The following is a 45,845-nucleotide window of genomic DNA, read 5'->3' as shown; positions in this document are numbered from 1 at the left end:
GCGCTTTGCCATCCGCGAAGGCGGCCGCACCGTGGGCGCCGGCGTCGTCGCCAAAATCATCAAGTAATTGATGGATCGGCGGGGGGAACGCCCCCCGCCCATTTCGTTCTTTAGGGATTCCCATGAAAAGCCAGAAAATCCGCATCCGCCTGAAGGCGTTCGACTACAAGCTGATCGACCAGTCCGCCGCCGAGATCGTCGATACGGCCAAGCGCACCGGCGCCGTGGTTCGCGGGCCCGTGCCGCTGCCCACGCGCATCCGCCGCTACGACGTGCTGCGCTCGCCGCACGTCAACAAGACCTCGCGCGACCAGTTCGAGATGCGCACGCACCAGCGCCTGATGGACATCGTCGATCCCACCGACAAGACCGTGGACGCCCTGATGCGCCTGGACCTGCCGGCCGGCGTGGACGTCGAGATCGCCCTGCAGTAATGCCGTCCCGGGCCTCGCATGCGGCCCGATCGGATCAAACCGCCCTGTCATCTAGGCAGGGCGGTTTTTTCATGTTAGAATCAAGGGCTTCGTCATCCATTTTCGTCCAATGGATGGGTGCCTGACGAAAGATTACAGCCCCGGCCAATCGCAGTCGGGATCGAAAACTGTGGGGAAACACCCCCCGGAGAAAACAATGTCGAATTCGACACCTACGCCCGCCGCATGGCGGCTCGGGCTCGTGGGGCGCAAGGTTGGCATGACCCGCATCTTTACCGAGGAAGGCGAGTCCATCCCGGTCACGGTGCTGGATGTGTCCAACAACCGCGTCGCCCAGGTCAAGACGCCTGAAATCGACGGCTATGCGGCGGTCCAGCTTGCCTACGGCGAGCGTCGCGCGTCCCGCGTGACCAAGGCCGAAGCGGGCCACTACGCCAAGGCCGGCATCGAAGCCGGCTCCATCCTGAAGGAATTCCGTCTGGATCCCGCCCGTGCCGCCGAATTCACGGCCGGCGCCGTGGTCACCGTGGAATCCGTGTTCGAAGCCGGCCAGCAGGTCGACGTCACCGGCACCACCATCGGTAAGGGTTTCGCGGGCACGATCAAGCGCCACAACTTCGGTTCCCAGCGCGCTTCGCACGGCAACTCGCGGTCGCACCGCGTGCCGGGCTCCATCGGCCAGGCGCAAGACCCGGGCCGTATCTTCCCCGGCAAGAAAATGTCCGGTCACCTGGGCAGCGTCACGCGCACCGTCCAGAACCTGGATATCGTGCGTGTGGACGCCGAACGCGGCCTGCTGCTGGTGAAGGGTGCCGTCCCCGGCCACAAGAACGCCGACATCGTCGTGCGCCCCGCCGTCAAGGCGACGCCCAAGAAAGGAGCCTAATCATGGAACTCAAGCTCCTGAATGATCAGGGTCAGTCCTCGGCCACCGTTGCCGCTGCCGACGAGATCTTCGGCCGCGACTTCAACGAAGCGCTGGTGCACCAGATCGTCGTGGCCTACCAGGCCAACGCCCGCATGGGCAACCGCGCCCAGAAGGACCGCGGCACCGTCAAGCATTCCACCAAGAAGCCCTGGCGCCAGAAAGGCACCGGCCGCGCCCGTTCCGGGATGACTTCCTCGCCGATCTGGCGTGGGGGTGGCCGTACCTTCCCGAATTCGCCGGACGAGAACTTCAGCCACAAGGTCAACAAGAAGATGTACCGCGCCGGTCTGCGCGCGATCTTCTCGCAGCTGGTCCGCGAAGACCGCCTGGCCGTGGTCGAGAACTTCACGCTGGAAGCCCCCAAGACCAAGCTGGCCGCGGCCAAGCTGAAGGGTCTGGGCATTGCCGAACCCGTCCTGATCATCACCGATGCCCTGGACGAAAACGTCTACCTCGCGACGCGCAACCTGCCCCACGTGGCGGTCATCGAAACGCGCTACGCCGATCCGCTGTCCCTGGTCCACTACAAGAAAGTGCTGATCACCAAGCCGGCGATCGCCCAACTCGAGGAGTTGCTGGGATGAATGCCGAACGTTTGATGCAAGTCATTCTGGCGCCCGTCGTGACCGAAAAGTCCACGATGATCGCCGAAAAGAACAACCAGGTCGCTTTCCGCGTCGTCGCCGACGCCACCAAGCCGGAGATCAAGGCCGCCGTCGAACTGCTGTTCAAGGTCGAGGTCGAATCCGTGCAGGTTGCCAATCGCAAGGGCAAGGAAAAGCGCTTCGGCCGCTTCATCGGCCGTCGCCGCAACGAACGCAAGGCCTATGTCTCGCTCAAGGCCGGGCAGGAAATCGACTTTACGGAGGTGAACTAAATGCCGCTGGTCAAAGTCAAACCCACGTCCGCCGGTCGCCGGGGCATGATCAAGGTCGTGCACCCCGAGCTGCACAAGGGCCCGGGCTACGCCCCCCTGCTCGAACCGAAATCGCGCAATTCCGGCCGTAACAACAACGGCCACATCACCGTGCGCCATCGTGGCGGCGGTCACAAGCAGCACTACCGCGTCGTCGATTTCCGTCGCAACAAGGACGGCATCGTCGCCAAGGTCGAGCGCCTGGAATACGACCCGAACCGCACGGCGCACCTCGCGCTGCTGTGCTATGCCGATGGCGAGCGCCGCTACATCATCGCTCCCCGCGGCCTGGAAGTCGGTGCCACCGTGGTGTCCGGCTCCGACGCGCCGATCCGCTCCGGCAACACGCTGCCCATCCGCTCCATCCCGGTCGGTGCCACCATCCACTGCATCGAGATGCAGCCTGGCAAGGGTGCCCAGCTGGCCCGCTCGGCCGGTGCTTCCGCCGTGCTGCTGGCCCGCGAAGGCGTCTACGCCCAGGTCCGCCTGCGCTCCGGCGAAGTCCGCCGTGTCCACATCGATTGCCGCGCCACCATCGGTGAAGTCGGCAACGGTGACCACAGCCTGCGCCAGATCGGCAAGGCTGGTGCAATGCGCTGGCGCGGTGTGCGCCCGACGGTCCGTGGCGTTGCCATGAACCCGGTGGATCACCCGCATGGCGGCGGCGAAGGCCGCACCGGCGAAGGCCGCGAACCCGTCAGCCCGTGGGGTACTCCCACCAAGGGCTACCGGACCCGTCGTAACAAGCGGACGGACAATATGATTGTCTCCCGCCGCAAGCGCAAATAAGGGGCGAACACTATGTCACGTTCGATCAAGAAAGGCCCGTTCGTCGATGCGCATCTGATCAAGAAGGTCGATGCCGCCGTCGGGGGCAAAGAAAAGAAGCCGATCAAGACCTGGTCGCGCCGTTCCACCATCCTGCCCGAGTTCATCGGGCTGACGATTGCCGTGCACAACGGCCGCCAGCACGTTCCCGTCTACATCAACGAGAACATGGTCGGCCACAAGCTCGGCGAATTCGCCCTGACGCGCACCTTCAAGGGGCACGCGGCGGACAAGAAGGCCAAGAGGTAAGCCATGGAAACTACCGCAGTCATTCGCGGCGTCCATATTTCCGCGCAGAAGACCCGCCTGGTGGCGGACCTGATCCGTGGGAAGTCCGTGGCGCACGCCCTCAACATCCTGACGTTCAGCCCCAAGAAGGCCGCCGGCATCCTGAAAAAGGCGCTGGAATCGGCCATCGCCAATGCCGAACACAATGATGGCGCCGACATCGACGAACTGAAGGTCACCACGATCTACGTCGACAAGGCCCAGTCGATGAAGCGGTTCTCCGCGCGCGCCAAGGGCCGCGGCAATCGCATCGAAAAGCAGACCTGCCACATTGTGGTCAAGGTCGGGGCGTAAGGAGTCGCAATGGGACAGAAAATTCACCCGATTGGGTTCCGCCTCGCGGTCAACCACAACTGGACTTCTCGCTGGTATGCGAACGACAAGGTCTACGGCAGCATGCTCGCCGAAGACATCCGCGTTCGTGAATACCTGAAGAAGAAACTGAAATCCGCTTCCGTGGGCCGCGTCGTCATCGAGCGCCCCGCCAAGAACGCGCGCATCACCGTGTACTCGGCTCGTCCGGGCGTGGTGATCGGCCGTCGCGGCGAGGACATCGAAACGCTGAAGGCCGACCTGCAGCGCCTGATGGGCGTGCCCGTGCACGTCAACATCGAGGAAATCCGCAAGCCGGAAACCGACGCGCAGCTGATCGCCGACTCGATCGCCCAGCAGCTCGAAAAGCGCATCATGTTCCGCCGCGCCATGAAGCGCGCCATGCAGAACGCCATGCGCCTGGGCGCCCAGGGCATCAAGATCATGTCCTCGGGCCGTCTGAACGGCATCGAGATCGCCCGTACCGAGTGGTACCGCGAAGGCCGTGTGCCCCTGCACACCCTGCGCGCCAACATCGACTACGGCTTCTCGGAAGCGCAGACGACCTACGGCATCATCGGGATCAAGGTCTGGGTCTACAAGGGCGACATGCTGCCCAATGGCGAAATGCCCCCGGAAACCGCCGCCCCGCGTGACGAAGAACGCCGTCCGCGCCGCGCTCCGCGCGGCGATCGCCCCGGCCGCCCCGGCGACAACCGTGGCCGTGGCCGCGGTCCGCGCCGCGATGCCGCTTCGGCTGCTCCGGCGCCTGAAGGAGAATAAAACATGCTGTCACCCTCTCGCAGGAAGTACCGCAAGGAACAAAAGGGCCGCAATACCGGCCTGGCCACGCGCGGCGCCCAGGTTTCCTTCGGCGAGTTCGGTCTGAAGGCCACCGGTCGTGGCCGCCTGACCGCCCGCCAGATCGAGGCCGCTCGTCGTGCCATCAACCGCCACATCAAGCGCGGCGGCCGCATCTGGATCCGGATCTTCCCGGACAAGCCCATCTCGCAGAAGCCCGCCGAAGTCCGGATGGGTAACGGCAAGGGCAACCCGGAATTCTGGGTCGCGGAAATTCAACCCGGCAAGGTGCTGTACGAAATGGAAGGCGTGAGCGAAGAACTCGCCCGCGAAGCCTTCCGCCTGGCCGCCGCCAAGCTGCCCATCAGCACGACCTTCGTGTCGCGCCGCGTGGGCGCCTAGGAGAGATCAGGATATGAAAGCCAGTGAACTGCGCGCCAAGGACGCCGCCGGGCTCCAGACCGAGCTCGAGAGCCTGCTGAAGGCACAATTCAACCTGCGCATGCAGCGTGCCACCCAGCAGCTTTCCAACACCAGCCAGTTGGGCAAGGTGCGTCGCGACATCGCACGCATCCGCACCATCATGACTGAGAACGCAGGAAAGTAACATGACCACCGAAACCCAGAAAGACACCACCAAGCGTCAGCGTACGCTGGTCGGCAAGGTCGTCAGCAACAAGATGGACAAGACGGTCGTCGTCAGCGTCCAGACCCGCGTGAAGCACCCCGTGCTGGGCAAGTTCGTGAACCGTACCGCCAAGTACAAGGCGCACGACGAAGCCAACCAGTACAACGAGGGTGATACGGTCGAAATCGCCGAAGGCCGGCCCATCTCCAAGTCCAAGTCCTGGACCGTGGTGCGCCTGGTCGAGGCCGTGCGCATCATCTGATGCCGCCGAGGGCGGTGGATCCTTCCACCGCCACCGACCATCCCCGGACCCCGCCCGAGTGCGGGGTCTGTTCGTTTCCGGCCCGGCGAAATCCTGTAGGATGAAGACTTTCGCAAGAGGCGCCATGGACATCACCTGTTTCGAAGACCTGCTGCAGGCGGCACGCCTGCAGCCCGAACCGCAACGCCTGCTGTTCGTTTTTGCCGCCAGCACGGTGCCGGACGACGCCACGCCGGAACAGAAAGCGCAACACGCCCGCGGCGAAGGCGGCGAGCTCACCCCCATCCTGTGCGTGGACAAGACACCCGACGAACTGGACACGTTCCTGGCGCTGGCCGACGAATCCCGCCGCACCGGCCAGGATTGGCAGGTGGTGTTCGTGGCGGCCATGGCCGACCAATCGGCCTATCTGCCCGACAACAAGGACGTCGACCAGGCCTTCCAGCGCATGACCCAGATGATCAAGTACGGCACCGTCGGTTCGCTGCTGGCCTTCGACCGGGACGGCGAGCCGATCGTGTTCGGCGCCGCCTGACGCGCTCCGCCAAGGCGGCGCGGCCGTGCCGTCCCCGCGTCCTGCAGTGCGGGTGCGGGGCAACCGGAGCAAGCCCATGAAATCGTTTGCCGTGAAATTGCCGTACCTGCGCTGGCTGGGCGTGGGGTTGCTGAGCCTGCTGTCCGCCTGCGCGGCGCCTACGCCCACCGCCGTGTCCGGCGCCGGTCCGGTGGCGCCGGAACCCGTCACCGCGCCCGCCACGCAAGCCGCCGCATCCGCCTACGAGGCCGGGCTGGACATCTTCCACCCGGTCGTCGCGCGCCACGGCATGGTGGTGTCCGAGCAGGCGCTTGCCAGCCGGGCCGGGCTGGACATGCTCCAGGCCGGGGGCAATGCCGTCGATGCAGCCGTCGCCGTCGGCTTCAGCCTGGCAGTGGTCCTGCCCAATGCGGGCAATCTGGGCGGCGGCGGCTTCATGATGGTGCATACCGCCCTGGACGGCAGGAATATCGCCCTGGACTTCCGCGAAACGGCGCCCGGCCGCGCCACGCGCGACATGTACCTGGATGAGCAGGGGCAGGTGGCCGACGGCCGTTCCTTGTTCACGCACCTGGCGGTCGGGGTGCCGGGCAGCGTCGCAGGCCTGGTCCATGCCCAGCGGCGCTGGGGAAAGCTGCCCCTGGCGCAGGTCATGGCGCCGGCGATCCGCCTGGCGGAACGCGGCTATCCGGTCAGCCCGACGCTGGCACGGGCCCTGGCCGGCAACGCCGGGGCCATGGGGCGCTGGCCGGCTACGCGAGCCGTTTTCTGGCGCGGCGGGCGGCCCCTGCAGGCCGGCGATCGTCTTGTCCAGAAGGACCTGGCGCAGTCCCTGCGCCAGATCGCGGCCCAGGGGGCCGATGCCTTTTATCGCGGATCCATCAGCCGCAGGATCGTGGCCGAAATGGCGCGGCACGGCGGCCTGATCACCGCGCAGGACCTGGCCCGGTACCGCGTGGTCGAGCGCGAGCCGATCGTGGGCGATTACCGGGGCTATCGCGTGATCACGATGCCTCCGCCCAGTTCCGGGGGCATCCACCTGGTGCAGATCCTGAACATGATGGAAGGCTGGCCGATCGGCGAATGGGGGGCCGGCAGCGCCCGCACCATTCACCATATGGCGGAAGCCATGAAGCTGGCCTATGCCGACCGGGCGGAATACCTGGGAGATACGGATTTCGTCCGGGTGCCGGTGTCGGGGCTGGTTTCCAAGGCCTATGCCCGCCAGCTGGCCGCCACGATCAGCGATGCACGCGCCCGGCCCTCGTCCGATATCCGGCCGGGCCGGCCGCAGCCTTATGAAAGCGACCAGACGACGCATTATTCGGTGGTGGATGCCGCCGGCAATGCCGTCGCCGTCACCTACACCCTGAACACCAATTTCGGCAGTGGCATCGTGGTTCCGGGAACCGGCATCCTGCTGAACAACGAAATGGACGATTTTTCCGCCAAGCCCGGCGTCGCCAACGTCTATGGCCTGATCGGCGGCGAGGCCAATGCCATCCAGCCCGGCAAGCGGCCCCTGTCGTCGATGACGCCGACCCTGGTCATGAAAGACGGCAAGCCCTGGCTGGTGACCGGCAGTCCGGGCGGCGCGCGCATCATCACCACCGTGCTGGAAGCCGTGGTGGATGCCGTCGATTTCCGGATGAACCCGGCCGAGGCCGTCGCCCAGCCGCGTTTCCATCACCAGTGGTGGCCGGATGAGTTGCGGGTGGAAAAGGGCATCAGCCCGGATACCCTGGCACTGCTGCGCCGTTATGGCCACCACGTGGCCGTCAAGCCTGCCATGGGTCGGGTCCAGACCATCCAGGTACGGGACGGCAGACTGTACGGCGCCTCGGATCCCCGCGATCCCGACGGCGCCGCGCTGGGGTACTGATGCGGTCCGCGGCAGGCCGCGGACCGGTGCGGGGCTAGGCCGGCCGCTGCGTTCCTTCGTTGCGCAGTTCCTTGCGCAGGATCTTGCCGACGTTGCTGCGCGGCAGGTCTTCGCGGAATTCGACGAACTTGGGCACCTTGTAGCCCGTGAGCAGCTTGCGGCAGTGCGCGATCACATCCGCTTCGGTCAGGTTCGGGTCCTTGCGGATCACATAGAGCTTGACCACTTCGCCCGAGGCGCCGTTGGGCACGCCGATGGCGGCGGCTTCCAGGATGCCGGGGTGCTCGATGGCGGCGGCCTCGATCTCGTTCGGGTACACGTTGAAGCCCGACACCAGGATCATGTCCTTCTTGCGGTCCAGCAGGAACACATAGCCCTTGTCGTTCATGTAGCCGATGTCGCCGGTCAGCAGCCAGCCGTCTTCATCGAAGACCTTGGCGGTTTCCTCGGGGCGGTTCCAGTAGCCTGCCGTAACCTGGGGCCCCTTGACGCAGATTTCGCCCTGTTCGCCGATTGCCATGGTGCGGTTGTCGTTGCGCACGGCGACGTCGGTGGACGGCACCGGCAGGCCGATCGAACCGTTGAAGTCGATCTTGTCCAGCGGGTTGATGGTCACAGCGGGCGATGTTTCCGTCAGCCCATAGGCCTGGGCGATCGGTTTGCCGGTGGTCTGCAGCCAGCGCTGCGCGATGGCTTCCTGGACGGCCATGCCGCCGCCCAGGGTGATGTTCAGGCCGCTGAAGTCCAGCTTGGCGAAATCGGGGTTGTTCAGCAGGGCGTTGAACAGCGTGTTCACCCCCGTCAGGGCCGTGAATTTCGCCTTGCCCAGTTCCTTGACGAAGCCGGGAATGTCGCGCGGGTTCACGATCAGCAGGTTGCTGGCGCCCAGCCGCATGAAAGTCAGGCAGTTCGCCGTCAGTGCGAAGATATGGTAGAGCGGCAGCGCGGTCACGATGCATTCGCGGTCGCCCTGGCAGTAGGGCCGCACCCAGGCGTAGGCCTGGCAGACGTTGGACACCAGGTTGCCGTGGCTCAGCATGGCGCCCTTGGCGACGCCCGTGGTGCCGCCGGTGTATTGCAGTGCCGCAAGGTCGGCGTGCTTCAGCGTGGGGCGCTGGTATGGCGCCCGCGATCCCTCGGCCAGTGCGTCGCGCAGGCGCACGGCGCCCGGGATGTTCCAGGCCGGCACCATCTTTTTCACGTGGCGGACCACCAGGTCGGTGATCAATCCCTTGGGGAAGCCCAGCATCTCGCCCAGCGAAGTCACGACCACGCGCTTGACTGCGGTGCCGGGCATCGCCTGCTGCAGGGTGTGGGCGAAATTTTCCGCCACCACCACGGTATCCGCACCGGAATCCGTCAGCTGGTGGTGCAGTTCGTGGGGCGTGTAGAGCGGATTGGTGTTGACCACCACCGCGCCCGCCATCAGCGTGCCGAACAGGCAGATCGGATACTGCAGCAGGTTGGGCATCATCAGCGCCACGCGGTCGCCCCTGGCCACGCCCCGGGCCTGCAGCCAGCCGGCGAAGGCGCGGGCCTTTTCCATCGTCTGCGCATAAGTCATGGACGCACCCATGCTGACGTATGCCGTGTTGCCGGCATACTGCCTGCAGCTTTCCTCGAACAGGTCGACCAGTGAATCGTAGGCGGTGGCCTGGTCGGTGATGTCAGCCGGCACTCCTTCGGGGTAGTGTTCCAGCCAGATGCGTTCCATGATGCGGTTCCTTTGTGTGATCAGTTGTGTTTGGATTCCTGCCCCAGCAGGGCTGCCTTCAGGGATTCCTGGGCCGGATGGGCGCCCAGCCAGACCTTCAGGAGCGCGGTGGCGAAACGAGGATCCTTGACCTCTCCCAGAGCCTTGCCCTTGAATGATACCGAGACCGTTCCCTGATTGAAAACGATGTCCACCCGGTCGCCCGAGGCGCCTTCGCCGCCCGTCTTCATGAAATCCTCGAAATGGGCGATCGTGTCGGCCATGCTGCGCAGTTCTTCTTCGGTGCAGTTGGCCTTCAGGCCATCGTTGAGCGCGTCGGTCAGCGCCTTGCTGTTGATGTCGCGCAGCAGGGTCAGGCGCAGCAATTGCGGCTCGGTGCCGTTCAGGATCGCCTCGGCGTCCTGGGTTGGCTTGCCCCGGTACAGGGCGGCGACATAGACGTGGAAGACGAATCGCTGACGCAGCCCGGCACCGTTCAGGACCAGGTCGTGGCCCGCGACCGACTGCTGTTCCGGCACGTCCACATTGGCCACGGTCAGCGCCAGGGCCGGCGGCGCCGCGCACAGGCCGGCGGCGGCCAGGGCCAGCGCGGCGAATGCGCGCGCCGGGTGGCCCCAGGCGCGGAACGCTCCCCCGCGGGGGCGGTGCGCCGCGCCGGAAAAGGTCGATGCGCCGTGCGCAAGGCCGGTTTGCGCCGGCCGGCCGGAATCGATCGGCGTGTTCGGGTGGGTCATGATGCGTCTCCCGCCGCGTCGAAGCGCGGCTTGCGTTGTTTGTAGTAGGCCTTGTCGGCCAGGTAGATGGTGCGCCGGACTTCCGTGTGCACCGTGCCGTCGGCGTCCTTCAGGTCCACCTGGTAGACCCGCTCGGCCTCGTGATTGCGGTCCAGCTCCTCGCGGATGCCGCGCAGATCGTCCTCGGTCAGGATGAAATCCGCGTACAGCGTGCGGAATGCGGGCTTGCGGTAGCGGATCTCGGCGGCCTTGTCCCAGATGATGGCGTCCCGGTCCAGCCGCGCCATCAGCATGCCCACGTGCACGCCGTCGGTCACGGCGAACAGCGCGCCGCCGAAAAGCGAACCCACGATGTTGCGCGTGCGCCGTGTCAGCGCCAGGCGCACGCGCACGTGCAGCAGGTCGTGGGATACGTATTCCACCCGGCCGCCCGTCGAGCGGAATGCCGGGTGGAGATTGAAGCCCGTGCGCATGGCACGCGCCCGCCACCGGGGCGGCAGGCGTTTCAACTGCGACAACTTCATGCCAGGCTCACGGTCCGCTCGCTCAGAACTGGTGCGAGAACTGCACGCCGATCAGGTCTGCGCTGCTCTTGTAGTCGCCCTTCAGCACGCCCGCGTGTTGGGGATCGGACGTGTTGTTCACCGAAGTGCTCTTCACGAACAGGTGGGCGTAGCCGATGTCGACCTTGGTGTTCTTGTTGAAGCGGTATTGCGCGCCCAGGGACACCCAGTAGCGGTCGTTGTCCGGCAGGGAAGCGGGGCGGAAGGCGTCGTCGCGCACCGGCGACTGGTCCCAGGCCACGCCGCCCTTGAAGGTCCAGGCATCGCTGTAGCGGTAGTGCGCGCCCAGGGCCACGCGCCAGGCGTCCTTGAAGCGCAGGTCGAGCTTGGCGTCGGGGATGCCGCTGTTCTGGATCTTCAATTCCGGGATGCTGCTCCAGCCCGTCCAGGACACGTCGCCCAGCAGGGTCCAGCGGTCGTTCAGCTGGTGGACCACGCTGAAGATGGCGGTGTCGGGCAGTTCGACCGAGGTCTCGGCGTCGTGGGTGCCGATGACGCCCGCGCTGGTGAGTACACCGGCCGCCGTGGCATTGAGCGTCCGGTTGCTGACCCTGGTGGTGCCGTCCGCGTCGATCTTGACCTTGGAACGGTAGGACAGGCCGAAGCGCGTGTCCGGGGTGGCCTGCCACAGCAGGCCGGCGTTCCAGCCCCAGGCGTCGCCCTTGGCCTTGACGCGGGCTTCAAGATCGCCGTTCATGCCGGCAGCGGAGTCCAGGAATGCATACTGCGCCTTCCGGTAGTCCGCGTCCAGCTGCATCCAGTTCACGCCCAGGCCGAAGGACAGGGTGTCGGTGGCCTTGAAGGCGATGGACGGATTGATGTTGATGCTTTCGATGGAGAATTTCTCCGAGTGATAGCGGCCGGCCCAGCCTTCCTCGTAATCGGTCATCAGGCCGAAGGGCGCGCCCACGCCCAGGCCCAGCCAGATGCGCTGGTTCACCTGCCAGGTGAAGTAGGCGTTGGGCACGGCGGCCCAGGTGCCGGCATCGCCGCCGTCGGGACCGCCGGTCGGCTGGCCGCCGAATGGGCCCAGGAAATTGTCGCCGAAGTACGTCGGTCCGGTCGTGCCCCCATTCGAGAACTTGAAGCTCGGCTTGATCGCCACGACGCCCGCGCTGACGTTCATGCCCGGCAGCATCGTCATGCCGGCGGGGTTGTAGTAGACGGTGCTGGCGTCGTCCGCGATGGCGGCGGAGCCGGCATAGGCGCTGCCCAGGCCGCTGGCGTTCTGTTCCAGCAGCTGGAAGCCGGCGCCGTGGGCGATGCCCATGGTGCCCAGGCCCAGGATCAGGGCCGACAGGGTCTTGAGCGAGTGTTGCATTTTCATCGTGTCACCTCCGGATTGTGTGATGAAAAGTCGTCTTCGTGCGCAGGCGTGCCTGCATTTCGTGTATTGCCCGATCAACCACATCGGGCTTGGGGTTAAAATCAGGGGATGCACGTCCCCGGGCCGCGCAGGGTCAAGTGCGGCCTTTCAATTCGAGTAGGCAAAACCCCTCCCCGCCGCGCGGTGAGGCACAGCGTCGTTCGGGTCAGCGGCGGGTCGCCGGGATCAGTCCGGCATCAGGGCAGAATCAGTCGTCTTCGGGTGTCATGGGTCCCCCTGTATAGGGCGCGTAGCCCGTCCCGAAGATCACGCCTGCATTGGCGAGTTCGGAATCGGCGACGACGCGGGCCGCCAGCTGGCGGCGGGTGGCATCGATCAAAGGTTGCAGCAGCCGGTGCGCCAGTTCGGGCGGGGCCTTGCCGGCTTCGGCGCGCACGGGCTTGCCCTCGCGCCAGCGGTAGAAACCCCGGCCGGATTTGCGGCCCAGTTCGTTGCGTTCCAGATGGCGCGCCAGGCAGGCGGGCGGCGTGGCCTGCCCGGTCAGTTGGGCGCCGGCGTCGCGGGCGATGTCCAGGCCGACGGTGTCGATGAGTTCGAGCGGGCCCATGGGCATGCCGTAGGCCTTCATGGCGGCGTCGATGGTTTCCGGGCGCAGGCCCTCGTCCACGCAGCGCATGGCTTCCAGCATGTAGGGTGCCAGCACGGCATTGACCAGGAAGCCGGGCACGCTCTTCACCGGCAGGGGCAGCTTGCCGATCCGGGCGACGAAGGCGCAGGCGGCCGATTGGGCGCGCGGATCGGTGCCGTCGGCGGCCACGACTTCGACCAGGGGCATCTTTGCCACGGGATTGAAGAAATGGATGCCGACCAGGCGTTCCGGGCGCTCCAGGTCGCGGCCGAGTTCCTCCAGCGACAGGCTGGAGGTGTTGGTCGCCAGCAGCGCGCCGTCTTTCAGGCGGGGCTCGATGGCGGCGTATAGGCCGCGCTTGGCATCCAGGTTCTCGCTGATGGCCTCGATGACCAGGTCGGCGCGGGCCAGGCCCTGGCCGTCCGGATCCGGAATCAGCCGGTCGGCTGCCAGCCGCGCCTCGCGGGCGGGGCGGATCTTGCGGGCATACAGCGCCTGGGCGCGGCCAATGGCCTGGGCGATGCGCGTGCGGTCGGTGTCCTGCAGGGTGACGGTCAGGCCCTTGAGCGCGCACCAGGCCGCGATGTCGCCGCCCATCACGCCCGCGCCCACCACATGGACGTGCCGCACGGGTGCGTGATCCCCGGCCTTGCCGAAGGACTTGAGGCGTTCCTGCATGCGGAACACGCGCAGCAGGTTGCGGGCCGTGTCGGATCGGACGATGGAGTCGATCAGGCTGGGCGCGGTCAGCGCGTTGCCGCCATGGTGCGCCCAGATTTCCAGGATGGCGCGCGGGGCCGGATAGTGCCCCTGAGGGTCGCGCTTTTCCAATGTCTTGCGGGCCTGGCGCAGCAGCAGCGGCCGCAGGATCGGATGGCTCAGCCAGGCGTCCCTGCCTTGCGGCCCGTTCACCGGCCGGCCCGACAGGACGTGGCGTGCGGCGGACTGCTCCGCCAGGCGGGGCGGCACGCACAGGTCCGCCAGGCCGGACGACGCGGCGCGGCGCGCGTCCAGCGCACGGCCGGTCAGCATCATGTCCAGGGCCAGCGGGGCGCCCACGCGCCGGGGCAGGCGCAGCATGCCGCCCCAGCCGGGAAAGATGCCCAGCATGACTTCGGGCAGCGACAGGCGCGTGTCGGGCTGGTCCACGACGATCCGGTAGCGGCACGCCAGGGCCAGTTCCAGGCCTCCGCCCATGCAATGCCCCTGGATCAGGGCCAGGGTCGGCCATGGCACCGCTGCCAGGCGGTTGAAGACCGTCCAGCCTAGCTCGATGAAGGCGCGCGCCGTGGTCGCGTCGTTCAGACGGGAGAATTCGTCGATGTCGGCGCCTGCGATGAACCCGGCGGCCTTGCCCGAATGGATCACCAGTGCCTTGGGCGGGGCGGACTGGAAATGGTCCAGGACGCGGCCCAGTTCTTCCAGCACATCGCGCGACAGCCGGTTGAGGGAGCTGCCGGCGCAGTCGATGGTCAGCCAGGTGATGCCTTCCGGGTCCGTCGTGCAGCGGAAATGGCGCAGGTCTGTGGATTCCAGGTGCATGTCAGCCCTCTTTGCAGAGTTCGATCAGCATGGCGCCGCCCTGGCCGCCGCCGATGCAGATGGTGGCCATGCCCCGGCGCAGGCCCCGGGCCTGCAGGGCGCGTACCAGGTGCAGCACGATGCGCGCGCCCGAGGCCCCCACCGGATGGCCTTGCGCGATCGCGCCGCCATCCACGTTCAGCCGGTCCATGTCCAGGTCTCCCAGTGCGCCGCGTCCCAGGTGCTCTCGGCACCATGCTTCATCGCGCCAGGCAGCGAGACAGCCTAGCACCTGGGCGGCAAAGGCTTCATTGATTTCCCACAAGTCCAGGTCGTTCAGGCCCAGGTCGTGGCGGGCCAGGATGGCCGAAGCCGCGTACACCGGTCCCAAGCCCATGACGGCGGGGTCCAGGGCGGCCCATTGGGCGTCGACGATCCGGGCGACGGGGCGCAGGCCGCGATCGCGCACGGCGCGTTCCGATGCCAGCAGCAGGAGCGCGGCGCCGTCGGTGACCTGGGAACTGTTGCCCGCGGTGATGTTGCCGTAGGGCCTGTCGAAGACGGGCTTGAGCCGGGCGAGCTTTTCCGGTGTGGAGTCGGCGCGGACGCCATCGTCCTCGGTGTACAGCGTGCCCCTGGCGTCGATCAGGGGCACGATTTCGTCGAAGGCGCCCCGGGCGCGCGCCGCCAGGACGCGGGCGTGGCTCTGTGCCGCATAGGCATCCAGCTGGGCGCGCGTCAGGCCGAAGCGATGGACCAGGTTTTCCGCGGTCTGTCCCATGGACAGGCCGATCACCGGATCGCTCAGGCCTTTCAGCAGGCCGATCACCGGCTTGAAGTAGGCGGGGCGGAAGCGCCGCAGCAGCGGCAGACGCTGCGCCAGGGTGCGGGCCTGGTTCCATTGGGCCAGCCAGTGGACCATTTCATCGGGGAACAGCAGGGGCGCGCGCGACAGCGCATCCACGCCGCCTGCCAGGACCAGGTCATGGCGGCCCGTCTGCAGGCCCATGGCGGCGGAGTCCAGCGCCTGCATGCCCGAAGCGCAGTTGCGCATCACCGTCCAGCCGGGCACGTGATCGCCGCAGCCAAGGCGCAGGGCGATCACCCGGCCGATGTTGGTTTCGTCGGCCGACGGCGCGGCGCAGCCGATCACGACCTCGTCCAGTTCGGTCGGGGCAAAGGGCTGGCGCAGCAGCAGTTCGCGGCCCGTCTGCACGGCCAGGTCGGACGCGGAGAACGGCCCCGGCGCATTGCGGGCCTTGAGAAAGGGGCTGCGGGCCCCGTCGATGATGTAGACGGGTTCGAAGGCCATCAGGATCGGGCTCCTTCGGATTCGGTGCGGGACGGCCCCTGGAAGTCCGGGGCAAAGTCGTCGACGGCGATCACGCGGTCGCGCAGCACGTTTCGCGCCCGGATGCGTTCCAGTTCTTCGTCGGTGAGGCCGCCGGCCGCGTGGACAGCCTCGGCCATGTCGCGCACATTGGCGCGCGGGTCTGCGGCCGGCAGCCGGCCGGCCTTTTCGAATTCGCGCATGCGGGCCTCGATGTCCTGCGTGTCCAGCACCGCTGCGAAGGCGGCTTCGATGGCGCCGACGGGCTCGCCGGGGTCGCGGGGGACGTAGGTGCCCCGGGTCAGGCGATCGCGCGCACCACCCGGCCGGGTGAGTGTGTCGGCCGCGGCCGCGGAAAGTTTGTCGGACGGCGCGGCGAACGGCCGGCCCCAGGGGAACAGCAATGCGCGCAGGGCCCAGGCCAGCGGGCGGCTGGGGAAATTGGCCAGCACGCCGCAGAATGCATCCTGGGCGCGGCAGAACGCGTCCTGGATCGCCCAGTGCGCCAGCGGCGCATCGGCGTCCTGGCGTCCCTCGTCCTGGTAGCGCTTCAGCGTGGCGGAGACCAGGTAGAGCTGCGACAGGATGTCCCCCAGGCGGGCGGAGATCGATTCACGCCGCTTCAGCGAACCGCCCAGCGTCAGCATGGACACGTCGGCCAGGGTGGCGAAGGCCGCCGAGAAGCGTGTCAGCTGCCGGTAGTAGCGGGCCATTTCCGGCGCGACTGCGGCATCGGGGCGGGCCAGCGCGGCGTTCGTGAAGCCGTGACCGATGGCGCGCAGCGCATTGATCGTGGTGTGGCGCACATGGCCCCAGAAGGCGCGGTCGAAGTCCCGCAGCCCCTGTTCCGGATCGGCGGCCTGGGCGGCGCGCATCTCGTCCAGCACATAGGGGTGGCAGCGGATCGCGCCCTGGCCGAAGATGATCAGGCTGCGCGTCAGGATGTTGGCGCCCTCGACGGTGATGCCCACGGGAATCTGCTGGTAGGCGCGGCCGAGGAAGTTCTGCGGGCCCAGGCAGATACCCTTGCCGCCGATGATGTCCATGCCGTCGTTGACCACGATGCGGCCGCGTTCGGTGACATGGTATTTGACGATCGCCGAGACGACCGCGGGCTTTTCGCCCAGGTCCACGGCGCCCGCCGTCATGACGCGCGCTGCGTCCATCAGGTAGGTGTGGCCCGCGATGCGCGCCAGGGCCTCGGCGATGCCCTCGAACTTGTGGATGCGGGTGCGGAACTGGTCGCGCACCACGGTGTAGGCGCCCACGGCGCGCGCGGTGAGCTTGGCCATGCCGGTGTAGGACGAGGGCAGCGAGATCGAACGGCCCGCCGCCAGGCATTCCATCAGCATGCGCCAGCCCTGGCCGGCCATGGCGGGCCCGCCTATGATGAAATCCAGCGGCATGAAGACGTCCTGGCCGCGCGTGGGGCCGTTCATGAACATGGCGTCCAGCGGGAAATGGCGGCGGCCGGTGTCCACGCCGGGGTGGTCGGACGGCACCAGGGCGCAGGTGATCCCCAGGTCGGGCTTGTCGCCCAGCAGGCCGTCGGGATCGTACAGGCGGAAGGCCAGCCCCAGGATGGTGCAGACGGGCCCCAGGGTGATGTAGCGCTTGTCCCAGGTGACGCGCATGCCCAGGACTTCGCGGCCCTGCCATTCGCCCTTGCATACGATGCCGTGGTCGGGGATGGCGGCGGCGTCGGAACCGGCCCAGGGGCTGGTCAGGGCAAAGGCCGGGATGTCCTCGCCGCGGGCCAGGCGGGGCAGGTAGTGGTTCTTCTGCTCGTCGGTGCCGTAGTGCAGCAGCAGCTCGGCGGGCCCCAGGGAATTGGGCACCATGACGGTGACCGACAGCGCGGAGCAGCGTGTGGACAGCTTGGCGACCACGGCGGAATGCGCCAGGGCCGAGAAGCCCAGCCCGCCGTATTCCTTCGGGATGATCATGCCGAAGAAGCGGTGCGTCTTGATGTATTCCCAGGCGTCGGCGGGGATGTCCAGGTCATTGCGCGTGACCTGCCAGTCGTTCACCATCGCGCAGACCGTTTCGACTTCGTTGTCCAGGAAAGCCTGCTCGGCTTCGGTCAGGCGCGGGGCGGGAATGGCGTGCAGGGCGCGGGCGCTGGGACGGCCGCGGAAGAGCTCGCCTTCCCACCAGACGGTGCCCGCCTCGAGGGCCTCGCGTTCGGTGTCCGACATGCGCGGCAGGATGCGGCGGAAGGTGCGGTACAGGGGGCGGCTGAGATGCCGGGTGCGCAGGTCGCGGTTGGCCAGCACGAAGGCGGCGGCAGCCAGCAGCAGGACAAGGAGGAAGAGCAGGAACGTCATGTGGGGGCTCCTGGCAGTGGGGCGCGCAGGCCGCCCAGCAGAAAGGCCATCAGGCGGCCGAGCAGGGCCTGGGCATCCAGGGAGGCGGTGCCGCCGGACAGGTTCATGGCCTGGCTGGAGCTTTCGGCGCCCATGATCGCGTAGGCCGTCGCGCCCAGCATGAAGTGGAAGCGCCAGACGATTTCCGTTTCCGGCACGCCGGGCAGCGAGGCCAGCAGCGCGCGGGTGAAACGGTGCGCGACCACCGAGCGTTCGGCGGCGAACAGGGCGCTGATGGCGCCGTTCGGGTCGGACATGGTGCTGGATTGCAGCGGCATGAAGGCGCGCCGCTCGGCGCCGGCGCTGCAGGCGTGGCGCACCAGGGGGCCGAAGTAGGCTTCGACGATGGCGGACGGCTTCAGGGGCTGGTCGCCCGCCTTGGCTTCGAGTTCGTCCAGGATCCGCAGACGTTCGTCGTTCAGTGCTTCCAGGCGGCGCTGGAACACGGCTTCGACCAGGGCGTCCTTGGAGCCGAAGTGGTAGTTCACGGCAGACAGGTTCACACCCGCGGCCTGCGTGATCTGGCGCATGGACGTGTTGTCGTGCCCCTGCTCGGCGAACAGCCGTTCGGCGGCGTCGAGGATGGCATCGCGGGTTTGGGTGGAGCGAGAAGTGGCCATGGATTAATTCAAACGTTTGTTTTAAAACTATACACAACCTGCCTGGATTGGGTATCCGTGTTACCCCTTAGACCTCTGGGGGGCAGGTGTGCGCCTGTGAATGGTTTCTTTGGGAAATGCCCCGAGCAGGATACACTTTCAAGGATTCGTTTCATTCGTTTTCCTAGAGGGTGCGCAATGGCCTCCGTGCGACAGCTGCTGGTGATTTCATCTCTGGTCATCGCCTGCATCCTGGTGGGCATGCTGGCGATGGGCACCAGCCTGATGGAACGTCGGCTCGATGCGCAGCTGCAGACCGACAGCGAAAATGCCGCCGCCACGCTGGCCCTGCTGGTGCGCGCGCAGCCCGATGCCGCCGCGCGCACGAAGGTGCTGGACGCAGCCTTCCAGCAGGGCCGTTTCGCCAGCCTGACCTTCACGCCCGACGACCCGTCAGCCGCCGTATTCCAGTCCAGCCGCCCGGGGAATTTTGCCGGGGATGCGCCGGACTGGTTCACGGCCCTGGCCGACATCCAGCCCCACCAGGCGTCCCGGCAGATCGCCGGCATCGGTGCGCTCAGGCTCACCCTGGACCCGGTGCCGGCGCGCGACGCGCTCTGGACGCACGTGCAGCAATGGACCTGGCTGGCCCTGGGGCTGGCTGCCTTCTGGGCCCTGTTCGTCGTTGCGCTGGTGTCCCGGGTGCGGCGCGAGCTGACCGCCGCCGCGGCCGAAGCGCCCGAAATCAAGATCAAGCGCACCGAGCCGGTCGAGGACGCCGAGCTCATGGACGATGTCCGAGAGCGCGTCGCGCCCACCATGGACGAGCAGATGGCGCGCATCGAGCGGCTGGAAATCGAGCTGAACCGCGATCCGGTCACCGGCCTGGCCAACCGCAGCTATTTCCTGAACGAGCTCAAGCGCATGCTGCGCGACGATTCCCGCCAGGGGGCGGTCAGCGGCTACGTCCTGCTGGTGCGCAGCCGCGACATGGGGCGCCTGCAGAACGAGACCGAACGCCAGGAACTGGACGACTGGCTGCGGCTTCTGGGCCGGCGCATCATCGAGCTGCTGAACGAAACGCCCCAGGCGCGCGCACTGCCCGCGCGGCTGACCGGCAGCGATTTCGTGGTGCTGTTTCCCGTGGGGGGCGGCCCCGAAGTCATGCGGCCCGTGCAGAAACTGCGCGAACTGCTGGAAACCCTGCGGGTCAAGCTCGACAGCCACAACCTGTCGCGCTGGGCCTATGCCCTGACGGACTACACCGTGCAGTGCACCCCAAAGGAAATCCTGACGCGCCTGGACCAGGCCCTGATGTGCGCCGAGAGCGCCGGTCACGAGGAAGTCGAATTCCTGTCCTACGCCGACCATGAAGACGGCGAACTGCTGATGGGCGAGGCGTCCTGGCGCACGCTGATCTGCCAGGCGCTGGACCACGACCGCCTGTCGCTGGACGTGCGCCGCGTCCAGTACGAGGGCGACGACATCGCCGAACGCTACGAGGCCGCGCTGGCGCTGCGAGAAGACGACCCCGACCAGCCGCGCATGTCCGGTTTCCTGTTCATGCCGGCCGCGGCCCGCCTGGGGCTGTCGCCGGCCTGCGACATGCGCGCGCTGTGCCTGGCGCTGAACTGGCTGGGCGAACACGACGGCATCCTGATCATTCGCATGTCGGTCGCCTCGATCCTGGATGCGCAATACCTGGATGAGATCCGCCAGATCTGCACCAACGCCGATCCCGAACTGCTGCACCGCCTGGTGGTGGAACTGGACGCCTACGGCCTGAACCGCCACCTGGATGCCTTCCGGACCTTTGCCCAGGGCATCATCGAGGCCGGCATGCACGTCGGATTGCGCGGCCTGGACCAGCAGCCCGATGCCCTGCGCCAGATCCACGAGGTCGACTTCGCCTACGTGAAGCTGGGCGGGGCTTTCGTGCGCGAGCTGCTGGCCAGCCCGGGCGGTGTCCAGCTGATGGTGGCCGTCACCGAGACTGCGATCGGCATGGGCATGCGCGTCTATATAGACGATGCCGAGGATCCGGGCACCCGCCGCATGGTGATCGAATACGGGGCGCTGCCGCGCGCCGCGTAGGCGCCAGCGCCCGGATGTGCAGGGTATTGCTTTTGCAGTCTGCCCTGTATATAATGGCTGTCTTGCCCTATAGGGTGCGGTTTGCCATCAGCCCATTTATGCGCATGGCATGCATTGCATCCTGGTCCGGGGCAATGGCAGTTATCGAATTTCAACCCAGGGTGTACTTGGCCAACCAATTGGCGGACCCAAGCGGCTAGCCAAGTATGCCTGACGGGACCAAAACTGGCTGCGTTGCCGGGGGTTCATGCCCTGGGCTTCGTTGTTAAGTTGGAACAGGAAAAATCATGATCCAAATGCAGACCACGCTGGACGTGGCCGACAACACGGGTGCGCGTTCTGTGATGTGCATCAAGGTGTTGGGCGGCTCCAAGCGCCGTTATGCCGCCATTGGCGACGTCATCAAGGTGTCCGTCAAGGAAGCGGCCCCCCGCGGGCGCGTCAAAAAGGGCGAAATCTACAACGCCGTGGTGGTGCGTACCGCCAAGGGCGTCCGCCGCAAGGACGGCTCGCTGATCCGCTTCGGCGGCAATGCGGCCGTGTTGCTCAACGCCAAGCTCGAGCCCATCGGCACGCGTATCTTCGGACCGGTCACGCGCGAACTGCGCACCGAAAAGTTCATGAAGATCGTGTCCCTGGCGCCCGAAGTGCTGTAAGGAGCCGATCATGCAAAACATTCGCAAAGGCGACGAAGTCATCGTGCTGGCCGGCCGCGACCGCAGCCGCCGTGGCACCGTGCTGGCCCGCGTCGGAGCCGACCATGTGCTGGTCGAAGGCATCAACGTCGTGAAGAAGCACGTCCGCGGCAACCCCATGGCGGGTACCCAGGGCGGCATCGTCGACAAGACCCTGCCCATCCACATCTCGAACGTGGCGCTCTACAACCCCGAAACCGGCAAGGGCGACCGCGTCGGCGTCAAGGTCGTGGACGGCGTCAAGGTTCGCATTTTCCGCTCCAACGGCGCCGTCGTTGGCGCGAAGGCATAAGGGGCGCGCACAAAATGGCTCGTTTACAAGATTTTTACCGCTCCAAGGTCGCTGCCGACCTGCAGGCGAAATTCGGCTACAAGTCGGTCATGGAGGTGCCCCGCATCACCAAGATCACCCTGAACATGGGTGTGTCCGAAGCCGTCGCCGACAAGAAGGTCATCGAGAACGCCGTTGGCGACATGACCAAGATCGCCGGCCAGAAGCCCGTGATCACCAAGACCCGCAAGGCCATTGCCGGTTTCAAGATCCGCGAAGACTACCCGATCGGCTGCATGGTCACCCTGCGCGGCCAGCGCATGTACGAATTCCTGGATCGCCTGATCTCGATCGCTCTGCCCCGCGTGCGCGACTTCCGCGGCGTGTCGGGCCGTGCCTTCGATGGCCGCGGCAACTACAACATCGGTGTGAAAGAACAGATCATCTTCCCGGAAATCGAGTACGACAAGATCGACGCCGTGCGCGGGATGAACATCAGCATCACCACCACCGCAAAGACCGACGAGGAAGCCAAGGCGCTGCTGAGCGCATTCAGCTTCCCCTTCCGCAACTAAGGGGCTGACGTGGCAAAACTTTCCCTCATCAATCGCGACATCAAGCGCGCCAAGCTGGCCGAGAAATTCGCCGCCAAGCGCGCCGCGCTGAAGGCGATCATCGCCGACCAGTCGAAATCCGACGAAGAACGCTATCAGGCTCGCCTGGCGCTGCAACAGCTGCCGCGCAATGCCAACCCCACCCGCCAGCGCAATCGCTGCGTGGTGACGGGCCGCCCCCGCGGCGTGTTCAGCAAGTTTGGGCTGACCCGCCACAAACTGCGTGAAATGGCCATGCGCGGCGAAGTGCCCGGCATGACCAAGGCCAGCTGGTAGGAGAAACACACATGAGCATGAGCGATCCCATCGCCGATATGCTGACCCGCGTGCGCAATGCGCAGATGGTCAACAAGACGTCGGTTTCCATGCCCTCCTCCAAGCTGAAGGCGGCCATTGCCGCCGTGCTGAAGGACGAAGGCTACATCGAGGATTTCCGTATCGGTGGCGAACAAGCCAAGCCGCAACTGGAAATCATCCTGAAATATTATGCCGGCCGTCCGGTGATCGAGCGCATCGACCGCGTCTCGCGTCCCGGCCTGCGTATCTACAAGAGCAGCAATGCCATTCCCCAGGTCATGAACGGCCTGGGCGTGGCGATCGTCTCGACCCCCCGTGGCGTCATGACGGACCGCAAGGCCCGCGCCAACGGCGTCGGTGGCGAAGTGCTCTGCTACGTGGCATAAGGAGATTTCAACCATGTCACGCATCGCCAAATACCCCGTCGCGCTGCCGAAAGGCGTCGAAGCCACCATCAGCGCCGGGCAGATCGTTGTCAAGGGCCCGCTGGGCACCCTGACCCAGTCCCTGGACGGCAATGTCCGGATTTCCCAGGAAGACGGCCAGCTGACCTTCGCCGCCGCCAACGATTCCCGCCAGGCCAATGCCATGTCGGGCACCGTGCGCGCGCTGGTGAACAACATGGTCACCGGTGTCAGCGCCGGCTTCGAGCGCCGTCTGAACCTGGTCGGCGTGGGTTTCCGCGCCCAGGTCCAGGGCAACACCCTGAAGCTGCAGCTGGGCTTCTCGCATGATGTCCTGCACGATATCCCCAACGGGATCAAGATCGAATGCCCTTCCCAGACCGAAGTCGTGGTCAAGGGCGCCGACAAGCAGGCCGTCGGCCAGGTCGCCGCTGAAATCCGCGCCTATCGCGAACCCGAACCCTACAAGGGCAAGGGCGTGCGTTATGCGGATGAACGCGTGATCCTGAAAGAAACCAAGAAGAAGTAAGCACGCAGGCAAGGACGAATCATGGACAAGAAAATTTCCCGTTTGCGTCGTGCCGCGGCTACCCGCCGCAAGATTCACGAACTGCGCGTGCATCGCCTGGCGGTGCATCGCACGAATCTGCACATCTACGCCAACATCATTTCGCCGGAAGGCGACCGCGTGCTCGTCAGCGCCTCGACGCTCGAGCCCGAAGTCCGCAAGGAACTCGCCAGCCAGAAGGCCAACGGCGGCAACGCTGCCGCCGCCAGCCTGATCGGCAAGCGCGTGGCCGAGAAGGCCAAGGCTGCCGGCATCGAACTCGTCGCCTTCGACCGTTCGGGCTTCCGTTACCATGGCCGCGTCAAGGCGCTGGCCGAAGCCGCGCGTGAAGCCGGCTTGAAGTTCTAAGGGAATCACATGGCTAAAGCACAAGGCAAGCACGCTCCGGAGCAGGAACGCGACGACGGCATGCGTGAAAAGATGATTGCGGTCAACCGCGTCAGCAAGGTCGTCAAGGGCGGCCGCACCATGAGCTTCGCCGCGCTGACCGTGGTCGGCGACGGCGACGGCCGCATCGGCATGGGCAAGGGCAAGGCCCGCGAAGTGCCGGTCGCCGTCCAGAAGGCCATGGAACAGGCCCGCCGCGGCCTGCTCAAGGTGGCCCTGAAGAACGGCACGCTGCATCACACCGTGGTCGGCAAGCACGGCGCCTCGACGGTGCTGATCTCGCCCGCCGCCGAAGGTACCGGCGTGATCGCCGGTGGCCCGATGCGCGCCATCTTCGAAGTGATGGGCGTGCGCAACGTCGTGGCCAAGAGCCTCGGCTCGAGCAACCCGTACAACATGGTCCGTGCGACCCTCAACGGCCTGCGTGCCTGCTCCACGCCCGCGGAAATCGCGGCCAAGCGCGGCAAGACGGTCGAAGAGATCCTGGGGTAAGACATGGCACAGAAGCAAATCAAAGTCACGCTCGTGCGCTCTGTCATCGGCACGCACAAGTCCCACCGCGCCACCGTGCGCGGCCTGGGTCTGGGCAAGGTGAACAGCAGCCGCGTCCTGGTCGATACGCCCGAGGTCCGTGGGATGATCCGCAAGGTGGATTATCTGGTCACCGTCTCGGAAGCCTAAAGGAATTCAGATGTCCGTCACTCAACTGAACACGCTCGCCCCCGCCGAAGGCGCCAAGCGCCCCCGCCGCCGCGTGGGCCGGGGCATCGGCTCGGGCCTGGGCAAGACTGCCGGCCGCGGCCACAAGGGTCAGAAGTCCCGCGCGGGCGGCTTCCACAAGGTCGGTTTCGAAGGCGGCCAGATGCCGCTGCAGCGCCGCCTGCCCAAGCGCGGCTTCACGCCGCTGGGCCGCCACCTGTTCGCCGAAATCCGTCTGTCGGACCTCCAGGCGCTGCCGGTCGAGGAAATCGACCTGCAGGTCCTGAAGGCCGCCGGCCTGGTGGGCGACCTGGTCCGCACCGTCAAGGTCATCAAGACCGGCGAACTGTCCCGCAAGGTCACCCTGCGTGGAATCAATGCTACGGCCGGCGCTCGCGCCGCGATCGAAGCGGCCGGCGGATCGCTGGCGTAAGGAGCGGCTGTGGCCAAAGCTCAGGCACATAAGCCCAGCGCGGGATACGGCGATCTCAAGCGCCGTATCCTGTTCCTCGTGCTCGCCCTGATCGTCTACCGCCTGGGGACTCACATCCCCGTGCCCGGGATCAATCCGGACGCGCTGGCCGACCTGTTCCAGCAGAACCAGGGCGGCATCCTGGGGCTGTTCAACATGTTCTCCGGCGGCGCCCTGGAACGCTTCTCCGTGCTGGCGCTGGGGATCATGCCGTACATCTCGGCAGCCATCATCATGCAGCTGCTGGCGGTGGTGGTGCCTGCGCTGGAAGCGATCAAGAAAGAAGGCCAGTCCGGCCAGCGGAAGATCACCCAGTACACCCGCTACGGCACGGTGTTCCTGGCCACCTTCCAGGCGATCGGCATCTCGGTGGCGCTGGAATCCCAGCCGGGCCTGGTCATCGATCCGGGCCTGCTGTTCCGCTTCACCACGATCGTGACGCTGGTCACCGGCAGCATGTTCATCATGTGGCTGGGCGAGCAGATCACCGAACGCGGCCTGGGCAACGGCATCTCGCTGCTGATCTTCGCCGGGATCGTCGCCGGCCTGCCCGGCGCGCTGGGCGGCATGCTCGACCTGGTGCGCACGGACTCGATGTCCATCCTGTCGGCCCTGTTCATCCTGGCCCTGGTGGTGGGGGTGACCTACTTCGTGGTCTTCGTCGAGCGCGGCCAGCGTCGCATCACGGTGAACTACGCCAAGCGCCAGGTGGGCAACAAGCTCTATGGCGGCCAGTCCTCGCACCTGCCGCTGAAGCTGAACATGTCCGGCGTCATCCCGCCGATCTTCGCCTCGTCGATCATCCTGCTGCCCGCGACGGTCACCAGCTGGTTCTCCAGCAACCCGAACATGCGCTGGCTGGGCGACCTGGCCGCGGCACTGTCGCCGCAGCAGCCGCTGTACGTGACGCTGTATTCGGGCCTGATCATCTTCTTCTGCTTCTTCTACACGGCACTGGTGTTCAACAGCCGTGAGACGGCGGACAACCTGAAGAAGAGCGGCGCCTTCGTGCCCGGGATCCGTCCCGGCGAGCAGACCGCGCGCTACATCGACAAGATCCTCATGCGGCTGACGCTGACCGGAGCGATCTATGTCACGCTCGTCTGCCTGCTGCCCGAACTGATGCAGATGCGCTGGAACGTGCCCTTCTATTTCGGTGGCACGTCCCTGCTGATCATCGTCGTCGTCGCGATGGATTTCATGGCGCAGGCGCAGGCTTACATGATGTCCCAACAGTACGACTCGTTGCTCCGGAAGGCGAACTTCAAGGGCGCCACGGGCCTACCCATGCGCTGAACAACATGTCCAAGGACGACGTCATCCAGATGCAAGGGGAGGTCATCGAAAACCTTCCCAACGCAACGTTCCGTGTCAAGCTGGAAAATGGCCACATGGTGCTGGGCCACATTTCGGGCAAGATGCGTATGCACTACATCCGGATCCTTCCGGGCGACAAGGTCACAGTGGAGCTCACGCCCTATGATCTGTCGCGCGCCAGGATTGTTTTCCGCTCCAAGTAGGTAGCGGCCGGTCAAGAACCAGGAGATCACCATGAAGGTAATGGCATCGGTAAAGCGGATCTGCCGCAACTGCAAAATCATCAAACGTCACGGCGTGGTGCGCGTCATCTGCACCGACCCGCGTCATAAGCAACGCCAAGGCTAAGGCCGGGCATAACGGATTTCACGAGGAACAGTCATGGCCCGTATTGCTGGCATCAATATTCCGCCGCACCAACACGCCGAGATCGGTCTGACGGCCATCTTCGGCATCGGCCGCACCCGCGCCCGCAAGATCTGCGAAGCGACCGGCATCGAGTACTCGAAGAAGATCAAGGATCTGACCGACGAGGAACTGGAAAAGATCCGTGAACAGATCAACGGCTACACGATCGAAGGCGACCTGCGCCGCGAAGTGCAGCTGTCGATCAAGCGTCTGATCGACCTGGGCACGTACCGTGGCATGCGCCACAAGCGCGGCCTGCCGGTGCGCGGCCAGCGCACCCGCACCAACGCGCGTACCCGCAAGGGCCCGCGTCGCGCCGCAGCGTCCCTGAAGAAATAACCTGAGGAAAGAACATGGCGAAAGCTCAGAGCGGCGCCTCGCGCGTCCGCAAGAAAGTCAAGAAGAACGTGGCCGACGGGATTGCTCACGTCCACGCGTCCTTCAACAACACCATCATCACCATCACCGACCGTCAGGGCAACGCCCTGTCGTGGGCTACGTCCGGCGGCGCCGGCTTCAAGGGCTCGCGCAAGTCGACGCCGTTCGCCGCCCAGGTGGCTGCCGAATCCGCCGGCCGCGTGGCCCAGGAATACGGCATCAAGACGCTGGAAGTCCGCATCAAGGGCCCCGGCCCCGGCCGCGAGTCCTCCGTGCGCGCCCTGAATGCCCTGGGGATCAAGATCTCCAGCATTTCGGACATCACGCCGGTGCCGCACAACGGCTGCCGCCCGCCCAAGCGTCGTCGTATCTAAGGGGAACATCTTGGCTCGTTACACTGGACCCAAATGCAAGCTTTCGCGTCGCGAAGGCACCGACCTGTTCCTGAAGAGCGCCCGCCGTTCGCTGGATTCCAAGTGCAAGCTGGAATCCAAGCCCGGCCAGCATGGCCGCATCTCGGGTTCGCGTACCTCGGATTTCGGCCTGCAGCTGCGTGAAAAGCAGAAGCTCAAGCGCATGTACGGCGTGCTGGAAAAGCAGTTCCGCAAGTACTTCGCCGAAGCCGACCGCCGTCGTGGCAACACCGGCGAAACGCTGATCCAGCTGCTCGAATCGCGCCTGGACAACGTCGTCTATCGCATGGGCTTCGGTTCCACCCGCGCCGAAGCGCGCCAGCTGGTGAACCACCGCGCCATCGAACTGAACGGCCGCACCGCCGACATCGCCTCGATGCTGGTCAAGGCCGGCGACGTGATCTCCGTGCGCGAAAAGGCGAAGAACCAGTCCCGCATCAAGGAAGCCCTGGAACTGGCGACCAGCAACGGTCTGCCCCAGTGGGTCGAAGTCGACGCCAGCAAGCTGTCGGGCGTCTTCAAGCAGGCCCCGGATCGCCAGGACGTCGCCCACGACGTCAACGAATCCATGGTCGTGGAACTGTATTCCCGCTGATCCATTCCGATCGGCGGCATGTGCCGCCCGCCGTCCCCCGGGGCGGCGGTTGCCGGGCCCGGCCTCCAGGCCGCTGCGCCCGGCGGTTTTCCGGGAAGGGACTCGTGTCCCTTCCTTCTTGTTTTCCGTCAGCCTTATCGGTGTAACGAGCCGAGGGTATTGAAAAGGAACATCCATGTCCGCACAAGGTTTTCTGAAACCCCGCACCATCTCCGTCGAAACCCTGGGCGCGCATCACGCCAAGGTCGTGATGGAGCCCTTCGAGCGCGGCTACGGCCACACGCTGGGCAATGCCCTGCGCCGCATCCTGCTGTCCTCCATGACGGGCTATGCCCCCACGGAAGTCCAGATCAGCGGGGTCGTGCACGAATATTCCACGATCGCCGGGGTGCGCGAGGACGTCGTCGACATCCTCCTGAACCTGAAGGGTGTGGTGTTCAAGCTCCACAACCGCGAAGAAGTCACGCTGCAGCTCAACAAGCAGGGTCCCGGCGAAGTCCGCGCCCGCGACATCGAACTGCCGCACGACGTCGAGATCATCAACCCGGATCACCTGATCGCCACCCTGACCGACAACGGTCGCCTGGAAATGCAGGTCAAGGTCGAGCAGGGCCGCGGCTACGTGCCGGGCAACGTGCGCGCCCTGGCCGACGACCGTTCGGCCACCATCGGCCAGATCGTGCTGGATGCTTCCTTCAGCCCCGTGCGCCGCGTCAGCTACGCCGTGGAAAACGCCCGCGTCGAGCAGCGTACCGACCTGGACAAGCTGGTGCTGGATGTCGAGACCAACGGCGTCATCAGCCCCGAGGAAGCCGTGCGCCAGTCGGCCCGCATCCTGATGGACCAGATTTCCGTGTTCGTGTCGCTGGCCGACAAGGACGCCGGCCAGCTGACCACCAGCCTGCCGGTGGGCGGGCAGACGGCTCCGATCGATCCGGTGCTGCTGCGCCCGGTCGACGACCTGGAGCTGACGGTGCGTTCGGCCAACTGCCTGAAGGCCGAAAACATCTACTACATCGGCGACCTGATCCAGCGTACCGAAAACGAGCTGCTCAAGACCCCGAACCTGGGCCGCAAGTCGCTCAACGAGATCAAGGAAGTGCTGGCCGCACGCGGCCTGACGCTGGGCATGAAGCTGGAAAACTGGCCGCCCGTCGGCCTCGAGCGCCCCTGATTGCAGTATCGGCGCGCGGGCGGCGTCAACGCCGTGCGCGTGCTAATATCCAACCCTCGGCCGTTTCGGCGGCCGGGATCAAACCCCACCCGGGCCGCGGCTCGTCCGATAGAAGATCCGGGTTTCATAGATTCGAAAGGAAATTGAAATGCGCCATCGTAGCGGCCTTCGCAAACTGAACCGTACCAGCAGCCACCGTCTGGCCATGTTTCGCAACATGGCGGTGTCCCTGCTGACCCACGAAGCCATCAAGACCACCCTGCCCAAGGCCAAGGAACTGCGCCGCGTGGTCGAGCCCCTGATCACCCTGGGCAAGAACCCCACGCTGGCCAACCGCCGCCTGGCCTTCGCCCGCCTGCGCGACCGCGATGCCGTCACCAAGCTGTTCAACGAAATCGGACCGCGCTTTGCCGCTCGCAATGGCGGTTACACCCGCGTGCTGAAGATGGGCTTCCGCCAGGGCGACAACGCCCCCATGGCCTACATGGAACTGGTCGACCGCCCCGAAGCCGAAGCGCCGGCCGCCAGCGAGTAAATCGACGGCTGCGCTGCCGCCCTCCGGGCGGCACGACCGAACGGGCCCTGCGGGGCCCGTTTGCGTTGGGTCATGGCTGCCCCGAGCGGGCCCGGGTACAATGGAGCCCGTACCCATACTGCGCCTGAAAACCATGACAGATCAGACACCTGGCGAAGATCCTGCCCTGGTCGTGCGCCAGGCCGGCGCCCCGACCGACACCGTGGTGGTGCTCAGCACGGCGCCCGACGATCTCCTGGCCAAGCGCATCGCGCATGTGCTGGTCGAGGAATCCCTGGTGGCCTGTGCCCAGGTGGGTCCGGCCATCATCTCCATGTACATGTGGCAGGGGGAACTCGAGGGCACGGACGAAGTCCAACTTCTGTTCAAGACCACGGCGGACACCCTGCCCGCGTTGTACGCACGGCTGTGCGACCTGCACCCCTACGAGATTCCCGAGTTCATGGTGCTGGGCGTGCCCGCCGGCAGCCGGGCCTACCTGGACTGGGTTGCCCGGTCCACGCGGCCCGCCGTCCAGGCAGCCACCCGCGACGCCTGACGCCAGCCGCTGTCCCCGCATTCACCAAGGAAGTCGTCGATGCCGCATCCGTCGGATCTCAGCCCATGCCTGTTCGCGCGCACGCGCGGCCTGCAGCGCAGGGTCTTCGCCCTGCTGGGCCTGTTGCTGGGGCTGTGCGGCCTGCTGGACATGGGTGCCGCCCGGGCGGCCGATGATTTCCTGGATCCGGAGCAGGCATTCGTCGATACGGCGGCGATGGCCGATCCGCTGACCCTGGACATGCACTGGGAGATCGCCCCGGGCTATTACATGTACCAGGACCGGTTCGAAGTGCGCATCGAGGACGCCCAGGGGAACTTGCTGCTGTTCCGGCGTTCCGACCTGACGCCGGAAGACGCAGAGACCCGCACGCCGGCCTGGCATGATGCCCTGACCCTGCCGCGTGGGCAGGTCAAATACGATCCCACGTTCGAGAAGGACATGGAGGTCTTCCACAAGGGCGTGACGCTGCGGGCGGCCCTGAAGCCCGGCGCACAGGGGCCCTTGCAGGTGTCCGTCACCGGCCAGGGCTGTGCCGAGGGGGGGCTGTGCTATCCGCCCATGACGAAGACCTTCGCCCTGCAGGCAGCGGGCGACGGCTACCGGGCGGTGGGCGATCAGGTACGCGACCGGGTGCCGCCGCCGGGCGACGAGGTTTCCGCACCGGCCCCGGCCGGTCCGGGCCTGGCGCCTGGCGCAGCCGGCGCGCCGGGCGGGGAATCCTGGCTGGATATGGGCGACGTGGGTATGGCGGCCTGGCTGCACCAGGCACCGCTGTGGCAGATCCTGGCGCTGAGCCTGGCATTGGGCGCGCTGCTGTCCCTCACCCCCTGCGTGCTGCCCATGGTGCCCATCCTGCTGGCGGTGATCTCCGGCGGCGGCGCGGTCGGCCGGGCGCGCGGCCTGGGGCTGGCGGCGGTCTACGTGCTGGGCATGTCCCTGGTGTATACGGCGCTGGGCGTGGCGGCCGGCCTGCTGGGCGCCGGCCTGGCTGCCTGGCTGCAGTCGCCCTGGGTGCTGGGCGTCTTCGCCGTGCTGCTGGCGCTGTTCGCGCTGGCGATGATGGATGTCTTCACCCTGCAGGCCCCGGTGGGCCTGCAGTCGGCCATGCAGGAACGCCTGCAGCGCCTGCCGGGCGGCCGCGTGGGCGGCGTATTCGCGATGGGCATGCTGTCCGCACTGATCGTGGGGCCGTGCGTGGCCGCTCCCCTGGCCGGCGTGCTGCTGTTCATTTCGCAGACCGGCGACGTGGTGGTGGGCGGCGCCGCCCTGTTTGCTTTGGCCTGGGGCGAAGGCCTGCTGCTGCTGGCGGTGGGTGCGGGCGCGGGCGCCCTGATGCCGCGCGCCGGGGCCTGGATGGCGCCGCTGAAGGCGGGCTTCGGCCTGCTGCTGCTGGGCACGGCCTGGTGGATGGCGCGGCCGCTGCTGGCCGATGGGCTGTATGTCACCGGTTGGGTCCTGCTGGCCCTGTGGGCCGCCCTGCTGGCCTGGACGGCCGCCGCGCAGGGCCAGGGTGAAGCCGGGCCGCTGCGGTTGCTGGCGCGCGCCCTGGCCCTGCTGCTGGCCCTGTGGGGGCTGGCGCAGGGCGCCGGGCTGCTGGCGGGCGGCCGCGACATGCTTCGCCCCCTGGCGCCGTTCGCTGCCGGGGGCGCGGGCGGTACGGCCGCCGTGGCAACCGCCGATCCCGCCGCGATCCGTGCCCGCTTCACGCGCGTGGCATCCCGGGCCGACCTGGACGCGAGGCTGGCCGCGGCCGACCGGCCCGTGATGCTGGATTTCTACGCCGACTGGTGCGTGTCCTGCCTGGAAATGGAGAAATTCACCTTCAGCGACCCGGCCGTGGCCGAAAGAATGGGCAGGATGCTGCTGCTGCAGGCGGACGTGACCCGCATGACGGACGAAGACCGCGCGCTGCTGGCGCGGTTCGATCTGTTCGGCCCGCCGGGGATTTTGTTCTTCGACGCCCAGGGGCGCCTGATCCCCGGAGCGCGGGTGGTGGGGTTCCAGAAGGCGGATGCCTTCCGCAAGGTGCAGGACCGGGTGCTGGCGGGCCGGTAGGCCGGGCCGGCGCCGTTCGGGTTCAGTCGCCCGATTCGCCGCTGGGTTCGTCCGTACGGCTCAGTTCGCGGGCCGAATCGGCTTCGTCCTGGTCTTCGGCCGGCTTGCGCTTTTCCAGGGCGGCGCCGGCCAGGATGCCGATTTCGTACAGCAGGCACAGCGGCGCGGCCAGCAGGATCTGGCTGAGGACGTCCGGGGGCGTCACCACGGCGGCCAGGACGAAGGCGCCGACGATCACGTAGCCGCGGATCTCGCGCAGTTTCTTCACCGTGACCATGCCGGTCTTGACCAGCAGGATGACCGCGATCGGCACCTCGAAGGTGACGCCGAAGGCGATGAACATGGTCAGTACGAAATTGACGTAGGCTTCGATGTCGGGCGCCGGCGTGATCGACTGGGGCGCGAAATGGGCGATGAAGCTGAAGACCGTGTGGAAGACCACGAAATAGCAGAACGCCATGCCCAGCAGGAACAGCAGGGTGCTGGAGATGATCAGGGGCAGCGCCAGGCGCTGTTCGTGGCGATACAGGCCAGGGGCGACAAAGGCCCAGGCCTGGTACAGGACCACCGGCAGGGCCAGCACGAAGGACGCCAGCAGGGTGACCTTGATCGGCACCATGAAGGGCGTGATCACGCCGGTGGCGATCATGCGCGTGCCCTGCGGCAGCGAGGCGAGCATGGGCTGGGCCAGGAGGTCGTAGATCATCGACGGGCCCGGATAGATGAACAGCACCACGAAGATGCCCAGCACGGCCGCCACGGCCCGCAGCAGGCGCGTGCGCAGTTCGATCAGGTGGGAGATGAACGTGTCCTGGGACGAGGCGTCGGAAGCGTCTGTCATGCCGTGCTTCAGTGGCTGGTATCGGTGGTGGCGGGCCGGGAGGCTGGCGCCGGTTCGGACGCCGGTTCGGCGGGCCGTTCGGCGGCCGGAGCCGGGGCCGTGGGAGAGGCATCTGCCGCGGAGCCGGATGCCGCCGCGTCGCCCTGGGCGGACGGCAGCGGATCGAGCGCCTGGCGGGCCTGGTTCAGGGTGTCCTGGATCGCCTGCGAGGGCTGGGTCACGGCGGCCTTGAGGTCTTCCACGGAAGAAGTCATGGAGGACTGCACGGAACGGGCGGCGTCTTCCATCTGGTGCTTGATGTCGCCGATTTCCTTCAGGTCCATTTCCTTCTGGATGTCGGACTTGACCTCGTTGACGTAGCGCTGGGCGCGGCCGAGCAGGTGCCCGACCGTGCGGGCGACCTTGGGCAGGCGTTCGGGGCCGATGACGATCAGCGCGATCACGCCGATCAGCATCAGTTCGCTGAAGCTGACATCAAACATGGCGGGTCCGGTACGCGGCGGTCGGGATCAGGCGTCGGTCTTTTCGCGGGCCTGGACGTCGACCGTATCGGCGTCGCTGGCCTGCTGCGTGACGGCCGGCTTGGCGGTGGATTCGTCCTGCGCGTCTTTCATGCCTTTCTTGAAGCCTTTGACCGCACCACCGAGATCCTCGCCGATGTTACGCAGTTTTTTCGTGCCGAAGATCAGGGCCACGATGACCAGGACGATCAGCCAGTGCCAGATGCTGAAGCTACCCATGAGAAGTACTCCTTAGGCGGCGGGGGCCGCGCGGTTTGACCAGGGGCGTTGGCCCCCCAGGATGTGGAAATGCAGGTGATCGATTTCCTGGCCGCCTTCGGTGCCGGTGTTGGACACCAGGCGGAAGCCCCCGGCGGGCATGGGATTGCAGCCGTTGGCGAAGGCGATTTCGGGCGCCAGGCGCAGCATGCGGGCCAGCCAGTCGCCGTCGGCGGCGCCGATGTCGGCCAGGGATGCCACGTGATGTTTCGGGATCAGCAGCAGGTGCACGGGAGCCGCCGGGTTGATGTCGTGGAATGCGAGGAATTCGTCGTCTTCGTGGACAATGCGGGCGGGGATCTCGTGCCGGGCGATTTTACAGAACAGGCAATCGTGGCTCATGGGGACCTACGGAGCGGGGCCGGACATCGACCCGATCAATCCCGTATGTTGCCATATTTTCGTGGGGGCCGGTTTGATCTGACCGCGTCCGGGCCTGCGTCTGCGGGTATGTACCGAGGGTGCGGCCGGATCGCGCGGGCCGGTGGCGCCCGGTCAGTCCTTGGGACGGGAGGCTTTTTCCTCGAGCCCGGAAAGGCCTTCGCGGCGTGCCAGCTCGGCCAGCACGTCTTCGGGGCGCAGGCCGAAGTGCGTCAGGGCGACCAGGCAGTGGAACCAGAGGTCGGCGGTCTCGGCGACGATGCGTTCAGGGACGCCGTCCTTGGCGGCCATGACCAGCTCGGTGGCTTCTTCGCCGATCTTCTTCAGGAAGGCATCCGGGCCGCGCGACAGCAGCTTGGCGGTGTAGGACGTCTGGGGATCGCCGCCGCGCTCGGGCCGGCGCGTGTCCAGGGTGTCGGCCAGCCGGGCCAGGATATCGGGGGAGGGGGATTGTGTCATGGAGCAATTCGTCATCGAAGAAGGTGCCGGTCCGGACGCGTCCGGACCGCTGCGCGCGTTCAGTGGCCGCCCGGATGGGCATGGCTGTAGATGGACTCGGGGTCCTTCAGCACCGGATCCTGGACGGCCCAGGCCGGCTGTGCGCCGGCCAGGTCCAGGCCTCGGTAGAAGCAGCGCTCGCGCCCGGTGTGGCAGGCGATGCCGCCGACCTGGGTGACCTTGAGCAGCAGCACGTCGCCGTCGCAGTCCAGGCGGATGTCGTGGACCTGCTGGACGTGGCCGGATTCCTCGCCCTTGCGCCACAGGCGCCCGCGCGAACGCGAGAAATACACGGCGCGGCCGGTGCGCACGGTTTCGCGCACGGCCTCGGCGTTCATCCAGGCCATCATCAGCACGGTGCCGCTCTGCGCGTCCTGGGCGATGGCGGGGATGAGGCCCTGGTCGTCGAAATGCAGGGCCGCCAGCCAGTCTTCCGGCGCGCCGGCGGTGGGCTGGGCGGGCGCCGTCATGCGGGCACCTGCGCGGGAGCGGGTCGCACCGGGATGCCCTGGGCGGCTAGGTAGGCCTTGGCCTCGGCCAGGGTGTGCTGGCCGAAGTGGAAGATGCTGGCGGCCAGCACGGCGCTGGCGTGGCCCAGCGTGATCCCGTCGGCCAGGTGCTGCAGGGTGCCGACGCCGCCGGAGGCGATCACCGGCACGGGCACGGCATCCGAAACGGTGCGCGTCAGTTCGAGGTCGAAGCCGGACTTGGTGCCGTCGCGGTCCATGCTGGTGAGCAGCAGTTCGCCGGCGCCCAGGTCGGCCATGCGGCGCGCCCATTGCACGGCATCCAGGCCGGTGGCCCGGCGGCCGCCGTGGGTGAAGATTTCCCAGCGCGGCGCTTCGCCTTCGCCCGAGACGCGGCGGGCGTCGAGGGCCACGACGATGCACTGCGAGCCGTGGTGGCGGGCGGCCTCGGCCACGAGTTCCGGGCGGGCGACCGCGGCGCTGTTGATGGAGACCTTGTCGGCACCCGCGTCCAGCAGGCGCTGCACATCGGCCACCTGGCGCACGCCGCCGCCGACCGTCAGGGGAATGAAGACCTGGCGCGCCACGGCCTCGATGATGGGCAGGATCAGGTCGCGGTCGTCGGACGTGGCCGTGATGTCGAGGAAGGTGAGCTCGTCGGCGCCCTGTTCGTCATAGCGCCGGGCGATCTCCACCGGGTCGCCGGCGTCGGTCAGGTTGACGAAGTTCACGCCCTTTACCACCCGCCCGGCGTTGACGTCCAGGCAGGGGATGATGCGGCGGCACAGACCCGACCGGCCGGCCTGCGTGTCGGACGAAGTCATGCTTCGGCGTCCTCTCCGGCTGTCGCCGTCGGGGGGGGAACCAGCTGGTCCGCGAGCGACTGGGCGGCAGCGAAGTCCAGGGTGCCTTCGTACAGGCTGCGGCCCAGGATCGCGCCGTCGACGCCCTCGTCGGCCACTTCGCACAGGGCGCGGATGTCGTCCAGCGATGCCACGCCGCCCGAGGCGATGACCGGGATGCGAACGTGCTGCGCCAGGCGCACGGTGGCTTCGATGTTGACGCCCGAGAGCATGCCGTCGCGGCCGATGTCGGTGTAGATGATGGACTCGCAGCCGTAGTCCTCGAATTTCCGGGCCAGGTCGAGCACGTCGTGCCGGGTCAGCTTCGACCAGCCGTCGGTGGCGATCTTGCCGTCGCGCGCATCCAGGCCGACGATGATGTGGCCCGGGAAGGCCGAGCAGGCGTCGCTGAGGAAGCCCGGGTCCTTGACCGCCGCCGTGCCGATGATCACGTAGGAGATGCCGTTGTCCAGGTAGTACTCGACCGTGTCCAGGTCGCGGATGCCGCCGCCGATCTGCACCGGGATGGATTCATCGACGGTGTCCACGATGGCCTGGATGGCGGCGCGGTTGCGTGGCTTGCCGGCCACGGCGCCGTTCAGGTCCACCAGGTGCAGGCGGCGAGCCCCCTGGGCGACCCATTGGTCGGCCATGGCGGCGGGGTCTTCGGAAAACACGGTGGCCTGGTCCAGGTCGCCCTGGCGCAGGCGCACACATTGCCCGTCTTTGAGGTCGATGGCGGGGATGAGCAGCATGATCGTCGTGGTCGGTGCGGAAAGGGTGCTGTGCCGGGAGCCGGGCGGTTTCAGGGCTGCCAGCGGGTGAAGTTGCGGTACATCCGCAGCCCGGGGGCTGCGCTCTTTTCTGGGTGGAACTGTACGGCAAAAATATTGCCGTCCGCAATGGCGCAGCAGAACGGCAGGCCGTGGTGGCTGATGCCGGCCGTGAGCGCCGGGTCGTCGGGGACGGCGTAATAGCTGTGGACGAAATAGAACGGCGTGTCCTGGGCGATGCCTTCCCAGAGCGGGTGGGCGCGGGTCTGCGTGACGGCGTTCCAGCCCATGTGGGGGACTTTCAGGCGCTCGCCGCCGTCGGTGGCGTGGTCGAAGGCAGGCCCCTGGAAGCGGCGCACGCGGCCGGGAAACAGGCCCAGGCCGGGGGTGTTGCCTTCGTCGCTGGCCTGGAACAGCATCTGTTCGCCCACGCACACGCCCAGCAGCGGTTTTTCGCGGGCGGCCTGCAGCACGGCTTCGCGCAGCCCGGACGTATCCAGCGTGCGCATGCAGTCGGGCATGGCGCCCTGTCCCGGGAACACGATGCGGTCGGCGGCGCGGATTTCGTCGGCGCTGCGGGCGATGCGGATGTCGTGGTCGGGGGCGGCGGCTTGCAGGGCGCGGGCGACGGAATGGAAATTGCCCATGCCGTAGTCGACGATGGCGATGCGGGTCACGATGCGGGAGTCCTGGGGCGGTCTATGGAAACGAGGAATCGGGACTACAGCGAGCCCTTGGTCGAGGGGATGGCGCCTCCGGCGCGCGGATCCACTTCGGTGGCCATGCGCAGCGCGCGGCCGAAAGCCTTGAAGATGGTCTCGCACTGGTGGTGGGCGTTTTCACCGCGCAGATTGTCGATGTGCACGGTCGCCAGGGCATGGTTGACGAAGCCCTGGAAGAATTCGCGCGCCAGGTCGACATCGAACGTGCCGATGCGCGCCCGGGCGTAGTCCACGTGGTAGAACAGCCCCGGGCGGCCGGACAGGTCGACCACCACGCGCGACAGGGATTCGTCCAGTGGCACGTAGGCATGGCCGTAGCGGCGCAGGCCGGCCTTGTCGCCCGCGGCGGCGGCGAAGGCCTGGCCCAGGGTGATGCCGACGTCTTCCACGCTGTGGTGGTCGTCGATGTGGGTGTCGCCGTCGCAATGGATGTCCAGGTCGAACAGGCCGTGGCGGGCGATCTGGTCGAGCATGTGATCCAGGAAGGGCACGCCGGTGTTCAGGCTGCGGGTGCCGGTGCCGTCCAGGTTCAGGCTGACGCGGATGCGGGTTTCCTGGGTGTTGCGTTCGATGGTGGCGGTGCGCATGGGCGGTGAGCGGGTCGGTCGGGAAGGAACCGCGCGGTGCCGGAAGGGTCGCGCGGGCGGGTTCGGGGCCTGTTTACGCCATGGGACGTGAACGGGCCCTAGGGCTGGGCATCCAGGCGCAGCGAGGCGCTGGCGGCGTGGGCGTGCAGGCCTTCTCCGGTGGCCAGGGTGGCGGCGATGCGGCCCAGGGTCTGGGCGCCGGCGTGCGAGACCTGAATCAGGCTGCTGCGCTTCTGGAAATCATACACGCCCAGCGGCGAGGAGAAGCGCGCGGTGCGTGCGGTGGGCAGGACGTGGTTCGGTCCTGCACAGTAGTCGCCCAGCGATTCCGAGCTGTAGGCGCCCAGGAAGATCGCGCCGGCGTGGCGGATCAGGGGCAGCAGGGCCTGCGGGTTGCGGACGGAGACTTCCAGGTGTTCGGGCGCGATGCGGTTGACGATGTCGCAGGCCTGCTCGAGGCTTTCGGTGCGGATCAGGGCGCCCCGGTTGGCCAGGCTGACGCGCAGGATGTCGGCCCGGGGCTGGGACGGCAGCAGGCGTTCGATGGCGGCCTGGACGGCGTCCAGGTAGCCGTCGTCCGGGCACAGCAGGATGGCCTGGGCGAGCTCGTCGTGCTCGGCCTGCGAGAAAAGGTCGATGGCCAGCCATTCGGCCGGCGTGCCGCCGTCGGCCAGGATCAGGATTTCGGACGGGCCCGCGATCATGTCGATGCCCACCGTACCGAACACGCGGCGCTTGGCCGCGGCGACGTAGGCGTTGCCCGGCCCGACGATCTTGTCCACCGCGGGCAGCGTGCGCGTGCCGTAGGCCAGGCCGCCGACGGCCTGGGCGCCGCCGATGGCGAATACGCGGTCGGCCCCGCCCAGCGCGGCGGCGGCCAGCACCATGGGGTTGCGCGTACCGCCGGGCGTGGGCGTGACCATGATGAGTTCCGGCACGCCCGCGACCTTGGCCGGAATGGCGTTCATCAGCACCGAGGACGGGTAGGCGGCCTTGCCGCCCGGCACGTACAGGCCGACGCGATCCAGCGGGGTGACTTTCTGGCCCAGCAGCGTGCCGTCGGGCTCGGTGTAGGTCCAGGTCTCGGCGCGCTGGTGTTCGTGGTAGCGGCGCACGCGGTCGGCGGCGGCTTCCAGCGCCGCGCGCTGGTCCGGGGGCAGGCCGTTCAGGGCCGCCAGCCAGTCGGCGCGGGGGATTTCCAGCGCTTCCAGGCGGTCGGCCCGGACGTGGTCGAAGCGCGCCGTGTATTCCAGGATGGCCTCGTCGCCGCGTGTTTGCACGTCGTGCAGGATGTCGCGCACGGCGGTTTCGATGGCCTCGTCCTGCGAGGCGTCGTAGGCCAGCAGCCGGGTCAGGGCCGCGTCGAAATCGGAAGAACGGGCATCCAGGCGGTGAATCAGGGACATGATGGGAATCGGGTAGGCAAGCAGGGGCGGAAAACCGGACGGCGCTCAGGCCGTTCGGGGCAGGCCGCGCGCGGGCGACCGCAACCCATCTATCTTAGCCGGAATTTCCGCAGTCCGAGCGGGCGGCGGCCGTCAGGCCATCGCCGCCGAGGCGCGGGCGAAGGCGTCGAGGAAGGGCTGCAGATGCTCGCCTTTCATCTTGAGCGCAGCCTGGTTGACGATCAGGCGCGAGGAGATCTGGCGGATTTCCTCGACCTCGACCAGGCGGTTGGCGCGCAGCGTGCCGCCCGAGGACACCAGGTCGACGATGGCGTCGGCCAGGCCCACCAGGGGGGCCAGCTCCATCGAGCCGTAGAGCTTGATGATGTCCACGTGCACGCCCTTGGCGGCGAAGTGCTCGCGCGCGGCGCGCACGTACTTGGTGGCGATGCGCAGGCGCGAACCCTGGTGCACGGCGGCCTGGTAGTCGAAGCCTTCGGGGGCGGCCACGCACAGGCGGCAGCGGGCGATGTTCAGGTCGATGGGCTGGTACAGCCCGCCGGGGTGCTGCGCCATGTGCTCGTGCAGCACGTCCTTGCCCGCGATGCCGAAGTCGGCCGCGCCGTACTGGACGTAGGTGGGCACGTCCGAGGCGCGCACGATGATGATGCGCAGTTCGGCCGAATCCGTCGGCAGGATCAGCTTGCGCGAGGATTCGGGGTTTTCCGGCACGCCCACGCCGGCGGCGGCCAGCAGCGGCAGGGTTTCTTCGAAGATGCGGCCTTTGGACAGGGCCAGGGTCAGGGGAGTGGGGGCCATGTGGAGCCTGTCGCCTATTGGATGCGTTGGATGTCCGCGCCCAGCGCCTGGAGCTTGCGTTCCATGCGTTCGTAGCCGCGGTCCAGGTGGTAGATGCGTTCCACCGTGGTCTGGCCGTTGGCGGCCAGGCCCGCGATCACCAGGCTGGCCGAAGCGCGCAGGTCGGTGGCCATGACGGTGGCACCCAGCAGCTGCGGCACGCCCTGGACCACGGCGGTGTGGCCGTCGATCTCGATGTCGGCCCCCATGCGGTGCAGCTCCTGCACGTGCATGTAGCGGTTCTCGAAGATGTTCTCGGTGATGACGGCGGTGCCTTCGGCCAGGGTGTTCAGGGCCATCAGCTGGGCCTGCATGTCGGTCGGGAAGCCCGGGTATTCGCTGGTGCGGAAGCCGGTCGCGCGCGGGCGGCCGTCCATGCGGGCGCGGATCCAGTCCGGGCCGGTGGTGATTTCCAGCCCGGCGTCGCGCAGTTTGTCCAGCACCGCGCCCAGCGTGTCGGGCGCCGCGTGGCGCAGGATGATGTCGCCCCCCGTGGCCGCCACGGCGCACAGGAAGGTGCCGGCCTCGATGCGGTCGGGCACGATACGGTGGGCGGCGCCGTGCAGGCGTTCCACGCCCTCGATGACGATGCGGTCGGTGCCGTGGCCTTCGATGTGCGCGCCCATGGCGATCAGGATCTTGGCCAGGTCGACGACCTCGGGTTCGCAGGCGGCGTTTTCCAGCACGGTGCGGCCTTCGGCCAGGGCGGCGGCCATCATCAGGTTTTCCGTGCCGGTCACGGTGACCATGTCCGTCAGGATGCTCGCGCCGCGCAGGCGTTCGGCCTCGGCCACGACGAAGCCGTGCTCGATGCGGATGCGCGCGCCCATGGCGGCCAGGCCCTTGATGTGCTGGTCGACCGGCCGCTGGCCGATCGCGCAGCCGCCCGGCAGGCTGACCCGGGCGCGGCCGAAGCGCGCCACCAGCGGGCCCAGCACCAGGATGGACGCCCGCATGGTCTTGACCAGCTCGTAGGGGGCTTCCTGGCTGGAGACCTGGTCGGCCTGCAGAGTGACGTGGGTTTCGCCCTTGCGTTCCGCACGCACGCCCATGCGCTGCAGCAGCGTCAGGGTGGTGCCGATGTCGCGCAGGGCGGGGACGTTGTCCAGTTCCAGGGGATCGGCGGTGAGCAGCGATGCGCAGAGGATCGGCAGGGCGGCGTTCTTGGCGCCCGAAATGACGACTTCGCCCTGCAGCGGGCGGCCGCCCTGGATCAGCAGCTTATCCATTGTTCTTGGTGGCTTCGTATTCGGCCGGCGTCAGGGTGCGCATCGACAGGGCATGGATTTCCGCGCGCATGCGTTCGCCCAGCGCCTGGTAGACAGCCTGGTGGCGGGCCAGCGTGCGCTTGCCCTCGAAGATGGGGCTGACGATCAGGGCCTCGAAGTGGGCGCCGTCGCCGTAGACTTCGAGGTGTTCGCAGGGCAGGTTGTCGGCGATGTACTGGCGGACGTGGTCGGGGGTGGGAGACATGGGTCAGCTCCGTAGTTTGTAGCCGCGCGCCAGCAGGCGCAGGGCGAACAGGCTCAGGGCCACGGCGACGGCCAGCACGATGGCCAGGCCACGCCAGGGGGAAACGTCGGACGCGGAAAAGAATCCGTAGCGGAAGCCGTCGATCATGTAGAACACCGGATTCCAGCGCGACACGGCCTGCCAGAAGGGCGGCAGGCTGTGGATCGAGTAGAACACGCCCGACAGGAACGTGGCGGGCACGATCAGGAAGTTCTGGAAGGCCGCCAGCTGGTCGAATTTTTCCGACCACAGGCCGGCGATCAGGCCCAGCACGCCGAGGATCCAGCACGACAGCACCGCGAAGACCAGCATCCAGAGCGGGGCCGTGACGGGCAGGCGCACGAAGAACAGCGCCACCAGCCAGACGCAGGCGCCCACGGCCAGCCCGCGCGCGACCGCTGCCAGGATGTAGGCGGTGAAGATCTGGCGGTGGGAAAACGGCGGCAGCAGCACGAAGATCAGGTTGCCGGTGATGCGGCTCTGGATCAGGGACGAGGATGGATTGGCGAAGCTGTTCTGCAGCATGCTCATCATCATCAGCCCGGGGATCAGGAAGGCGGTGTAGGAAATGGCGTCGTACACCTGCACGCGGTCTTCCAGCACGTGGGAAAAGATCAGCAGGTACAGCAGCGCGGTCACCACCGGCGCGGCGATGGTCTGCAGGCCGACCTTCCAGAAGCGCATCAGCTCTTTGTGCAGCAGGGTCGGGAAACCCGAACCCATGGCGGGACGGGTCTGGGAGACGGGGCGGATCACAGTTCGGCCTCCAGCATGGAATCGTCGTGCATGATGCGCACGAAGGCGTCTTCCAGGTCGGCGCCGCCGACGCGCGCCATCAGCGCCTGGGTGGTGTCCAGCGCCACGATCTGGCCGGATTTCAGCATGGCCACGCGCCCGCACAGGGCTTCGGCTTCTTCGAGATAGTGCGTGGTGAGCAGGATCGTGTGGCCGGCCTGGTTCAGGCGCGTAATGAAATCCCACAGCGTGCGGCGCAGGTCGACGTCCACGCCGGCGGTGGGCTCGTCGAGGATGATCACCGGCGGGCGGTGGACCAGGGCCTGCGCCACCAGGACGCGGCGCTTCATCCCGCCGGACAGTTCGCGCATGTTGGCATCGGCCTTGTTCAGCAGGCCCAGGTTGTCCAGGATCTCGTCGATCCAGTCGTCGTTGTTCCGCAGGCCGAAGTAGCCTGACTGCAGCCGCAGGGTCTCGCGCACCGTGAAGAACGGGTCGTAGACGATTTCCTGGGGAACGACGCCCAGCGATTGGCGCGCGCGCCGGAAATCGCCGACCACGTCGTAGCCGCAGACCCGGGCGCTGCCCTGGGTGGCGTGGGCCAGCCCGGCCAGGATGGAGATCAGCGTGGTCTTGCCGGCCCCGTTGGGGCCCAGCAGGCCGAAGAATTCGCCATGCTCGATCGTCAGGCTGACGTCACGCAGGGCCTGGAAACCCGCGGGCGCAGGGCGGCCGCTCAGGCGGTCGCGCCAGGATCGGGGGCGCGGGGCGTAGATTTTGGAGACGTGTTGCAGATCGAGGGCGGGCATGGGCAGGCAATGCGCCCCGAAATGGGCGCCATCGATCATTATAAGCGGTCGGAGAATGCGGCCCGCGCGCAGGCATGCAGGGAAGGGCAACCGCGTGAGGCGCCGGCGGCTTCCGAAGGGAGGCCGGGGGAAGTCGGCGAGCACTGTCCGAGGCCGCAGGCCGAGTTTGCACGCCGCCCGGCTGGACGAGGAAGGGCCGGGTAGTCCGACCGACGGGAGGACCGTCGAACAGGGCGGCCCTTCCCTGCATGCCGGCGCGCGGGCGTGTTCAGAACCGCGCGGGCGCGTTCAGAGCACGGCCACCGCGCATCCGGCCTGAAATCATTTCTTCGCGTTCAGGGCCGAGATCAGCCCGTCGATCCCCCCCTTGTTGATCTCCGAGGCGAACTGGTTGCGATAGTTCTGGATCAGCCAGATGCCTTCCACGTTCAGGTCGTAGACTTTCCAGCCCGCGTCGGTCCGTTCCAGGCGGTAGTCCACACCGATCGCCGGGCTGTTCGGTTGCGAGATCGTGGTGCGCACCACCGCATCGTCCGCCTGCGGGTCGCCGCGGAAAGGCAGCAGCGAGATCGTCGTGCCGGACGTCACCCGCGTGAACGCCCCGCTGTAGGTGCGGATCAGCGTGCCCGTGAACGCCTGCACCAGAGCGGTCTTCTGGGCGTCGGATGCCTGGCGCCAGTAGCGGCCGGCCGCCAGCCGGGTCGTCTTGTCCATGTCGACGTACGGCAGCGCATAGCGGCGCACCAGGTCCGCGATGTGACCCGCATCGCCCTGCAGCGCCTGGGGATCGGCCTTGACCGCGTCGAGCATGTTGTTGGCCACGGCTTCGAGGAAGTCGTTCGGCGCGGCCTTGGGGTCGACCGTGCGTTCGGCTGCGCCCGCGGGTGCCGCGGACAGCCCCAGCGCGGCGCCCAGCAGGCACAGGGCCCCTGCCCGGCGCAGGATGTACAGAAAGGAAGAAAGGCTCATGATCGTCTCCGTGTGGCGCCCGCCCGTGCAAGGCGGGCGGAGCGGTGCCCGGGCCGCGTGCGGCCCGGGGCGGTCGGGTTCATTGCGCCGGCGCTTCGTCCGGATCTTCGTAGACCGGCAGGTTCTGGTCGGCTTGGGGCCGGTCCGGGTTGTCCAGGTCGTCGGCGGTCGAGGCCCGGCTGCTGTTCAGGCGGCTGTCCAGCATGGACTTGCGGCGCTGCAGGTAGGCGTCGCGGATGAAGCTGTACTTGTCGAGCGCGATCTGGTCCACCAGGCGGTCGGCTTCCAGCAGATTGGCACGCGTGTCCACCACGTACAGGCCGAACACCGAGTTGCGCACCGGCACGTTGTCGATGGCGAACACCGCGCTGGTCGGCGACACCGGCGATGCCAGCGAGATGGCCCAGGCGGACCCGTCGCGCACCGTGCTGGAACCCAGGAACGGCAGCACCACGTACGGGCCGGAACCGAAGCCCCAGACCCCCAGCGTCATGCCCAGGTCGTTGGGGATCTTGCGTGCCCCGTGCATCGAGGCGATGTCGATGCAGCCGCCCAGGCCGGCCGTGGTGTTGAACAGCACCCGGCCGAAAGTGTCCACGAAGTCGCGGCCGCGGCCCTGCAGCAAGCTGTTGATGGCCGACCAGACGTCGCCCAGATTGCCGAAGATGTTGTGGATACAGGTGCGCACCGGACGCGGCGTGACGGTTTCATAGCCCGTGGCGATGGGCTTGAGCACGGCGCGATCCACCGCGTCGTTGAAACGGTACATGCTGCGGTTGTAGGATTCCCAAGGGTCGTTGGGCGAAGGGTGCGGCACCTGGGCACAGCCGGCCGCCAGGGCGGCGGCCGCCAGGGCCAGCCCGGTGCGGGCCGTCAGGCGTCGGGAACGCGGTTTCGCCGTCGTCGGGGCGGTGGAAATCATGTCGTGTCTCGTGCGGTCTGTGTCGGGGGCGGCGTGGAACTGTCGCACATTGTAAGGGAAGCCGTTCACTGGCCGGTGCCCGGCGCGGCGGCCCCCCCGGTAGCCTGGCCCTGCTGCGAACCTTCTTTTTCGGCCGAACTGTAGAGGAACTTGCTGATCAGGTCTTCCAGCACCACGGCGGACTGCGTGAATTCTATCGTGCCGCCATCGGCCAGGTCCTTGTCGTCGCCGCCGGGTGTCAGGCCGACGTAC

At 67.1% G+C, this 45,845-nt stretch carries 62 protein-coding genes (1 of these 62 only partly in view); 35 read left to right on the top strand and 27 right to left on the bottom strand.

What is annotated here, in order from left to right; all coding sequences use genetic code 11:
• The 14 genes from ABD022_RS14185 to ggt form a co-directional block, all read left to right on the top strand.
• Positions 1-67: EF-Tu C-terminal domain-related protein (locus ABD022_RS14185; protein ID WP_080265453.1), on the top strand; the 67-nt coding region annotated here is incomplete at its 5' end.
• Between the two features lie 55 nt (positions 68-122).
• Entirely contained in the window at positions 123-434 is a 312-nt protein-coding gene (rpsJ, locus tag ABD022_RS14180) for a 30S ribosomal protein S10 (protein ID WP_043679008.1), read from the top strand.
• 196 nt (positions 435-630) lie between these two features.
• Positions 631-1,320 carry a 50S ribosomal protein L3 gene (gene rplC, locus ABD022_RS14175; protein ID WP_343822021.1) on the top strand — a complete coding sequence of 230 codons (690 nt, stop codon included), beginning with the start codon at positions 631-633 and terminating at the stop codon, positions 1,318-1,320.
• Between the two features lie 2 nt (positions 1,321-1,322).
• On the top strand, positions 1,323-1,946 hold the full coding sequence (gene rplD, locus ABD022_RS14170) for a 50S ribosomal protein L4 (protein WP_343822018.1): 624 nt from the start codon (positions 1,323-1,325) through the stop codon (positions 1,944-1,946).
• Entirely contained in the window at positions 1,943-2,239 is a 297-nt protein-coding gene (rplW, locus tag ABD022_RS14165; RefSeq protein WP_320348934.1) for a 50S ribosomal protein L23, read from the top strand. The genes rplD and rplW overlap by 4 nt, the downstream gene beginning before the upstream one ends.
• Entirely contained in the window at positions 2,240-3,067 is an 828-nt protein-coding gene (gene rplB / locus ABD022_RS14160; protein ID WP_343822009.1) for a 50S ribosomal protein L2, read from the top strand.
• A 12-nt stretch (positions 3,068-3,079) separates the two neighbouring features.
• A complete protein-coding gene (gene rpsS / locus ABD022_RS14155) occupies positions 3,080-3,355 on the top strand; it encodes a 30S ribosomal protein S19 (RefSeq protein ID WP_066454635.1) in 276 nt (91 codons plus the stop codon).
• A gap of 3 nt (positions 3,356-3,358) precedes the next feature.
• Positions 3,359-3,688, top strand: coding sequence for a 50S ribosomal protein L22 (rplV, locus tag ABD022_RS14150; RefSeq protein WP_043678994.1), 330 nt, complete (start codon positions 3,359-3,361; stop codon positions 3,686-3,688).
• A gap of 9 nt (positions 3,689-3,697) precedes the next feature.
• Positions 3,698-4,489, top strand: coding sequence for a 30S ribosomal protein S3 (gene rpsC / locus ABD022_RS14145; RefSeq protein WP_343822005.1), 792 nt, complete (start codon positions 3,698-3,700; stop codon positions 4,487-4,489).
• A gap of 3 nt (positions 4,490-4,492) precedes the next feature.
• A complete protein-coding gene (gene rplP / locus ABD022_RS14140; RefSeq protein ID WP_043678990.1) occupies positions 4,493-4,909 on the top strand; it encodes a 50S ribosomal protein L16 in 417 nt (138 codons plus the stop codon).
• Positions 4,910-4,922: 13 nt separating this feature from the next.
• A complete protein-coding gene (gene rpmC, locus ABD022_RS14135) occupies positions 4,923-5,114 on the top strand; it encodes a 50S ribosomal protein L29 (protein WP_043678987.1) in 192 nt (63 codons plus the stop codon).
• A gap of 1 nt (position 5,115) precedes the next feature.
• A complete protein-coding gene (gene rpsQ / locus ABD022_RS14130; protein ID WP_043678984.1) occupies positions 5,116-5,397 on the top strand; it encodes a 30S ribosomal protein S17 in 282 nt (93 codons plus the stop codon).
• A 124-nt stretch (positions 5,398-5,521) separates the two neighbouring features.
• On the top strand, positions 5,522-5,932 hold the full coding sequence (locus ABD022_RS14125; RefSeq protein WP_325127027.1) for a ribonucleotide reductase subunit alpha: 411 nt from the start codon (positions 5,522-5,524) through the stop codon (positions 5,930-5,932).
• A 76-nt stretch (positions 5,933-6,008) separates the two neighbouring features.
• Positions 6,009-7,814, top strand: a complete 1,806-nt coding sequence (gene ggt / locus ABD022_RS14120; protein ID WP_343822001.1) for a gamma-glutamyltransferase — start codon at positions 6,009-6,011, stop codon at positions 7,812-7,814.
• A gap of 34 nt (positions 7,815-7,848) precedes the next feature.
• Here the strand turns inward: ggt and ABD022_RS14115 are convergent, their stop codons facing one another.
• From ABD022_RS14115 to ABD022_RS14080, 8 genes are all read right to left on the bottom strand, one after another.
• Positions 7,849-9,528 (bottom strand): AMP-binding protein, encoded by a 1,680-nt coding sequence (locus ABD022_RS14115; RefSeq protein WP_325127031.1) that lies wholly within the window; start codon positions 9,526-9,528, stop codon positions 7,849-7,851.
• Between the two features lie 20 nt (positions 9,529-9,548).
• Entirely contained in the window at positions 9,549-10,262 is a 714-nt protein-coding gene (locus ABD022_RS14110; RefSeq protein ID WP_325127033.1) for a chalcone isomerase family protein, read from the bottom strand.
• Positions 10,259-10,786, bottom strand: coding sequence for a DUF4442 domain-containing protein (locus ABD022_RS14105; protein ID WP_325127035.1), 528 nt, complete (start codon positions 10,784-10,786; stop codon positions 10,259-10,261). The genes ABD022_RS14110 and ABD022_RS14105 overlap by 4 nt, the downstream gene beginning before the upstream one ends.
• Positions 10,787-10,808: 22 nt before the next feature.
• The gene (locus ABD022_RS14100) at positions 10,809-12,146 is read right to left on the bottom strand and encodes an OmpP1/FadL family transporter (RefSeq protein WP_343822026.1); all 1,338 of its coding nucleotides are present in this window, start codon (positions 12,144-12,146) and stop codon (positions 10,809-10,811) included.
• Between the two features lie 253 nt (positions 12,147-12,399).
• Positions 12,400-14,322: a 3-hydroxyacyl-CoA dehydrogenase NAD-binding domain-containing protein gene (locus tag ABD022_RS14095; RefSeq protein ID WP_343821999.1), complete on the bottom strand. Its 1,923-nt coding sequence runs from the start codon at positions 14,320-14,322 to the stop codon at positions 12,400-12,402.
• Between the two features lies 1 nt (position 14,323).
• On the bottom strand, positions 14,324-15,613 hold the full coding sequence (locus tag ABD022_RS14090; RefSeq protein WP_343821996.1) for an acetyl-CoA C-acetyltransferase: 1,290 nt from the start codon (positions 15,611-15,613) through the stop codon (positions 14,324-14,326).
• Positions 15,613-17,958 carry an acyl-CoA dehydrogenase gene (locus ABD022_RS14085; RefSeq protein ID WP_343821994.1) on the bottom strand — a complete coding sequence of 782 codons (2,346 nt, stop codon included), beginning with the start codon at positions 17,956-17,958 and terminating at the stop codon, positions 15,613-15,615. The genes ABD022_RS14090 and ABD022_RS14085 overlap by 1 nt, the downstream gene beginning before the upstream one ends.
• On the bottom strand, positions 17,955-18,617 hold the full coding sequence (locus ABD022_RS14080; protein ID WP_343821991.1) for a TetR/AcrR family transcriptional regulator: 663 nt from the start codon (positions 18,615-18,617) through the stop codon (positions 17,955-17,957). Before ABD022_RS14080 ends, ABD022_RS14085 begins: the two co-directional genes overlap by 4 nt.
• 177 nt (positions 18,618-18,794) lie before the next feature.
• Between ABD022_RS14080 and ABD022_RS14075 the strand changes: the two genes are divergently transcribed.
• The 21 genes from ABD022_RS14075 to dsbD all read left to right on the top strand — a co-directional run bounded on the left by ABD022_RS14075 (position 18,795) and on the right by dsbD (position 32,513).
• Positions 18,795-20,690 (top strand): EAL domain-containing protein, encoded by a 1,896-nt coding sequence (locus tag ABD022_RS14075; protein ID WP_343821988.1) that lies wholly within the window; start codon positions 18,795-18,797, stop codon positions 20,688-20,690.
• A gap of 287 nt (positions 20,691-20,977) precedes the next feature.
• Positions 20,978-21,346 (top strand): 50S ribosomal protein L14, encoded by a 369-nt coding sequence (rplN, locus tag ABD022_RS14070; protein WP_043678954.1) that lies wholly within the window; start codon positions 20,978-20,980, stop codon positions 21,344-21,346.
• 10 nt (positions 21,347-21,356) lie between these two features.
• On the top strand, positions 21,357-21,677 hold the full coding sequence (gene rplX / locus ABD022_RS14065; RefSeq protein WP_325126067.1) for a 50S ribosomal protein L24: 321 nt from the start codon (positions 21,357-21,359) through the stop codon (positions 21,675-21,677).
• 14 nt (positions 21,678-21,691) lie between these two features.
• A complete protein-coding gene (gene rplE, locus ABD022_RS14060) occupies positions 21,692-22,231 on the top strand; it encodes a 50S ribosomal protein L5 (RefSeq protein ID WP_325126065.1) in 540 nt (179 codons plus the stop codon).
• Between the two features lie 9 nt (positions 22,232-22,240).
• A complete protein-coding gene (gene rpsN, locus ABD022_RS14055; protein WP_269356061.1) occupies positions 22,241-22,546 on the top strand; it encodes a 30S ribosomal protein S14 in 306 nt (101 codons plus the stop codon).
• Positions 22,547-22,557: 11 nt separating this feature from the next.
• A complete protein-coding gene (rpsH, locus tag ABD022_RS14050; RefSeq protein ID WP_343821982.1) occupies positions 22,558-22,953 on the top strand; it encodes a 30S ribosomal protein S8 in 396 nt (131 codons plus the stop codon).
• A gap of 13 nt (positions 22,954-22,966) precedes the next feature.
• Positions 22,967-23,500: a 50S ribosomal protein L6 gene (gene rplF, locus ABD022_RS14045; protein WP_343821979.1), complete on the top strand. Its 534-nt coding sequence runs from the start codon at positions 22,967-22,969 to the stop codon at positions 23,498-23,500.
• Positions 23,501-23,521: 21 nt separating this feature from the next.
• Positions 23,522-23,887, top strand: a complete 366-nt coding sequence (gene rplR / locus ABD022_RS14040) for a 50S ribosomal protein L18 (RefSeq protein WP_343821977.1) — start codon at positions 23,522-23,524, stop codon at positions 23,885-23,887.
• A gap of 9 nt (positions 23,888-23,896) precedes the next feature.
• Positions 23,897-24,418, top strand: a complete 522-nt coding sequence (rpsE, locus tag ABD022_RS14035) for a 30S ribosomal protein S5 (RefSeq protein ID WP_325125219.1) — start codon at positions 23,897-23,899, stop codon at positions 24,416-24,418.
• 3 nt (positions 24,419-24,421) lie between these two features.
• On the top strand, positions 24,422-24,607 hold the full coding sequence (rpmD, locus tag ABD022_RS14030) for a 50S ribosomal protein L30 (RefSeq protein ID WP_043678932.1): 186 nt from the start codon (positions 24,422-24,424) through the stop codon (positions 24,605-24,607).
• A 10-nt stretch (positions 24,608-24,617) separates the two neighbouring features.
• On the top strand, positions 24,618-25,058 hold the full coding sequence (gene rplO / locus ABD022_RS14025; protein WP_325125223.1) for a 50S ribosomal protein L15: 441 nt from the start codon (positions 24,618-24,620) through the stop codon (positions 25,056-25,058).
• Between the two features lie 9 nt (positions 25,059-25,067).
• Entirely contained in the window at positions 25,068-26,393 is a 1,326-nt protein-coding gene (gene secY / locus ABD022_RS14020) for a preprotein translocase subunit SecY (protein WP_325125225.1), read from the top strand.
• Between the two features lie 5 nt (positions 26,394-26,398).
• Positions 26,399-26,617 carry a translation initiation factor IF-1 gene (infA, locus tag ABD022_RS14015; RefSeq protein WP_043678924.1) on the top strand — a complete coding sequence of 73 codons (219 nt, stop codon included), beginning with the start codon at positions 26,399-26,401 and terminating at the stop codon, positions 26,615-26,617.
• A 31-nt stretch (positions 26,618-26,648) separates the two neighbouring features.
• On the top strand, positions 26,649-26,762 hold the full coding sequence (gene rpmJ, locus ABD022_RS14010) for a 50S ribosomal protein L36 (RefSeq protein ID WP_003805360.1): 114 nt from the start codon (positions 26,649-26,651) through the stop codon (positions 26,760-26,762).
• Positions 26,763-26,795: 33 nt separating this feature from the next.
• Positions 26,796-27,161: a 30S ribosomal protein S13 gene (gene rpsM / locus ABD022_RS14005; protein ID WP_043678921.1), complete on the top strand. Its 366-nt coding sequence runs from the start codon at positions 26,796-26,798 to the stop codon at positions 27,159-27,161.
• Between the two features lie 14 nt (positions 27,162-27,175).
• Entirely contained in the window at positions 27,176-27,574 is a 399-nt protein-coding gene (gene rpsK, locus ABD022_RS14000; RefSeq protein WP_325125302.1) for a 30S ribosomal protein S11, read from the top strand.
• Between the two features lie 10 nt (positions 27,575-27,584).
• On the top strand, positions 27,585-28,208 hold the full coding sequence (rpsD, locus tag ABD022_RS13995; RefSeq protein ID WP_325125304.1) for a 30S ribosomal protein S4: 624 nt from the start codon (positions 27,585-27,587) through the stop codon (positions 28,206-28,208).
• A gap of 175 nt (positions 28,209-28,383) precedes the next feature.
• Entirely contained in the window at positions 28,384-29,382 is a 999-nt protein-coding gene (locus ABD022_RS13990; RefSeq protein WP_325125306.1) for a DNA-directed RNA polymerase subunit alpha, read from the top strand.
• A 148-nt stretch (positions 29,383-29,530) separates the two neighbouring features.
• The gene (rplQ, locus tag ABD022_RS13985) at positions 29,531-29,917 is read left to right on the top strand and encodes a 50S ribosomal protein L17 (protein WP_325125308.1); all 387 of its coding nucleotides are present in this window, start codon (positions 29,531-29,533) and stop codon (positions 29,915-29,917) included.
• Between the two features lie 133 nt (positions 29,918-30,050).
• The gene (cutA, locus tag ABD022_RS13980) at positions 30,051-30,455 is read left to right on the top strand and encodes a divalent-cation tolerance protein CutA (protein ID WP_325125310.1); all 405 of its coding nucleotides are present in this window, start codon (positions 30,051-30,053) and stop codon (positions 30,453-30,455) included.
• Positions 30,456-30,494: 39 nt separating this feature from the next.
• Positions 30,495-32,513: a protein-disulfide reductase DsbD gene (gene dsbD / locus ABD022_RS13975; RefSeq protein WP_343821964.1), complete on the top strand. Its 2,019-nt coding sequence runs from the start codon at positions 30,495-30,497 to the stop codon at positions 32,511-32,513.
• 22 nt (positions 32,514-32,535) lie between these two features.
• On the opposite strand, the gene tatC is transcribed toward dsbD, so the two are convergent.
• From tatC to mlaD, 19 genes are all read right to left on the bottom strand, one after another.
• Entirely contained in the window at positions 32,536-33,354 is an 819-nt protein-coding gene (gene tatC / locus ABD022_RS13970) for a twin-arginine translocase subunit TatC (protein WP_325125314.1), read from the bottom strand.
• 8 nt (positions 33,355-33,362) lie between these two features.
• Entirely contained in the window at positions 33,363-33,836 is a 474-nt protein-coding gene (gene tatB, locus ABD022_RS13965; protein ID WP_325125316.1) for a Sec-independent protein translocase protein TatB, read from the bottom strand.
• A gap of 27 nt (positions 33,837-33,863) precedes the next feature.
• A complete protein-coding gene (tatA, locus tag ABD022_RS13960) occupies positions 33,864-34,094 on the bottom strand; it encodes a Sec-independent protein translocase subunit TatA (RefSeq protein ID WP_325125317.1) in 231 nt (76 codons plus the stop codon).
• Positions 34,095-34,106: 12 nt separating this feature from the next.
• The gene (locus ABD022_RS13955; RefSeq protein ID WP_325125319.1) at positions 34,107-34,475 is read right to left on the bottom strand and encodes a histidine triad nucleotide-binding protein; all 369 of its coding nucleotides are present in this window, start codon (positions 34,473-34,475) and stop codon (positions 34,107-34,109) included.
• Between the two features lie 153 nt (positions 34,476-34,628).
• Positions 34,629-34,973: a phosphoribosyl-ATP diphosphatase gene (locus ABD022_RS13950; protein ID WP_343821959.1), complete on the bottom strand. Its 345-nt coding sequence runs from the start codon at positions 34,971-34,973 to the stop codon at positions 34,629-34,631.
• Positions 34,974-35,032: 59 nt separating this feature from the next.
• A complete protein-coding gene (gene hisI / locus ABD022_RS13945; protein ID WP_343821956.1) occupies positions 35,033-35,482 on the bottom strand; it encodes a phosphoribosyl-AMP cyclohydrolase in 450 nt (149 codons plus the stop codon).
• The gene (gene hisF / locus ABD022_RS13940; RefSeq protein WP_325125325.1) at positions 35,479-36,303 is read right to left on the bottom strand and encodes an imidazole glycerol phosphate synthase subunit HisF; all 825 of its coding nucleotides are present in this window, start codon (positions 36,301-36,303) and stop codon (positions 35,479-35,481) included. Before hisF ends, hisI begins: the two co-directional genes overlap by 4 nt.
• Positions 36,300-37,076, bottom strand: a complete 777-nt coding sequence (gene hisA, locus ABD022_RS13935; protein WP_325125327.1) for a 1-(5-phosphoribosyl)-5-[(5-phosphoribosylamino)methylideneamino]imidazole-4-carboxamide isomerase — start codon at positions 37,074-37,076, stop codon at positions 36,300-36,302. The genes hisF and hisA overlap by 4 nt, the downstream gene beginning before the upstream one ends.
• A gap of 50 nt (positions 37,077-37,126) precedes the next feature.
• A complete protein-coding gene (gene hisH, locus ABD022_RS13930) occupies positions 37,127-37,771 on the bottom strand; it encodes an imidazole glycerol phosphate synthase subunit HisH (RefSeq protein WP_325125329.1) in 645 nt (214 codons plus the stop codon).
• Positions 37,772-37,815: 44 nt separating this feature from the next.
• Positions 37,816-38,403, bottom strand: a complete 588-nt coding sequence (gene hisB / locus ABD022_RS13925; RefSeq protein WP_325125331.1) for an imidazoleglycerol-phosphate dehydratase HisB — start codon at positions 38,401-38,403, stop codon at positions 37,816-37,818.
• 98 nt (positions 38,404-38,501) lie between these two features.
• Positions 38,502-39,809, bottom strand: coding sequence for a histidinol dehydrogenase (gene hisD / locus ABD022_RS13920; protein WP_343821952.1), 1,308 nt, complete (start codon positions 39,807-39,809; stop codon positions 38,502-38,504).
• A gap of 132 nt (positions 39,810-39,941) precedes the next feature.
• Entirely contained in the window at positions 39,942-40,607 is a 666-nt protein-coding gene (gene hisG / locus ABD022_RS13915; protein ID WP_325125335.1) for an ATP phosphoribosyltransferase, read from the bottom strand.
• A 14-nt stretch (positions 40,608-40,621) separates the two neighbouring features.
• Complete coding sequence (gene murA, locus ABD022_RS13910) at positions 40,622-41,875, bottom strand: UDP-N-acetylglucosamine 1-carboxyvinyltransferase (RefSeq protein ID WP_325125338.1); 1,254 nt, start codon at positions 41,873-41,875, stop codon at positions 40,622-40,624.
• Positions 41,868-42,119, bottom strand: a complete 252-nt coding sequence (locus tag ABD022_RS13905; RefSeq protein WP_343821948.1) for a BolA family protein — start codon at positions 42,117-42,119, stop codon at positions 41,868-41,870. Before ABD022_RS13905 ends, murA begins: the two co-directional genes overlap by 8 nt.
• A 3-nt stretch (positions 42,120-42,122) precedes the next feature.
• On the bottom strand, positions 42,123-42,881 hold the full coding sequence (locus ABD022_RS13900; RefSeq protein ID WP_325125396.1) for an ABC transporter permease: 759 nt from the start codon (positions 42,879-42,881) through the stop codon (positions 42,123-42,125).
• Between the two features lie 29 nt (positions 42,882-42,910).
• Positions 42,911-43,702, bottom strand: a complete 792-nt coding sequence (locus tag ABD022_RS13895; RefSeq protein ID WP_325125342.1) for an ABC transporter ATP-binding protein — start codon at positions 43,700-43,702, stop codon at positions 42,911-42,913.
• 321 nt (positions 43,703-44,023) lie between these two features.
• On the bottom strand, positions 44,024-44,671 hold the full coding sequence (locus ABD022_RS13890; protein ID WP_325125344.1) for an MlaC/ttg2D family ABC transporter substrate-binding protein: 648 nt from the start codon (positions 44,669-44,671) through the stop codon (positions 44,024-44,026).
• 79 nt (positions 44,672-44,750) lie between these two features.
• Positions 44,751-45,593, bottom strand: coding sequence for an MlaA family lipoprotein (locus tag ABD022_RS13885; protein ID WP_343821944.1), 843 nt, complete (start codon positions 45,591-45,593; stop codon positions 44,751-44,753).
• 65 nt (positions 45,594-45,658) lie between these two features.
• Positions 45,659-45,845 carry the end of an outer membrane lipid asymmetry maintenance protein MlaD gene (gene mlaD, locus ABD022_RS13880; RefSeq protein ID WP_325125348.1) on the bottom strand. 326 nt of this gene lie beyond the right edge of the window, so only the last 187 of its 513 coding nucleotides appear in the window; the start codon falls outside the window, past its right edge; its stop codon occupies positions 45,659-45,661.

Source organism: Castellaniella daejeonensis (assembly GCF_039523555.1).
GTDB lineage: Bacteria > Pseudomonadota > Gammaproteobacteria > Burkholderiales > Burkholderiaceae_B > Castellaniella > Castellaniella daejeonensis.
Note: the sequence above shows the minus strand (reverse complement) of the source record. Positions and strands in the feature narration are given on the sequence as shown.

What these genes read in the sequence shown, in the direction of transcription:
- dsbD (WP_343821964.1), top strand. Translation starts at nt 30,495, where the DNA reads ATGCCGCATCCGTCGGATCTCAGCCCATGCCTGTTCGCGCGCACGCGC.
- rplO (WP_325125223.1), top strand. Translation starts at nt 24,618, where the DNA reads ATGTCCGTCACTCAACTGAACACGCTCGCCCCCGCCGAAGGCGCCAAG.
- rplR (WP_343821977.1), top strand. Translation starts at nt 23,522, where the DNA reads ATGGACAAGAAAATTTCCCGTTTGCGTCGTGCCGCGGCTACCCGCCGC.
- rplB (WP_343822009.1), top strand. Translation starts at nt 2,240, where the DNA reads ATGCCGCTGGTCAAAGTCAAACCCACGTCCGCCGGTCGCCGGGGCATG.
- rpsK (WP_325125302.1), top strand. Translation starts at nt 27,176, where the DNA reads ATGGCGAAAGCTCAGAGCGGCGCCTCGCGCGTCCGCAAGAAAGTCAAG.
- rplP (WP_043678990.1), top strand. Translation starts at nt 4,493, where the DNA reads ATGCTGTCACCCTCTCGCAGGAAGTACCGCAAGGAACAAAAGGGCCGC.
- ABD022_RS13950 (WP_343821959.1), bottom strand. Translation starts at nt 34,973, where the DNA reads ATGACACAATCCCCCTCCCCCGATATCCTGGCCCGGCTGGCCGACACC.
- ABD022_RS13895 (WP_325125342.1), bottom strand. Translation starts at nt 43,702, where the DNA reads ATGCCCGCCCTCGATCTGCAACACGTCTCCAAAATCTACGCCCCGCGC.
- cutA (WP_325125310.1), top strand. Translation starts at nt 30,051, where the DNA reads ATGACAGATCAGACACCTGGCGAAGATCCTGCCCTGGTCGTGCGCCAG.
- rplE (WP_325126065.1), top strand. Translation starts at nt 21,692, where the DNA reads ATGGCTCGTTTACAAGATTTTTACCGCTCCAAGGTCGCTGCCGACCTG.
- hisA (WP_325125327.1), bottom strand. Translation starts at nt 37,076, where the DNA reads ATGCTGCTCATCCCCGCCATCGACCTCAAAGACGGGCAATGTGTGCGC.
- hisF (WP_325125325.1), bottom strand. Translation starts at nt 36,303, where the DNA reads ATGACTTCGTCCGACACGCAGGCCGGCCGGTCGGGTCTGTGCCGCCGC.
- rpsH (WP_343821982.1), top strand. Translation starts at nt 22,558, where the DNA reads ATGAGCATGAGCGATCCCATCGCCGATATGCTGACCCGCGTGCGCAAT.
- rplF (WP_343821979.1), top strand. Translation starts at nt 22,967, where the DNA reads ATGTCACGCATCGCCAAATACCCCGTCGCGCTGCCGAAAGGCGTCGAA.
- ABD022_RS14105 (WP_325127035.1), bottom strand. Translation starts at nt 10,786, where the DNA reads ATGAAGTTGTCGCAGTTGAAACGCCTGCCGCCCCGGTGGCGGGCGCGT.
- rpmJ (WP_003805360.1), top strand. Translation starts at nt 26,649, where the DNA reads ATGAAGGTAATGGCATCGGTAAAGCGGATCTGCCGCAACTGCAAAATC.
- ABD022_RS14110 (WP_325127033.1), bottom strand. Translation starts at nt 10,262, where the DNA reads ATGACCCACCCGAACACGCCGATCGATTCCGGCCGGCCGGCGCAAACC.
- murA (WP_325125338.1), bottom strand. Translation starts at nt 41,875, where the DNA reads ATGGATAAGCTGCTGATCCAGGGCGGCCGCCCGCTGCAGGGCGAAGTC.
- ABD022_RS13900 (WP_325125396.1), bottom strand. Translation starts at nt 42,881, where the DNA reads ATGGGTTCGGGTTTCCCGACCCTGCTGCACAAAGAGCTGATGCGCTTC.
- rpsJ (WP_043679008.1), top strand. Translation starts at nt 123, where the DNA reads ATGAAAAGCCAGAAAATCCGCATCCGCCTGAAGGCGTTCGACTACAAG.
- hisG (WP_325125335.1), bottom strand. Translation starts at nt 40,607, where the DNA reads ATGGCCCCCACTCCCCTGACCCTGGCCCTGTCCAAAGGCCGCATCTTC.
- rpmD (WP_043678932.1), top strand. Translation starts at nt 24,422, where the DNA reads ATGGCACAGAAGCAAATCAAAGTCACGCTCGTGCGCTCTGTCATCGGC.
- rplX (WP_325126067.1), top strand. Translation starts at nt 21,357, where the DNA reads ATGCAAAACATTCGCAAAGGCGACGAAGTCATCGTGCTGGCCGGCCGC.
- rpsQ (WP_043678984.1), top strand. Translation starts at nt 5,116, where the DNA reads ATGACCACCGAAACCCAGAAAGACACCACCAAGCGTCAGCGTACGCTG.
- ABD022_RS14085 (WP_343821994.1), bottom strand. Translation starts at nt 17,958, where the DNA reads ATGACGTTCCTGCTCTTCCTCCTTGTCCTGCTGCTGGCTGCCGCCGCC.
- rplD (WP_343822018.1), top strand. Translation starts at nt 1,323, where the DNA reads ATGGAACTCAAGCTCCTGAATGATCAGGGTCAGTCCTCGGCCACCGTT.
- rplQ (WP_325125308.1), top strand. Translation starts at nt 29,531, where the DNA reads ATGCGCCATCGTAGCGGCCTTCGCAAACTGAACCGTACCAGCAGCCAC.
- ABD022_RS14080 (WP_343821991.1), bottom strand. Translation starts at nt 18,617, where the DNA reads ATGGCCACTTCTCGCTCCACCCAAACCCGCGATGCCATCCTCGACGCC.
- ABD022_RS14095 (WP_343821999.1), bottom strand. Translation starts at nt 14,322, where the DNA reads ATGCACCTGGAATCCACAGACCTGCGCCATTTCCGCTGCACGACGGAC.
- ABD022_RS13885 (WP_343821944.1), bottom strand. Translation starts at nt 45,593, where the DNA reads ATGATTTCCACCGCCCCGACGACGGCGAAACCGCGTTCCCGACGCCTG.
- infA (WP_043678924.1), top strand. Translation starts at nt 26,399, where the DNA reads ATGTCCAAGGACGACGTCATCCAGATGCAAGGGGAGGTCATCGAAAAC.
- rplN (WP_043678954.1), top strand. Translation starts at nt 20,978, where the DNA reads ATGATCCAAATGCAGACCACGCTGGACGTGGCCGACAACACGGGTGCG.
- ggt (WP_343822001.1), top strand. Translation starts at nt 6,009, where the DNA reads ATGAAATCGTTTGCCGTGAAATTGCCGTACCTGCGCTGGCTGGGCGTG.
- tatA (WP_325125317.1), bottom strand. Translation starts at nt 34,094, where the DNA reads ATGGGTAGCTTCAGCATCTGGCACTGGCTGATCGTCCTGGTCATCGTG.
- ABD022_RS13905 (WP_343821948.1), bottom strand. Translation starts at nt 42,119, where the DNA reads ATGTCTCCCACCCCCGACCACGTCCGCCAGTACATCGCCGACAACCTG.
- rpmC (WP_043678987.1), top strand. Translation starts at nt 4,923, where the DNA reads ATGAAAGCCAGTGAACTGCGCGCCAAGGACGCCGCCGGGCTCCAGACC.
- ABD022_RS14125 (WP_325127027.1), top strand. Translation starts at nt 5,522, where the DNA reads ATGGACATCACCTGTTTCGAAGACCTGCTGCAGGCGGCACGCCTGCAG.
- ABD022_RS13890 (WP_325125344.1), bottom strand. Translation starts at nt 44,671, where the DNA reads ATGAGCCTTTCTTCCTTTCTGTACATCCTGCGCCGGGCAGGGGCCCTG.
- tatB (WP_325125316.1), bottom strand. Translation starts at nt 33,836, where the DNA reads ATGTTTGATGTCAGCTTCAGCGAACTGATGCTGATCGGCGTGATCGCG.
- ABD022_RS13955 (WP_325125319.1), bottom strand. Translation starts at nt 34,475, where the DNA reads ATGAGCCACGATTGCCTGTTCTGTAAAATCGCCCGGCACGAGATCCCC.
- ABD022_RS14115 (WP_325127031.1), bottom strand. Translation starts at nt 9,528, where the DNA reads ATGGAACGCATCTGGCTGGAACACTACCCCGAAGGAGTGCCGGCTGAC.
- rpsC (WP_343822005.1), top strand. Translation starts at nt 3,698, where the DNA reads ATGGGACAGAAAATTCACCCGATTGGGTTCCGCCTCGCGGTCAACCAC.
- hisI (WP_343821956.1), bottom strand. Translation starts at nt 35,482, where the DNA reads ATGACGGCGCCCGCCCAGCCCACCGCCGGCGCGCCGGAAGACTGGCTG.
- ABD022_RS13990 (WP_325125306.1), top strand. Translation starts at nt 28,384, where the DNA reads ATGTCCGCACAAGGTTTTCTGAAACCCCGCACCATCTCCGTCGAAACC.
- rplV (WP_043678994.1), top strand. Translation starts at nt 3,359, where the DNA reads ATGGAAACTACCGCAGTCATTCGCGGCGTCCATATTTCCGCGCAGAAG.
- rpsS (WP_066454635.1), top strand. Translation starts at nt 3,080, where the DNA reads ATGTCACGTTCGATCAAGAAAGGCCCGTTCGTCGATGCGCATCTGATC.
- rplC (WP_343822021.1), top strand. Translation starts at nt 631, where the DNA reads ATGTCGAATTCGACACCTACGCCCGCCGCATGGCGGCTCGGGCTCGTG.
- hisB (WP_325125331.1), bottom strand. Translation starts at nt 38,403, where the DNA reads ATGCGCACCGCCACCATCGAACGCAACACCCAGGAAACCCGCATCCGC.
- tatC (WP_325125314.1), bottom strand. Translation starts at nt 33,354, where the DNA reads ATGACAGACGCTTCCGACGCCTCGTCCCAGGACACGTTCATCTCCCAC.
- rpsE (WP_325125219.1), top strand. Translation starts at nt 23,897, where the DNA reads ATGGCTAAAGCACAAGGCAAGCACGCTCCGGAGCAGGAACGCGACGAC.
- ABD022_RS14090 (WP_343821996.1), bottom strand. Translation starts at nt 15,613, where the DNA reads ATGGCCTTCGAACCCGTCTACATCATCGACGGGGCCCGCAGCCCCTTT.
- rpsM (WP_043678921.1), top strand. Translation starts at nt 26,796, where the DNA reads ATGGCCCGTATTGCTGGCATCAATATTCCGCCGCACCAACACGCCGAG.
- ABD022_RS14075 (WP_343821988.1), top strand. Translation starts at nt 18,795, where the DNA reads ATGGCCTCCGTGCGACAGCTGCTGGTGATTTCATCTCTGGTCATCGCC.
- hisD (WP_343821952.1), bottom strand. Translation starts at nt 39,809, where the DNA reads ATGTCCCTGATTCACCGCCTGGATGCCCGTTCTTCCGATTTCGACGCG.
- rplW (WP_320348934.1), top strand. Translation starts at nt 1,943, where the DNA reads ATGAATGCCGAACGTTTGATGCAAGTCATTCTGGCGCCCGTCGTGACC.
- ABD022_RS14100 (WP_343822026.1), bottom strand. Translation starts at nt 12,146, where the DNA reads ATGCAACACTCGCTCAAGACCCTGTCGGCCCTGATCCTGGGCCTGGGC.